Annotated in this window: 53 protein-coding genes (2 of these 53 cut by a window edge); 35 read left to right on the top strand and 18 right to left on the bottom strand. The window is 44.6% G+C overall.

What is annotated here, in order from left to right; translation table 11 throughout:
* Positions 1-161 carry the 5' portion of a YqcC family protein gene (locus V6M43_RS06100; protein ID WP_332733332.1) on the bottom strand. It extends 136 nt beyond the left edge of the window, so only the first 161 of its 297 coding nucleotides appear in the window; its start codon is at positions 159-161; its stop codon lies beyond the left edge, outside the window.
* Between the two features lie 185 nt (positions 162-346).
* Here V6M43_RS06100 and V6M43_RS06095 point away from each other — a divergent pair, with 185 nt between their 5' ends.
* The 8 genes from V6M43_RS06095 to trhA all read left to right on the top strand — a co-directional run bounded on the left by V6M43_RS06095 (position 347) and on the right by trhA (position 10,852).
* Positions 347-3,403 (top strand): sensor histidine kinase, encoded by a 3,057-nt coding sequence (locus tag V6M43_RS06095; protein ID WP_332733330.1) that lies wholly within the window; start codon positions 347-349, stop codon positions 3,401-3,403.
* 5 nt (positions 3,404-3,408) lie between these two features.
* Positions 3,409-4,152, top strand: coding sequence for a LytR/AlgR family response regulator transcription factor (locus V6M43_RS06090; protein ID WP_332733328.1), 744 nt, complete (start codon positions 3,409-3,411; stop codon positions 4,150-4,152).
* 11 nt (positions 4,153-4,163) lie between these two features.
* Positions 4,164-4,988 carry a glycoside hydrolase family 16 protein gene (locus V6M43_RS06085; RefSeq protein ID WP_332733326.1) on the top strand — a complete coding sequence of 275 codons (825 nt, stop codon included), beginning with the start codon at positions 4,164-4,166 and terminating at the stop codon, positions 4,986-4,988.
* A 14-nt stretch (positions 4,989-5,002) separates the two neighbouring features.
* Positions 5,003-6,547 (top strand): rhomboid family intramembrane serine protease, encoded by a 1,545-nt coding sequence (locus tag V6M43_RS06080; protein WP_332733324.1) that lies wholly within the window; start codon positions 5,003-5,005, stop codon positions 6,545-6,547.
* Positions 6,548-6,575: 28 nt separating this feature from the next.
* A complete protein-coding gene (locus V6M43_RS06075) occupies positions 6,576-7,772 on the top strand; it encodes a restriction endonuclease (protein WP_332733322.1) in 1,197 nt (398 codons plus the stop codon).
* An 88-nt stretch (positions 7,773-7,860) separates the two neighbouring features.
* Positions 7,861-9,630, top strand: a complete 1,770-nt coding sequence (locus tag V6M43_RS06070) for a tetratricopeptide repeat protein (RefSeq protein ID WP_332733320.1) — start codon at positions 7,861-7,863, stop codon at positions 9,628-9,630.
* Positions 9,631-9,675: 45 nt separating this feature from the next.
* On the top strand, positions 9,676-10,125 hold the full coding sequence (locus V6M43_RS06065; RefSeq protein ID WP_332733318.1) for a BP74-related protein: 450 nt from the start codon (positions 9,676-9,678) through the stop codon (positions 10,123-10,125).
* A 100-nt stretch (positions 10,126-10,225) separates the two neighbouring features.
* A complete protein-coding gene (gene trhA, locus V6M43_RS06060) occupies positions 10,226-10,852 on the top strand; it encodes a PAQR family membrane homeostasis protein TrhA (protein ID WP_332733316.1) in 627 nt (208 codons plus the stop codon).
* An 86-nt stretch (positions 10,853-10,938) separates the two neighbouring features.
* Here the strand turns inward: trhA and V6M43_RS06055 are convergent, their stop codons facing one another.
* The 3 genes from V6M43_RS06055 to parS all read right to left on the bottom strand — a co-directional run bounded on the left by V6M43_RS06055 (position 10,939) and on the right by parS (position 14,388).
* Positions 10,939-13,281, bottom strand: coding sequence for a nitric-oxide reductase large subunit (locus V6M43_RS06055; protein WP_332733314.1), 2,343 nt, complete (start codon positions 13,279-13,281; stop codon positions 10,939-10,941).
* Positions 13,282-13,350: 69 nt separating this feature from the next.
* Entirely contained in the window at positions 13,351-13,812 is a 462-nt protein-coding gene (locus V6M43_RS06050) for an RES family NAD+ phosphorylase (RefSeq protein ID WP_332733312.1), read from the bottom strand.
* Positions 13,813-13,821: 9 nt separating this feature from the next.
* Positions 13,822-14,388, bottom strand: a complete 567-nt coding sequence (parS, locus tag V6M43_RS06045; protein ID WP_332733310.1) for a type II RES/Xre toxin-antitoxin system antitoxin — start codon at positions 14,386-14,388, stop codon at positions 13,822-13,824.
* A 100-nt stretch (positions 14,389-14,488) separates the two neighbouring features.
* Here parS and bla point away from each other — a divergent pair, with 100 nt between their 5' ends.
* Together bla and V6M43_RS06035 are read left to right on the top strand one after the other, a co-directional pair.
* Positions 14,489-15,295, top strand: a complete 807-nt coding sequence (gene bla / locus V6M43_RS06040) for a subclass B1 metallo-beta-lactamase (RefSeq protein ID WP_332733308.1) — start codon at positions 14,489-14,491, stop codon at positions 15,293-15,295.
* Positions 15,292-15,492 (top strand): GDCCVxC domain-containing (seleno)protein, encoded by a 201-nt coding sequence (locus V6M43_RS06035; protein ID WP_332733306.1) that lies wholly within the window; start codon positions 15,292-15,294, stop codon positions 15,490-15,492. Before bla ends, V6M43_RS06035 begins: the two co-directional genes overlap by 4 nt.
* A gap of 193 nt (positions 15,493-15,685) precedes the next feature.
* Here V6M43_RS06035 and V6M43_RS06030 read toward each other — a convergent pair whose 3' ends face one another.
* Positions 15,686-17,419, bottom strand: a complete 1,734-nt coding sequence (locus V6M43_RS06030) for a hypothetical protein (RefSeq protein ID WP_332733304.1) — start codon at positions 17,417-17,419, stop codon at positions 15,686-15,688.
* A gap of 243 nt (positions 17,420-17,662) precedes the next feature.
* Between V6M43_RS06030 and V6M43_RS06025 the strand changes: the two genes are divergently transcribed.
* From V6M43_RS06025 to V6M43_RS05995, 7 genes are all read left to right on the top strand, one after another.
* Positions 17,663-18,256 (top strand): hypothetical protein, encoded by a 594-nt coding sequence (locus tag V6M43_RS06025; RefSeq protein ID WP_332733303.1) that lies wholly within the window; start codon positions 17,663-17,665, stop codon positions 18,254-18,256.
* 295 nt (positions 18,257-18,551) lie between these two features.
* Positions 18,552-20,897, top strand: coding sequence for an ATP-dependent helicase (locus tag V6M43_RS06020; RefSeq protein ID WP_332733301.1), 2,346 nt, complete (start codon positions 18,552-18,554; stop codon positions 20,895-20,897).
* A gap of 97 nt (positions 20,898-20,994) precedes the next feature.
* Positions 20,995-22,068: an alpha/beta hydrolase gene (locus tag V6M43_RS06015; protein WP_332733299.1), complete on the top strand. Its 1,074-nt coding sequence runs from the start codon at positions 20,995-20,997 to the stop codon at positions 22,066-22,068.
* Between the two features lie 2 nt (positions 22,069-22,070).
* Complete coding sequence (locus V6M43_RS06010; RefSeq protein WP_332733297.1) at positions 22,071-23,333, top strand: DUF418 domain-containing protein; 1,263 nt, start codon at positions 22,071-22,073, stop codon at positions 23,331-23,333.
* A gap of 3 nt (positions 23,334-23,336) precedes the next feature.
* Positions 23,337-24,641, top strand: a complete 1,305-nt coding sequence (locus V6M43_RS06005) for a phosphatase PAP2 family protein (RefSeq protein WP_332733295.1) — start codon at positions 23,337-23,339, stop codon at positions 24,639-24,641.
* 9 nt (positions 24,642-24,650) lie between these two features.
* Complete coding sequence (locus tag V6M43_RS06000; RefSeq protein ID WP_332733293.1) at positions 24,651-27,209, top strand: serine hydrolase; 2,559 nt, start codon at positions 24,651-24,653, stop codon at positions 27,207-27,209.
* Positions 27,210-27,323: 114 nt separating this feature from the next.
* Positions 27,324-28,025 carry a hypothetical protein gene (locus tag V6M43_RS05995; protein ID WP_332733291.1) on the top strand — a complete coding sequence of 234 codons (702 nt, stop codon included), beginning with the start codon at positions 27,324-27,326 and terminating at the stop codon, positions 28,023-28,025.
* Between the two features lie 66 nt (positions 28,026-28,091).
* Here the strand turns inward: V6M43_RS05995 and V6M43_RS05990 are convergent, their stop codons facing one another.
* Both V6M43_RS05990 and V6M43_RS05985 read right to left on the bottom strand, forming a co-directional pair.
* On the bottom strand, positions 28,092-28,373 hold the full coding sequence (locus tag V6M43_RS05990) for a hypothetical protein (protein ID WP_332733289.1): 282 nt from the start codon (positions 28,371-28,373) through the stop codon (positions 28,092-28,094).
* Positions 28,374-28,472: 99 nt separating this feature from the next.
* Entirely contained in the window at positions 28,473-29,282 is an 810-nt protein-coding gene (locus V6M43_RS05985; RefSeq protein WP_332733287.1) for a hypothetical protein, read from the bottom strand.
* A gap of 142 nt (positions 29,283-29,424) precedes the next feature.
* Here V6M43_RS05985 and V6M43_RS05980 point away from each other — a divergent pair, with 142 nt between their 5' ends.
* The gene (locus V6M43_RS05980; protein ID WP_332733285.1) at positions 29,425-31,581 is read left to right on the top strand and encodes a hypothetical protein; all 2,157 of its coding nucleotides are present in this window, start codon (positions 29,425-29,427) and stop codon (positions 31,579-31,581) included.
* Between the two features lie 33 nt (positions 31,582-31,614).
* Here V6M43_RS05980 and V6M43_RS05975 read toward each other — a convergent pair whose 3' ends face one another.
* On the bottom strand, positions 31,615-31,971 hold the full coding sequence (locus V6M43_RS05975; protein WP_332733283.1) for an arsenate reductase family protein: 357 nt from the start codon (positions 31,969-31,971) through the stop codon (positions 31,615-31,617).
* Between the two features lie 80 nt (positions 31,972-32,051).
* On the opposite strand from V6M43_RS05975, the gene V6M43_RS05970 reads away from it, so the two are divergent.
* Positions 32,052-32,474: a YybH family protein gene (locus V6M43_RS05970; protein WP_332733281.1), complete on the top strand. Its 423-nt coding sequence runs from the start codon at positions 32,052-32,054 to the stop codon at positions 32,472-32,474.
* A gap of 4 nt (positions 32,475-32,478) precedes the next feature.
* Here V6M43_RS05970 and V6M43_RS05965 read toward each other — a convergent pair whose 3' ends face one another.
* Together V6M43_RS05965 and V6M43_RS05960 are read right to left on the bottom strand one after the other, a co-directional pair.
* Positions 32,479-32,838 carry a hypothetical protein gene (locus V6M43_RS05965; protein WP_332733279.1) on the bottom strand — a complete coding sequence of 120 codons (360 nt, stop codon included), beginning with the start codon at positions 32,836-32,838 and terminating at the stop codon, positions 32,479-32,481.
* A 127-nt stretch (positions 32,839-32,965) separates the two neighbouring features.
* On the bottom strand, positions 32,966-35,392 hold the full coding sequence (locus V6M43_RS05960) for an outer membrane beta-barrel protein (protein ID WP_332733277.1): 2,427 nt from the start codon (positions 35,390-35,392) through the stop codon (positions 32,966-32,968).
* A gap of 293 nt (positions 35,393-35,685) precedes the next feature.
* Here V6M43_RS05960 and V6M43_RS05955 point away from each other — a divergent pair, with 293 nt between their 5' ends.
* From V6M43_RS05955 to V6M43_RS05945, 3 genes are read left to right on the top strand one after another with little or no spacing between them, the layout of a single operon-like run.
* On the top strand, positions 35,686-36,171 hold the full coding sequence (locus V6M43_RS05955; RefSeq protein ID WP_332733275.1) for an RNA polymerase sigma factor: 486 nt from the start codon (positions 35,686-35,688) through the stop codon (positions 36,169-36,171).
* Positions 36,164-36,784: a hypothetical protein gene (locus V6M43_RS05950; RefSeq protein WP_332733273.1), complete on the top strand. Its 621-nt coding sequence runs from the start codon at positions 36,164-36,166 to the stop codon at positions 36,782-36,784. Before V6M43_RS05955 ends, V6M43_RS05950 begins: the two co-directional genes overlap by 8 nt.
* A 25-nt stretch (positions 36,785-36,809) precedes the next feature.
* Positions 36,810-37,661, top strand: a complete 852-nt coding sequence (locus V6M43_RS05945; protein ID WP_332733271.1) for a dienelactone hydrolase family protein — start codon at positions 36,810-36,812, stop codon at positions 37,659-37,661.
* Here V6M43_RS05945 and V6M43_RS05940 read toward each other — a convergent pair.
* Positions 37,654-39,909: a sialate O-acetylesterase gene (locus V6M43_RS05940; protein ID WP_332733269.1), complete on the bottom strand. Its 2,256-nt coding sequence runs from the start codon at positions 39,907-39,909 to the stop codon at positions 37,654-37,656. The genes V6M43_RS05945 and V6M43_RS05940 overlap by 8 nt on opposite strands.
* 218 nt (positions 39,910-40,127) lie before the next feature.
* Between V6M43_RS05940 and V6M43_RS05935 the strand changes: the two genes are divergently transcribed.
* Positions 40,128-41,222: a glycoside hydrolase family 18 protein gene (locus V6M43_RS05935; protein WP_332733267.1), complete on the top strand. Its 1,095-nt coding sequence runs from the start codon at positions 40,128-40,130 to the stop codon at positions 41,220-41,222.
* A gap of 65 nt (positions 41,223-41,287) precedes the next feature.
* On the opposite strand, the gene V6M43_RS05930 is transcribed toward V6M43_RS05935, so the two are convergent.
* From V6M43_RS05930 to V6M43_RS05920, 3 genes are all read right to left on the bottom strand, one after another.
* A complete protein-coding gene (locus tag V6M43_RS05930; RefSeq protein ID WP_332733265.1) occupies positions 41,288-42,163 on the bottom strand; it encodes an OmpA/MotB family protein in 876 nt (291 codons plus the stop codon).
* A gap of 75 nt (positions 42,164-42,238) precedes the next feature.
* Entirely contained in the window at positions 42,239-42,820 is a 582-nt protein-coding gene (locus tag V6M43_RS05925) for a 1-acyl-sn-glycerol-3-phosphate acyltransferase (protein ID WP_332733263.1), read from the bottom strand.
* Positions 42,820-43,284 carry a DUF4920 domain-containing protein gene (locus tag V6M43_RS05920; RefSeq protein WP_332733261.1) on the bottom strand — a complete coding sequence of 155 codons (465 nt, stop codon included), beginning with the start codon at positions 43,282-43,284 and terminating at the stop codon, positions 42,820-42,822. The genes V6M43_RS05925 and V6M43_RS05920 overlap by 1 nt, the downstream gene beginning before the upstream one ends.
* A 210-nt stretch (positions 43,285-43,494) precedes the next feature.
* Here V6M43_RS05920 and recA point away from each other — a divergent pair, with 210 nt between their 5' ends.
* Positions 43,495-44,496: a recombinase RecA gene (recA, locus tag V6M43_RS05915; protein WP_332733259.1), complete on the top strand. Its 1,002-nt coding sequence runs from the start codon at positions 43,495-43,497 to the stop codon at positions 44,494-44,496.
* A 118-nt stretch (positions 44,497-44,614) separates the two neighbouring features.
* Positions 44,615-45,412, top strand: a complete 798-nt coding sequence (locus V6M43_RS05910) for a phosphatase PAP2 family protein (protein WP_332733257.1) — start codon at positions 44,615-44,617, stop codon at positions 45,410-45,412.
* Positions 45,413-45,427: 15 nt separating this feature from the next.
* Here the strand turns inward: V6M43_RS05910 and V6M43_RS05905 are convergent, their stop codons facing one another.
* From V6M43_RS05905 to V6M43_RS05890, 4 genes are read right to left on the bottom strand one after another with little or no spacing between them, the layout of a single operon-like run.
* Positions 45,428-46,702 (bottom strand): hemolysin family protein, encoded by a 1,275-nt coding sequence (locus V6M43_RS05905; protein WP_332733255.1) that lies wholly within the window; start codon positions 46,700-46,702, stop codon positions 45,428-45,430.
* A 45-nt stretch (positions 46,703-46,747) separates the two neighbouring features.
* Entirely contained in the window at positions 46,748-47,323 is a 576-nt protein-coding gene (gene gmk / locus V6M43_RS05900) for a guanylate kinase (protein WP_332733253.1), read from the bottom strand.
* 2 nt (positions 47,324-47,325) lie between these two features.
* On the bottom strand, positions 47,326-48,630 hold the full coding sequence (murA, locus tag V6M43_RS05895) for a UDP-N-acetylglucosamine 1-carboxyvinyltransferase (protein ID WP_332733251.1): 1,305 nt from the start codon (positions 48,628-48,630) through the stop codon (positions 47,326-47,328).
* Positions 48,627-49,385, bottom strand: a complete 759-nt coding sequence (locus V6M43_RS05890) for a DUF4290 domain-containing protein (protein ID WP_039126307.1) — start codon at positions 49,383-49,385, stop codon at positions 48,627-48,629. Before V6M43_RS05890 ends, murA begins: the two co-directional genes overlap by 4 nt.
* A gap of 80 nt (positions 49,386-49,465) precedes the next feature.
* On the opposite strand from V6M43_RS05890, the gene V6M43_RS05885 reads away from it, so the two are divergent.
* The 10 genes from V6M43_RS05885 to V6M43_RS05840 all read left to right on the top strand — a co-directional run.
* Positions 49,466-50,611 (top strand): glycosyltransferase, encoded by a 1,146-nt coding sequence (locus V6M43_RS05885; protein WP_332733248.1) that lies wholly within the window; start codon positions 49,466-49,468, stop codon positions 50,609-50,611.
* A gap of 35 nt (positions 50,612-50,646) precedes the next feature.
* Entirely contained in the window at positions 50,647-50,994 is a 348-nt protein-coding gene (gldC, locus tag V6M43_RS05880) for a gliding motility protein GldC (RefSeq protein ID WP_039127698.1), read from the top strand.
* A 55-nt stretch (positions 50,995-51,049) separates the two neighbouring features.
* Positions 51,050-51,499 (top strand): GatB/YqeY domain-containing protein, encoded by a 450-nt coding sequence (locus V6M43_RS05875; protein WP_332733246.1) that lies wholly within the window; start codon positions 51,050-51,052, stop codon positions 51,497-51,499.
* A gap of 8 nt (positions 51,500-51,507) precedes the next feature.
* The gene (locus V6M43_RS05870; RefSeq protein WP_332733244.1) at positions 51,508-52,059 is read left to right on the top strand and encodes a CvpA family protein; all 552 of its coding nucleotides are present in this window, start codon (positions 51,508-51,510) and stop codon (positions 52,057-52,059) included.
* Between the two features lie 89 nt (positions 52,060-52,148).
* Positions 52,149-52,928, top strand: a complete 780-nt coding sequence (locus V6M43_RS05865) for an alpha/beta fold hydrolase (protein ID WP_332733242.1) — start codon at positions 52,149-52,151, stop codon at positions 52,926-52,928.
* Positions 52,929-52,954: 26 nt separating this feature from the next.
* Complete coding sequence (locus tag V6M43_RS05860) at positions 52,955-53,614, top strand: CBS domain-containing protein (protein ID WP_039126321.1); 660 nt, start codon at positions 52,955-52,957, stop codon at positions 53,612-53,614.
* 66 nt (positions 53,615-53,680) lie between these two features.
* Positions 53,681-55,177 (top strand): POTRA domain-containing protein, encoded by a 1,497-nt coding sequence (locus V6M43_RS05855; protein WP_332733239.1) that lies wholly within the window; start codon positions 53,681-53,683, stop codon positions 55,175-55,177.
* 59 nt (positions 55,178-55,236) lie between these two features.
* The gene (locus tag V6M43_RS05850; RefSeq protein ID WP_332733237.1) at positions 55,237-56,118 is read left to right on the top strand and encodes an NAD kinase; all 882 of its coding nucleotides are present in this window, start codon (positions 55,237-55,239) and stop codon (positions 56,116-56,118) included.
* Between the two features lie 72 nt (positions 56,119-56,190).
* Entirely contained in the window at positions 56,191-57,045 is an 855-nt protein-coding gene (porG, locus tag V6M43_RS05845; protein ID WP_332733235.1) for a type IX secretion system protein PorG, read from the top strand.
* A gap of 66 nt (positions 57,046-57,111) precedes the next feature.
* Positions 57,112-57,671: the 5' portion of an isoprenyl transferase gene (locus V6M43_RS05840; protein WP_039126330.1), read on the top strand. 196 nt of this gene lie beyond the right edge of the window; 560 of the gene's 756 nt are visible here — the first part of the coding sequence; the start codon lies at positions 57,112-57,114; its stop codon lies beyond the right edge, outside the window.

The following is a 57,671-nucleotide window of genomic DNA, read 5'->3' as shown; positions in this document are numbered from 1 at the left end:
ACAAATTGCAGCCATTCAAAAAAATCCGGTTCGGCCACACAGTGTTGCTCGCCTCCATATTCTGTTACCCATGCTGGTTTTTCCTTACGCCACAAGCCAGCTTTTTTCATTTCAGCCGCCAGCTCTTCTATTTTTTCTTTTATTTCGGTGCTGCCGTTCATCGGTTGGGTTTAAAAAGGAGGTCTTCAATCAGGAGGGATTTTATAAAAAGCGCGTGGGGATGGATGTTATCCGGTTTAAAAGTATATTGGCAGTAGTAGAAAATCATTCTTATTGAGAGAACGGCTGCAATGGTTTAGGAATCGGGCATTTTTAGCCGCCAATGAACTATATTTTTACTGCGAATTTGAATAAGTACAGATCATACTTTATCAACGCTTTCTTCTTCCTCTTTAGCTGCATGCAGCTGCGGGGACAGCCTTTGTTTTTTCGCAACCTCGGCGAAGCGGAAGGGATAAACTCCGGGAATATATCACATGCCATCATTGACAAGAACGGGTTGATCTGGATAGCAACGCTCGACGGACTTTTTCTTTTCGACGGATATGGGGTGCAGCAATTTAGCAGGGAAACGAATCCGGGTTTACCCGACAATGATATCAATTACCTGTACTGCGACAGTCGCAACCGGATCTGGATGCAAACGGGCGCAGGCGTTATGATGATAGATGAGGATCGCAGGCTGCAAACCATTAATATACCCGGGAATAAAGATCCGGGTGTAATCGACCGCCGGGTTTTTGAAGTAAACAAAATAGGAATGATAGCCATCAATGCAGATGGCGCTTATATTTCTACAAATGGCTTTTCCGGATGGCAACCGTATAGCTGGTTGAACAGCATTCTCAAAAATGACAGGACGGTTTCGGTGACAGATTGGGATGACGAATCCAAACTTATTTCCGTCCGGAATAAAAGAATATTGCTGGTTAATTTCAAGCAACAAAAACTCCTGCTCAACTTTGAATTTCCAGGAGCATTAGGTATATGCAGGATCAACAATGATGAAATACTGGCCGGCACAGACAGAAGCTGGAGAGTGGTTCGCATCAGCGTTTCCCGGAAAAAGATCATTAAAGAATACCTTCCTCCAAAAGATAAAAGCGGGAAATCATTACTCTCTGCTACAACACTGATGCATAAGGCCAGTGATGGAAATATTTATATCGGAACCCGCTCAAACGGACTGCTGCGCTTTCATCCCGCCAGTGAAAGATTCGACTATTTTCAACGGGAACCCCTGAACGAAAATTCCATTCGCAGTAATTCGCCCACCTGGGTCTCTTGTGATGATAAAGGTATGCTGGTAACCACCGCCCGTGATGGCGTGAGCTATTCCAACGTTAATTACCCGGTATTGAATCAGCAGAACTATTTTAAAGATGGTAGGGGTAATATCATTCATGAACCCGTTACAGGCATCGTTACAGCCTCCGATAGTATTGTTTATCTAACCACTGCTAAAAAGCTTATCAGATGGAACAGGGTTTCCGGACAAAGCTTTGTACTCAGGGACATGGCCAATGAGGAAAACAATGATCTGTATAATTCCATGCCGGGTACAGTGGTAATAGATGATGATCAGCATTTGTGGGCTGGCTTCAATGGAGATGGCATTATTGTGTATAATAAATCGGGACAGCCAATAAGGCATCTGAAAAATGAACTGCCGTCTTCCGCAGTAAGAGAACTCAGGTTATTAGATAAAGACCGGGTAATTGTTGGTTGTGAAAATGGTCTTTTCATTATTAACAGGAAGAATTATGCCGTTGATAGTATGTTGGAAGATCATCCTGCCCTGGGTGCCCTGTTGAAGAAAAGAGTGGTGGACATGGTGAGCAGGGGAGATGAATTATGGTTAGCCATATCACCAAGGGGAGGGTTATATCACTATAATTGGTCAACGAAGAGATTAGAAACCTATACCACAGAGAACGGGCTGATAAGTAACCGCGTTTATTGCGTTGCTATTGATAAGTTGGGTAATACGTATGCTGGCACCCGGGAGGGACTGAGTATTATTGATAGCAGTGGCGGGATAAGAAATATTGACAAGAGCTCTGGATTGCTAAACATCAGGGTTGATAACCTGCTGGCAGATGATGAGGGGAATATCTGGTTTACTAATAGCAATAAGATATGCCGGTATAATCCTTACAACAGACAGTTCAGTTATTTTGATGAACACAATGGTATCAGCAATGCGGCCTTTGTAACCGGTAGCTCACACAAATCTGCCAATAGCGAAATTTTCTTTGGCACCTCATCCGGTCTCATCCATTTTGAACCTGGTAAAATAAAGCCTTACCGTGATTCTTTAAGGCTTTATATACACCGCACTGTTGATGGAAAAAATTTTATTCGTTGCTACGAAGACAGTCTCCTGCATTTCAAATACAATGAAGGGAAGATAATTTTCCAGGTGTCCGCTTCAGATATACTCGGCAACCAGCAGATATATTATCGCTACAAGTTAGAAGGGCTTGATACAGGCTGGTCGGTGCCAACACATATCCGCTCCATTTCTTACAATCTTTCTCCCGGCCAGTATAAACTTAAAGTACAGGCTAGTTATGATCTTATAAACTTTATACCTTCTGAGGATACGATTTCTCTGGAGGTGCAAAAAGCATTCTGGCAAACTACTGGATTCCTTATTGCGATATTTGGCTTTGTGGCGCTGCTGTTATGGCTGGCCTATCAAAACCGGATAAAAGCAATAACCAGAAAATCGCAGTTTCAGCAACAGGTTGCCGAACTGGAAGCCAAGGCGCTGCGGGCACAGATGAATCCACACTTCATTTTTAATGCGCTGAATGCAATACAGGAACTGGTGATAACCGAAGAAACAGACAAAGCCTATGAGTATTTATTAAAATTTTCGCGTTTGCTGCGGTTGGTGCTCAACAATTCAGAAAAGAACACCATATCACTGGGTAGTGAACTGGAGATGATACAGCTCTATCTATCGCTGGAGAGTTTGCGCTTCCGGCAAAGTTTTTCCTACACCATTGATGTTGATAAAACGATTGATATGGAAGAGACAGAGATACCCGGACTTATTGTACAGCCATATATTGAAAATGCTTTATGGCATGGGCTGCGTACAAAAGAAGGTGCCAAAACCCTGGCATTACGTTTCTTCCTTAAAGATGACGCATTATATATTGAAGTGGAGGATAATGGCATTGGCCGTGAAGCAGCTGAAAGAATAAAGAAAAACAAACTGGGCAGTGATCAGTTTGAATCAAAAGGAACTTTGCTCTCGGCGCAGCGGATCGGGGTTTTTAGCACCCGGATGGCAAAGAAGGCGACAGTAAAAACGATCGACCTGCTAAATGATAGAGGAGAAGCCATCGGAACCAGGGTGGTCATGGAATTTCCACAATTACCCGGCAATTAAAAAATATGCTGAAAATATTGATCATAGATGATGAGGTGGCATCGGCAAATATGCTGCGGATATTGATTGATAAACATATCAGGGAAGAAAAGCAGGTTGAATGCTGCAATGATCCGGTAAAAGCAATTGAACTGGTAAGCACATTCAGGCCTTCACTGTTAATGCTTGATATAGAGATGCCCGGGATGAATGGTTTTGATTTTCTGGCCCAGGCGCCTAATAATGATTTTGATGTGATTTTTACAACTGCCTTTGATAAGTATGCGATCAGGGCCATTCGATTCAGCGCACTTGATTACCTCTTAAAGCCTGTAGATGCTGGCGAGTTGCAGAATGCCATCCACCGGCATATTATAAAGGAAGAGTATGCAGGAAACAATACGAAGCTGGTAAAAAACCTTCTCCATAACCTTCACCAGAAAAAAGAAGATTTTAAACTGGCTGTATCGGTAAAGGAGGGCGTTTTCCTTTTCGACCTCCCTGGTATCATTTGTATAGAAGGTTCAAATAATTACAGTAAATTTTATTTTGAAACCGGGAAGCCATTACTGGTAGCAAAAACGATTGGTGAATACGAGGATATACTTTCGGGGCATGGCTTTATAAGGGTGCATAAATCCTGGCTTGTCAATAAAGCACATATAAAAAAGCTGGATACAGAAAACCAGCTATGGCTTTCGGGGCAAATGCAGGTACCGGTGTCGAGGAGGAGAAAAGGGAAGATTCTGGAAGTGATAAATAGTAAATAAATCAGAAAAGAATGCGGTTACTAAGTTTTGTCTTAATAAGTCTGCTGCTATCAGCCTGTTCAAGGCAGCCTTACAGGATTGATAGCGGCCATCATTATATTCAGAAGGAAGGGAGGGAATCAAGGCCATGGAAACTGGTATGGTCTGATGAGTTTGAGGGCAGTGAGCTGGATACCAGTAAGTGGAGCCGTACACCAGAGGGAAGTTCTGACTGGAACCGCCACATGTCTGCGCTTGAGCCAGACTGTTATAACCTGCACGATGGTAAGCTGGAACTGATAGGCATCCGTAATAACGATACAATAAAAGACCCCCGTCCTTTTCTTACCGGTGGCGTATGGACGAAAGATAAATTTGCCTGGCAGTATGGGCGTGTAGAGATCCGCGTAAAGCTTGAATCATCGCAGGGAGCCTGGCCAGCATTGTGGATGTTACCCCAAACCCGGAAATATGGCAATTACCCCCGTGGTGGAGAAATAGATATCATGGAGCATCTCAATTATGAAGACAGTATTTACCAGACAGTACATTCCTATTACACGCTGGAGTTGAAAGAGAAAAAGAACCCACCCAATTATGGGATGGCGAGGATCGACCGCAATGCATATAATGTGTACGCATTGGAATGTTATCCCAATAAACTTGTGTTCCAGGTAAACGGCTTTACTACCTTCACTTACCCGCGATTGCCAACAGTGGATCCAAGTCAATGGCCCTTTGATCAGCCTTTTTACCTAATAGTAGACCAGCAACTCGGGGGCGCCTGGGTAGGACAAGTTGATCTGCAACAGTTACCGGTGAAGATGTATGTGGATTGGGTGAGAGTGTATCAATAGAAAAAACTGCAATCTTGAAAGAAAAGTTACGTTACGTATTCCTGCCCTGGATTCTGATCTCTTCTTCGGCAATAGCTGTAGGTTTGTTGTTATACTGGTTGCTCATTTTATTGCCAGGTTTCGACGGACTCACGGAAATGCTCACCCATTATTGGATACCGGCAGCTTTTGGCGGACTGGTTGCATGGCTGGGTTTGCGCCGCCGATTAAAACTATTGCGGCTTGAAACCCGTCATGGCAAGGACTATTTCGCTTTCTATTATTTTATGACCGCGGCCACCATTGCAGTTCCGCTGATTATGGGTATACATCTGTTGGATACAGCCACAGGCAAACTGGTGACCCTTGATAAGAATGTCGAGATTTATCAATATCCACGCGATCGTTTTTTTGATTTGAGTGGTTATGTAATTAACAAAACTGATTACGGCTTTTATTCTGTGGCCGAGCGGAGAGGTAAATACGGTGGTCGGTTACATTATACCCTCTACCTTACTTTACCGGTGCAGGATCATCTCGATGAATTCAGCAAGGAACCTGTATTGTTTCTCGGGGTAGAATACAACAAAGAGATCTCAAACAAACTGGAAGATTCGCAAAAGAAGAAGATCTACCGTCAATTTGTAAACGAAAGCATGCGTCACTTTGAGCAGGAGCTAAATATGCGATTTGAATACCTGCAACGACTGCCCAACAGTAACAGACGAACAGACTTTCTTGAATCAGCAAAGCGAAGTGCCATTTATAAAGGTACAACGGAACCTGTTGTTTTGCTGCCGGTAAAGGAAGCTTTTGCCGATCGCAATGGAAGCAAGCTTTCATCATCCTTATGGTCTGTAGGCATTTCCTGGCTTGTCTGGTTGATTATGGTAGCTATACCACGAATGAATGAACACGCTTTAAAACGATATGGCAAACCGATGAGCCGTCGGGAGAAGCTGTTGCAGTGGAGCGACTGGGAAATCCTTCTTCCACGCAAAGGCATTGTGGCCACACCTGTTCTTGTTTGGATAAATGTATTGGTGATGTTGGTAATGGCGCTTGGAGGTGTGGATCTTATCCAACCCCGCGCTATGGATCTGTTAGCATGGGGAGGGCTCAATTCATCTAAGCTTGCTGATGGACAGTGGTGGCGATTGTTGACTGTAATGTTTGTACACGGCGGACTAGCCCACCTGTTTATGAATATGGTGAGTTTGTTAATTGCTGGTCAATTCCTGGAGCCCGCCGTCGGCACGAAGAAATTCCTGCTGATATATTTTATATGTGGTGTCCTCGCTGCGATGGTATCTGTAGCCTATGCTCCGTTGCCAGTTAAGGTAGGCGCTTCCGGCGCAATCTTTGGTCTCTTCGGCGGGCTATTAGCAACCACCTTTTTCAGCGATAAATATTACAGCAAACTAATCTGGATTATTTTGGCTTCCACTGCAGGTGTAGGACTTATCTACGGATTACTATCCGAAGGCGTTGACAATGCCGCGCATTTTGGCGGGCTGGTAGCGGGTGTGGGAGTGGGATACATGTTAATCGGAAAAATTAATGTGGTTGAAAATGCATAAAGGGATATCTTCTTATAATTTTTAGCCAATGCAAAGAGAAATCGGATTTGATCAGTTAAATCGCGCTGACTTAGTAATTGACTGTGTTTATAAAGGTGGTGTGAAAGGAAACGTAGGTGATGATCCACTAAACAAGGTATTAAGATGTGGTAACCAGGGAGGATTTAGGTACACAGGATCATACGATCAATTTTCATATCCATATATTGTTTTGTATTCGAGTTTTGACGATTTTGATTGGCCAGACAATATTGATTTTCAATCAGGTATTTTCACCTATTATGGAGATAATAAAAAACCTGGACATGAAATACTAGATACTCCTAAAAATGGTAATAGAATATTAATAAAAAGCTTCAATGATCTTCATGTCCGAAACTATCAGTTTATTAAACCCTTCTTTGTATTTGGTAAGGGCTTTTCCGGAAGAGATGTGATTTTTAGGGGGTTGGCTGTACCAGGTGGGCTTGGTCTTACTTCATTTGATGACCTTCAGGCAATTTGGAAATTTAATAATAATCAACGCTTTCAAAATTATAAGGCACTGTTTACCATTCTTAATGTGCCAGTAATCAAACGCGAATGGATAGATGATCTAAATGAGAATAGAATAATTACCCCCAATACACCTAAGGAATTCACTAAATTTTACGAACGTGGTATTTATACACCATTAATTTCTCAAAGAAGCGCACCTATAAGGAGAAAGCAAGATCAATTACCAACAACCACTGAGGAAAAGAATATGCTCGCATTCATATTTAACTACTTTGATGGCCGAGCACATGATTTTGAGCTTTTTGCAGCTGATATAGCGAAAATGTTATTACATGATGTAATGGAGATTGATGTTACTCGCCCCTGGCGTGATGGAGGAAGGGATGCAATTGGTAAAATGCGAGTAGGAACAAGAGATTCATTCATATTGATTGACTTTGCACTTGAGGCCAAATGTTATAATACAAATAATAGTGTGGGAGTAAGGGCAGTTTCTAGATTAATCTCACGTATTAAGTCAAGGGAGTTTGGGATTTTAGTGACCACTTCATATATAGACCAACAAGCTTATAAGGAGGTAACTGATGACAAGCATCCAATTCTCTTTGTATGCGGGAAGGACATCATTGATATTTTGAAGGAAAATGGCTTAAATAATATAAACATATTGCGTCCTTGGATGGACAAATTATTTGAGCAAAAGGATAATTATTTAATAAGGTCATAAATTCCGATTCGATGATACCTGTTTATATTCTTAGCATTTGTCTCCTCCCCATCAACTTTCCCTGATTATTCCTAATTTACCAGGGCGAATGAACCCTAACCCCCCGTCTATCCTTAAGCTCCTCACCAGCATCCTGCTGCTCGTATTACTGTGGGCTACCGCCTCGGCGGAGGAGTTCCCCGTGCGGAAATGGGTCGACCGGCTTTCGAAGGGATCGGGAACAGATCATGTTGCGGTGAGGGAACTGGTGCATAGCTTCAATAGCATGGATAGCGCTGAAGTGGAGAAAACACTCGATATCCTCGAAGAAGAGGGCAGCACGGCTGGCCCCGCTTTCCAGCTTCGCATACTGCACGCCCGGATCTGGTTCCTGCAGGATTATAACCAGCCCTATGGCATGGAAAAACTGGTCCCCCTCCTGGAAGACATGATGCAGAAAGCTGAAGCCACCGGCAAAGAAGAACTTATCGCCTACGCCAGCTGGATCTATGGCAGCATGATGTACTCTTACAACGAAATGGAACCCGCTATCACCTACTCCCTTAAAGCGGTGGAGCTCTACGAGCAAATGCCGGCATTCGATACCCTTCATTTTTATTACTCCTACTTGGGTGAAATGCTTTTTCACACCAATGAATACACGAAATCGATCCATTATACCCAAAAAGCGATCGCTCTTAATACTGATACCGCCCGCTCTAACCGGGTGCTGCAAACGAAGTACCTGAATACCCTCGGCCAATGCTACCAGCATCTCGGCCAGCCCGATTCTGCATTCTTCTTTTACCAGGAATCCAACCGTCTGGCACACGCTGTTGGCCACACTATCTGGAAAGGCATCAATGCCAGCGACCTCGGCTACTGGTATTTTGTTCGCAAACAATATGCACCAGCCACTGCACTACTGCGCTATTCCTATGAAACCTGTAAAGAGAAGGAGAAGGGTATCGCCGCCTTCTCGCTTCTATGGCTGGCGCGGATCAATATTCTGCAGGGCAAAACAGACAGCGCCTCTCTTTTCCTGGATAGGGCATTGCAGTTGCTCGATTCCTACGGAAAGTTCAATCCCCTCCAGGTTGCTGTCAAACTCCGGGAGGTCTATTCCGCAAAGGCCGAACTGTACAGAGTGCTGAACCAGCCCGACAGTCTGAACTTTTACCAGCAACGTTATCAATCCCTTCGTGATTCGCTGCAACGCGTGGCCATCCTCAGCAGCAGCAAAGTTGCTTTGCTGAGAATCGAGAATGAAAAGAATCAATATCTGGTGCGCGCCACGCAGGAAGAAAAAAGAAGAGAGGCGCAAAAGCGGAATTCCATCATCATCGGTATTAGTCTGCTGGCCATCATCATCATCCTGGTTCTGGCTCGCCAGAAGGCAAGACTGAAACACCAGCAGGAGATGGCCCGCCTTGAAAAAAGCAAGCTGCACGCAGAAGTAATGGCCTCCAGGGAAAAACTTGATATGTTCACCCAAACCTTAGTGGAGAAATCATCGCTGCTGGAACAACTGCAGGAGGAGGTAAGGGAAAAGAAACTGACATCCTCCCAACAGGACCTGCTGTTGGAGCTGACCAACCTTACCATCCTTACGGAAGACGATTGGAACCGGTTCCGAAGCATGTTTGAAAAAGTATATCCCGGCTTTTTCATGAAGCTGAAAAATAATAGTCCCGATATAACCGTAGCCGAACAACGAATGGCCGCCCTTACACGACTTTCACTCAGCACAAAACAGATGGCTGCCATGCTGGGAATTTCTGTTGATGCCGTTCATAAGAGCCGGCAGCGATTGCGTAACAGGTTGCGCATTGATACCGATGTTAACCTGGAGGAGTATATGCAGGCTGTTTCTTCCTGATGCAACGCTTCCATATAACTGGCTTGTCAATTAGAAAAAGTCAGTATGCCTAAGTTTCCACATATCCTGATCGTGATCTTTTTTACCATTGCAGTGACTGCCTGCTCAAAGGACAACGCCAAACAGGAAGGCTTCGTATACTATGAAGTTGGCTTTGATACCGACAACGCAAACTGGCGGGATACGGCCATCATCGTGCGGACCAATAACGCGGCGATGATCCAGAGGGCTGATGCACAATTGGCGCTGCCTGTGGCTGAAAGACAAATTGTACTGGGAGAGCTGAGATCAGGCAGCGGGGGCTATAACAAGAATGCCGCCCATGAATTCAAATGGCATTTTGATGAATCAACCTGGGACCTCGTGGATATAACCGTTGAGATCTATGACGGTAAACCCTTCACGGATGTTGATAGTGATACTGCCTACTGGCTGGGAACGGTTAAGCGATTTGGGGCATGGAGTTCATATATAAGGAAGAGAATCCCGAGGTAGAACTTTCTTCAAGCATTTCCAATAAAGCAGGAATTGAAATGCGCAGCATACTTCGCAATGCGAATTGTAAGTTTGTGCTATCCCTCAATTTCCATCTATCATGGACAGCTATAACCGGCAACAGGAAGTCATCAACAGTCTCATTCATGGGGTGGGCATCCTCTTCGGCATCTGCGGGTTTCCGGTACTGGCCGGCCTTGCAATCAATCATGGTAATACACCCGGCATCATTGGCTCGGCCATCTACACTTTTGGATTTTTATTCCTCTTTACCTCTTCCACCATCTATCATATTGCCACCGAACCGGCCATCAAAAAAATATTCAAAGTGCTGGATCATATCAGCATATTCTTCATGATCGCCGGCACTTATACACCCTTCCTGCTGGTATATATAAACAACAGCTTTGGCTATACACTTCTCTCTGTGTTGTGGGCACTCACCCTCATTGGGATCTATTTCAAAATACGGTTCACCGGCAGGTATGAAATTGTATCCACCATTATCTACCTGGCCATGGGATGGATGATGGTAGTGGGAGGACGCAGATTTTTTGACTTGCTTCCCACCAATGTGCTTATACTGGTAATTATAGGCGGCGGACTTTATTCCATCGGTGTGTTCTTTTATATCTGGGATAAATATTTACTGACCCATGCCGTCTGGCATATTTTTGTGTTGGCAGCGGCTATCGTTCATTATGTGGCTGTGTTGCTTACCATGTAAATGCTGTAATACCGGCGCTGTACAACCGAAGTAATTTATTGGTACCAGCATTGCACAAAGTTAGAGCTGGTTATACTTGTGAACAACTAATAAGTAGTAACCACCGCAATCTTTTTTTCCACCTGATTTATTTTGGTTTCCGGCATTTTCTTTTTCAATCCACCCGCACTGCTAACGATGAACCATATCAATGGTACAACACCTCCCAGCGTGAATAAGGAGCCTCCAATAATGCGAAGCCAGGTGAGGGTTTGAAAGCCAGTGCTTTCAATAAATGCATGACTGCGGGCAAACCAGAGTCCATTTTCAGTTACCGTGTTGAACTGCCAGATGCCGGCAGGAAACAGGTCTAGAAAAACCATCAGTAATAAGCCAATATTGATGCTCCAGAATGCTCTGGTGATGAGTCGCGGTTTCCACCGTTCTGTTTTGAATAATAGCTGGCAGCAAAAAAGGATAGCAGCCAGGGCCAGATTGCCATACACTCCCATCAGGGCCGCATGTCCATGATTCACGGTCAGGTATGTGCCATGCTCATAATAATTGGCGATGGGAAGATTAATGATGAATCCTAATACACCTGCTCCAAAGAAATTCCAGAAATTAACTGCCACCAAAAACAGGAAGACCTCTGAAAATCCGAAGCGCTTACTCATCTCTCCATTATGGCCATTCCCATTTTCGAGGATCTTTGGTAGTTTGCTGAATCTCCATGCTTCCAGGGTTAGCAGTACCAATGGAATTACCTGCAGGGTACTGAATACGGCTCCCAATGCCATGGTTCCTACCGGCTTGGCATTCCAGTAGAAATTATGCGAGATTCCCAGCAAGCCACTACCAAGAAATAGGAGCGTGGCTAAATATATCACACGAATAACTGCCTGCCTGCTCACAAGGCCCATCACCACCATAAAGTAACCGATCAATACAGTTGTGAATACTTCGAAAAATGCTTCTGCCCACATATGTACTACCATCCATCGCCAGAAATCAGCGATAACGAAATTGGTTTTTGGCGTTGCTATAAATCCTGAGATCAGTAAGAATATTATACTGAATGTTGCATACACCAACCAGTTGGGCAATGCCCATGGCTGCCTTGCTTTCATCACCGGCTTAATACCCCGGTATAGGGTGATCGCCCAGATGATAAATACAACGCCCAGCATCACCTGCCACAATTTTCCCAGTTCAACATATTCCCATCCCTGGTTTCCTAGCCAATACCAATTCTTACCGATCAGTCCTTTTGGTCCGAGGAATATTCCGGCAAATGATCCGCCCACCAGTATTACCGTGATCCAGAAAATAGTATTGATCAGTTTCACCTGCCGTGTTGGCTGTGCCGGCGATACCAGTGACATCATAAAGAATGATGCGCCGATCCAGCAGGCAGATATCCATAATAGCGATAACTGTATATGCCAGCTTCTTGTAACGGTAATGGGTAAGGCCTCAGAAATATTGAATCCAAAGAAGTTTACAAAGCCAACAAAATCATGCACGGTGAGTATGCCTGCCAATACCTGCACGCCAAAAAGCAGGATAGCAACATAAAAGAATTTATAGGTTGACCGCTGTACGGCATCAGGTTGGAAGTTCTGGATCTGTCCTTTGGTCATAAAGGCCTGCGCTTTGTTTGTGTATGCACTGTCATCAAGCCGCTCCAGTTTGCCATGATAATACAATACTATGCCCAACCCGAAGATCAATCCGAGGGAACCGATAATACTCCAGAGAATAGTAGCCGAGGTGGGTGTATTTCCCGCCTCAGGGTCAAATGGCCAGTTATGTGTATAGCTGTATTTTTCGCCGGGTCTTTCTACGCCGCATACCCATGCACCCCAGAAGAAAAAGGAGGTGAGTGATCTAATCTCATCAGCATTGGTGATATAACCAGCAGGCTTAAACGATCCTGCTGAAGCCGCATCGGTAAATATCCCTTTATAGTATTTTACCAGTTCTGTTGCAGCAAATACCTGTGCATCAGTTAGTACCACCTGGTTATTGTTCTCTGTATAGCTATTGTTTTTTATTTCTGCTTTTACCAGCTCAGCAACACCTTTCTTTTGCAGGTCGGCAGTGGGATCGTTTTTTATCTTCGATTGGTAATAGGCATTCATATATACCGTCAACTGATGCAGCGCCTCTGCAGTATAATCAGGACCGCGGTTTGCACCATCCCCAAACATACTTCCATAATTCATCAGGGCATATTTCTGGAATATTGCCTGCCCATCCAATACATCCTCCTTACTGAAAACAGTCTCATTTTTTGAAGAAACATAGGTTGGAATAGGTGGCGCTTCTGTATAAGTATGCACGCCTATCATCAGTACACCGGCAGCACTAACAACAAAAATTACCAGCAGGGGCAACCACCAATTCTTTGGATTGAGAAGGTAGTTGACAAAATTATATTTCGCCATAAAGCAGTAGTTTATGGGTAAATATAATAAAAGAGGATAATAATGTCTTTAATTATTTAGCTACTCTTATTACTTCATCATTCGCGTATCCACATCAAGCGGTTCTACTTTCACCACCTTTACATGCTTATGGAAATCAGGGTATAAAGGATTGAGGATATAATTGTATTCGGCCGGCAGCACGGCCGAGCGGCATTTTATTCCAATGAATTTATTCTCCTTTAAAATTTTATCGCCCTTCTCTTTCAGCGCTATGTTTTCTGGCATCCGCCAGTTTTTTGGAAGATCAGCATCGGCTATTTCCAGAAATTTTGCATCATCATCAATCCTGATGGTTATGATGAACAGCTGCGGCGGCAGTTCCGTTAAATCGGTATGTACTAATACTTCCAGGAATGCAAGCGAAGGATTCTCACTCGTGTATAGCGCATAGGTACCTTCATTGTTCCAGCGGCCTCCCGCAAGAAAAGCTCCGGTGCCGGATAAGTCGGCCGTTCGTTTTTTTAACTTCACGATCCTGTAAACAAACATATTAGCGCCTTAAGTATAAATGCCTTCTTCCATCCGGCTCAAAACATGATTCACCATTTTGATTCCGGTGGGGGTGCTTAAAAGCTCGATCGGTTTTTTCCCGTTCAGCGCCCTGTTCTCTTTCTGTAACCAGCGGTTCAGTTTGTCGGCATCTTCAAATACCGACAGGCCATTGGCAATGGTATTGGCGATTTCAATGGATAGCGATGAAACCAGGCTATCCAGTATATCGGTGCTCTGTTTACGTCCTAATGTTTTATAGGAAACATTCAGCAGTATGGCAATATCCTTCATCGGGATATCCATTATATCGGCGAGGTTGATCAGGCTCTGCTTGGTTATGCCTTTATCACTTGCCGTAAGAAAATCAAATCCCGATACGGGCTCTTTCGCCATGAAGTTTTTACCTCCGAGTATGACCCAGGTGAGCAGGTTGGCCGAGGCTCCTTTTTTGATATGCTTCTTCACAAGGGCGGAGAGGTCTTCGCTTTCCCTGGCCGGGACTGTTGTGGCCTTTGGAGCTGCTGCACTTTTTGGAGCAGTTGAACTCTTTGAAGGTGCCTGGGTCTTTGCCATGTGGACATTTTACCTAAAGTTAAGGGAAATATGTCCATTCGGGAAATGATGCGCCCCTACTGGCACCTGCTTATTATATTTGAGTAATAAAACCTGCCTTATGAAGATAACCCGACTTAAATTTTTCACCATCGCTGCTCTGCTTTTGCTATTTATCACTGTAGTGCACAAGGATGCTTTTTCAGGTCTTAGATTTCCCGGGTCGGTGCCCTGTTTCCTAGCTTATTCATTGCCGCAAGCTGATGATACTATTTATAGATCTGAGACACTTATCCTAACCCGGATCTCCCCAAACGTATATGTGCACACCACCTTCCTTAACACAGAAACCTGGGGTAAAGTGTCCTGCAACGGGATGATCGTTACCGGCGGAAAAGAGGCTCTTGTTTTTGACACCCCTTCTGATGATTCCAGTTCGGCGGAGCTGATCGGCTTCATCAGGAATAAAATGAACCTGCACATAAAGGCTGTAGTTCCCACCCATTTTCATAATGATTGTTTGGGTGGATTGAAGGCCTTTCATAAAAACCAGATACCCTCTCTTGCCAGTTACCGCACAATTGCCCTGGCCAAAGAAAAAAATTTCAACCTCCCCCAAAAGGTTTTTAAGGATTCGCTGACGCTTAAGGTGGGCACCAGGGATGTATGGGTCCGCTTTTTTGGGGAAGGCCATACCGTCGATAATGTTGTTGCTTATGTTCCCGGTGATGAAGTTCTTTTTGGCGGCTGCCTCCTGAAAAGCCTGGATGCGGGAAAGGGAAACCTCGAAGATGCTAATCAGGGGCAATGGTCTGAGACGGTGGCGAAAGTGAAAAAAGCTTTCCCCGGCGTAAAAACAGTGATCCCGGGTCATGGCTCTACTGGTGATGGGGCATTGCTTGATTTTACGATCAACCTCTTTAAATGATAGAATACCAATCGGTGATAACCTGTCCCTTCTGCGGTGCCAGCAAAGAAGAAACCATGCCTGATAATGCCTGCCAGGTATTCTACCAGTGCCACAATTGTAAGGCGATCATCAAACCCAGGGAAGGCGATTGCTGCGTATTTTGTAGTTATGGCAGCGTCCCCTGTCCGCCGGTTCAAAAGGATGGTCCCTGCTGAAGGTACAATAAATAAGGGGCCGCCTGTGAACAGGCAGCCCGGTTATTGACGATTCGAACTTTTTATAAAGAGGAAAAATAGATCTGTTGTCCCTTCCTTGCAAGTAAACCGGGGGGACAAATACAGGACAAGTAGCTGGACAATTTCCTGACATAAATGCTAAGGCATTATAAGCCAATGTTATATAGAAAATCTAGGAGAGCCTGTTCAGATATTCGCCGAGGTTTACGTCAGCCGGTTGTTGGAGTCGCTGGCGAAGTCGCTGCCTGGTTTTATGCACACTATCCACCGATATTCCCAGGATTGCTGCCATTTGCCTGCTGGTAAGTTTCAAATGGATCAGGGCTGCCATCCGTTGTTCTGCTACTGAAATATCATTCGCCCGTTCTTTCAGGGCGTTGAAAAAGGAAGGGTTCATTTTATCGAATAGTCGCTTGAAACGTAGCCAGTCATCTTCGGTCAGTATCGTCTGGCTGGTCAACTGCTTCAACATATCTTCCTGCTCATTGTGTTGCTGATGCTCCCCCAGCTTTTTCTGCACCTGTTCAAGAAGGCTGGTCTTTTCCACCAGGTTCCGGGTAAAAAGATCCAGTTGCTGCCGTGCCGCAATGGCCTCCGTTTCAAGGGCCTCTTTTTGTGCCTCCGCCAGTTGCTGCTGGTAGCGGGCGAGCTTTCGCTGCCGGTCCAGAAAGAGCACTAATGCCACCATTAACAGGCTGATCCCTATCACGATCCAGTTTCTTTTCTGCTCCATTGCCTGTTTGTTGGCCAGCAGCATTTGAACCTTATTATGGTTCTGCTCGCTGGCGATCCTCAGTTTCGCGATCTTATTTCCACTCAATACCGTTACCCGCTCCAGGCTATCGTGAAGTTGGGTGTATTGCTTCAGGTAGTGGAATACACTATCGCTCTGGTTCCTCGCCTGGTGATATTCTGCCTTCGCATAATAGGCGTCCTGCAGAAACTTCTTTTCCTGCAATGATTTCTTGGGCCACCAACTATTTAAGAGCTGTAGGGATCGATCCAGATAGTAGCGGGCACTATCCGATCGGTTTTCCTCTAGGTGGATGCGCGCCAGCCATACCGCTGCCCTTCCCCCAATGGTGGTCTCCTGCTCTTTGGTGCTGGTAAAGGCGTTATGAAGTTCTTGCTTCGCCACCTCCAATCTTCCCTTATCAAAATTTATCTGCCCGATATAAAAATTGTTGATGCCCAGCCAGATAGGATAGAACTTTTCATTGAATTTGCTCAACGATAATTGATAATAATACATCGCCGAGTCGGGCATACCCAATTGGTAATAGGCCTGCCCGATAGTATTGAGGCATTTCCCCTTTAGGAGTATTTTAGATTCCTCATCCTCCGGCATATTTCGCATGCCTTTCAGCGAGTAATCTATGCATTCACGATAATCGCGGGTATGATAAAGCATCTCGCCATATCTAATAGTGTAATTTTGAAACATGCTATAGGTATCCGGCAATTCATAGTTTTCAACTGCCTGAGAACTATAGGTAATTGCATATTCAAGATCCTGACATATAAACATCATATCGCCATAGGTCCATTGGGCCCAACGCAGGAGGGCGGAATCATTTTCGAGATAGCATTCTTCCATCATTTTATCGAGCAGGGGCTGAATTTCTATAGGCTCCAATTTCTCACTGCTATTTAAGACTATATAAGCCTTGAGTACCGCCAGTTGGGCATTATAGCGATGTGAATTTTTCGGTCCCCGCTGCTTTAGTTCCTTAATTACATTATTGGTTATAAGGCTGTCCGTCTTTAAAAGATTTTCCACGATCCCCCAGATTGTGGTGTTAAGATTCTCTGATTTATTTTGCTTGAGTTCCTTCACCCAGCCGTCGAGGGGATAATCGGAAATAACACGCGCGGGCTTTTCCTGCGAAAAAGTGCTAAGGTGCACTAACAGGCAGAAGGAAATTAGGGTTGATGACAGCAAGGGGTTTTTCAACGGTCTCATCTATGCGAAAAGTATAATATTTTCCGTAAATCCTGAAGTTCTGTTTAGCCATTCTCTTGTCCGGCACGCTTCGCCTTTTGTAAGGCCATCCCAACCGCTTACTCAAATTAACCACGCCGCTTACACAATGGCGGTGACGGTTTTTTGAAATCATGCTATTTTACCCGACCACAAACCTTAATAATTATGAAACAGCATTTTAGTTTTTCCTGCTTCCGACAGCAGCTGCCATTGATTCTGACCTTTGCCAGCTTTCTGATCCTTTTCTCCGCCTGCCAGAAAACAGGTGGCGCCATTGAAGAAGATCAAACCACATTTTCTGTCAACACGGGTAATGTATCAGGCAATGATGTGCAGAATGAATATACCGGCCTCGATAAAAAAACGGTCTGGGAACTGCAGCAGGCCCGCGCTGCCAGTTCGAAATACCGGAATATCAAGAATGCATTACAGGATGGCTATCTTGATATCAATGTTATCCTCCCCAATATGGGCTACCATTACCTGAACCCCGGTTTGCTCGACAATCATTTCGACCCCACCAAACCCGAGATCCTTGTCTACAACAAACGAGCTGATGGTTCCATGGAACTGGTAGCCGTTGAATACGCGGTGCCCATCCCGCTAACCCCTGAACTTGCTCCGGCTGGCTTCTCCGGCTCAGCCGATGTGTGGACAAGAAATACCGGCTTCGATCTCTGGCTGTTACACGCCTGGGTATGGCATTTCAATCCCGACGGCGTTTTCTCCCCGATGAATATGAATGTGGTGGTGAATTAGCTTGGGAGTTTAGGTGTCTGACACATGTTAAGAGGATGTTCGAACATGTGTCAGCCACTTTAATGCTAAAATACCTTCGGAAAAATTTATTTTACCGCTGAGATGCGATATAGAGCATTCGGGATCAGGAAAATACGCATATCATATAATGTATCCGAAAAGCTGGTTATTGATTTAAGAGTCTATCCTGCCAAACTGAATCCTTCTTTCCGTTAAAGCGTCATGCCAAAGAAACATGTTCGAACATGTTCCGAACATGTGTCAGACACCTTAAATTGCAGTCCAGAAGAACCTGATGACGCAAGACTATCTCAAAGGACTCAATGATCAACAGCGCGAAGCTGTTCTGCATAAAGACGGACCTCTCATGATTGTGGCAGGTGCCGGTAGTGGTAAAACAAAAGTTCTCACTACACGTATCGCCCACCTCATGAGCCACTACCATGTGGATGCCTTTCACATCCTCGCCCTCACCTTTACCAATAAGGCGGCCAAGGAAATGAAGGAGAGGATCGAGAAGACCCTCGGCAATTCTGATGCACGCAATCTTTATATCGGCACTTTCCACAGCGTGTTCGCGCGGATACTTCGCAGTGAAGCACATCACCTTGGCTATCCCAATTCTTTCACCATCTATGATACCGACGATGCGAAATCAGTAGTGAAGACGGTGATCAATGAAATGAATCTCGACGATAAACTTTATAAACCTAATATCGTCTACAATAGGATCAGCTCGGCAAAGAACGCACTGGTTGGTCCGGCCGAGTATGCCATGGATTATTATATCCAGCAGGAAGATACCCGCTCCAACCGACCGGCCATCGCGCAGATCTATGCAGCTTATGCCAAGCGATGTTTTAAGAATGGCGCCATGGATTTTGATGACCTGCTCATCAAGATGTATGAGCTGCTCAAGCATTTTCCCGAGAGCCTGCATAAGTACCAGCATAAGTTCAAGTATATCCTGATAGATGAGTACCAGGATACGAACCCCGCGCAGTATGAGATCATCAAACTGCTGGGAGCGGCGCACGAAAATGTTTGTGTGGTGGGCGATGATGCACAGAGTATTTATTCCTTCCGCGGCGCTACCATCCAGAATATTCTGCAGTTCCAGAAAGACTATGACGATGTGCGCATCATCAAGCTGGAGCAGAATTACAGAAGCACGAAGAGTATTATCCATGTGGCCAATGAGGTGATCAATAATAATAAGGGACAGATCCCGAAAGAACTCTGGACCGATAATGCCGAGGGTGAGAAGATCCGCCTGGTGCGCACCATGAGTGATAATGAAGAAGGTAAGTTTGTTGCCGATACCATCCAGGAGCAGAAACTCCGCAACCATTTCAGCAACCGCGATTTCGCCATCCTCTACCGCACCAATGCGCAGAGCCGTGCCTTTGAAGAGAGTCTGCGGCGCATGGGCATCGCCTACACCATGTATGGCGGCGTAAGCTTCTATGCGCGCAAGGAGATCAAAGACATGGTGGCATACCTCCGCCTCATTGTTAACACCCGCGATGAAGAGGCGCTGAAACGTATCATCAATTACCCGGTGCGCGGCATCGGTAAAACCACCATCGATAAGATCACCCTGTTGGCCAATACCAATAATATCACGATGTGGGAAGTGCTGCTGAACGCGCGAAGCGCGGGTTTCAAAGCAGGCACTCTTGAATCGATAGAAAATTTTGTGACGTTGATTCAGGGCGCGCAAAGCATGCTTCAGATCAAGAATGCATATGAAGTGGCCTTCCATGTTGGCAAGCAGACCAACCTGGTAAAAGAACTTTTCAATGATAAGACCCAGGAGGGATTGCAGCGTTATGAAAACGTGCAGGAACTTCTTAACTCCATCAAGGAGTTCACCGAAACGCCCAGCAATGAAGATGGTGAAGTGGGAGATAAGAGTTTGGGCAGTTACCTCCAGCAGATCACGCTATTAACTGATGCCGATGAAAAAGATCCCAATGCCGATACGGTGAAGCTGATGACCATCCATGCTGCCAAGGGACTGGAGTTCCCTGTTGTGTTTGCAGCCGGCCTCGAGGAGATGCTCTTCCCAAATGCCATGAGCATCAACACCCGCGAGGAGCTTGAAGAAGAGCGGCGTTTATTCTATGTGGTTATAACCCGCGCCAAGTCGAAGCTCTGGATCACCTATGCCAATACCCGATATAAATTCGGGCAGCTGGTTCAGAATGAACCGAGCCGTTTTATAGAAGAGATGCCGCAGCAATATATCGACCGGAGCTTTGCCGGTGGCGGTCCCCGCAACCAGGGCCTCGGCTTTACCCAGGGCTCGGCATTTGAACGCATGCGCGGATTTGGAGCCTCCGAGCAGGCAGAGAAAATGTATGGCGCACCACCGTCTAAAAGAAAGGATACCGTTCCTTCCTATGTGCCCCCCAAGGCTGCCCCTAAAGTTGTGGAACATAAGCCGGCGGCGGATTTCGTGCCGAGTGATACTACCAACCTGCAGGCGGGACAAAAAGTGGAGCACCAGAAATTTGGCTTTGGAACCGTCATGAAAATGGAAGGTGCATCGCATAACCCCATCGCTACCGTGCAGTTTGAACTGAACGGGGAGAAGAAGATCATGCTCAATTATGCTAAACTCAGGATAGTGGAATAAAAGGGTTTATTTCCCCGGGGCACCGGGATTTTTCCCATTATTGTTGGAGCACACAATGTTTTAGGTTATTTTGTAATACGACCAAAACATGTGCCTCATGAGAAAGCTTTCCCTACTCATCCTGCTGCCCTTATTTTACTATTATGGCTATGCGCAGAAGTCCGGCGAAAGTAAGGTGCTAACCAAAACCTTTGAAGCGGCATCCATTGCAGGCAACAAGGCTGGCGAAGATGCCAACCGTCGTTTATCGATCTACCTTCCTCCCGGTTATGAGCAGTCGAGTGAACGCTATCCCGTTATATATTTTCTTCATGGTTTTGGCGTGAATGATGAGCAGATGATGCAATGGATCGGTTTCAAAGCCCTGATGGATTCGGCCATTAAAGGCGGCATGATGAAACCAATGATACTGGTGCTGCCCAACAGCGATACTAAATTCAGGGGATACTTCTATACCAATTCAAGTTTCACTGGTAACTGGACTGATTTCATCGGCAAGGATGTAGTGCAGTACGTTGATAAAAATTTCCGCACTAAAGCGCATAGGGATAGCCGGGGTTTATGCGGGCACTCCATGGGAGGCAATGGTGCATTGAAAGTTGCAATGCTTTATGCTGATATATTCAGCAGCGTTTATGCAATGAGTCCGGGGGGCATGCACTTCGCGGGAGAATTTACTCCGGCCCACAAAGCGTTCCGGCAGCTTTCTGAACTCAGCTCTGTAGAAGATGTATTTAAAGGATTTGATAGTCCGGAGACAACAGATGATGCTTCTTTTTTTCGGGTGGTCTTAGCCAGCATGGCAAGAACATTTACACCGGATGAATCTAACAAAGCCTTCCAGGGAAAAATCCCAGTGAGCTATTCCGGCAAAACAAGAAAGATAGACCCCGTGGTGCTGAAGAAATGGGAATCGAATTTCAACATCAATATGATAGAGGATCATCTGCCGGCGCTCCAAAGCCTCAAAGCGCTAAAGATCGATTGGGGAAGGAATGAGGAGTTTTCGCATATACCCCTCACCAATTTGCAGTTTAGTAAGAAACTGGAGGCCTATGGTATCAATCATTTCGCTGAAGAATATATTGGTGATCATGTGAATATGCTCGATGGTTTTGAAGGAAGGGTATTCACTGAGCTTCTGCCATTTTTTGAGCGTTACCTGAAATGAGTATGAACCAGAACCTTTCACCCATCAATCCCGAAGCCCGGGCCAACATTCTCGATGCATTGCGCGGGTTTGCACTGCTGGGTATAATCCTTGCGAACTATCCTGTATTATCACTCTATGTTTTCCAATCGCCCGAAACATGGAACGCCATGCCCACAGCCAGCATTGATAAATGGCTGAAGTATTTTCATTTCGCTTTTATTGATGGTAAATTTTATTCGCTGTTCTCTTTATTATTCGGAATTGGGTTTTCTATCATACTAAATAAAAGAGGAGAAACAGAAAAGTTCACGCTTAAATATTTCTATCGCCGCATACTTATACTATTACTTATCGGGCTCGTTCATGCATTACTGTTATGGGATGGGGATATTCTTGTATTATATGCTGTATTGGGATTAATTCTGCCCCTTTTCCGCAATACATCCGATCGCACTTTGTTAATTCTTTTTCCTGCTTTGTTATTATCCCCCTTGCTTATTGACAGTATCAGGGTGATTACAGATGGCAGGGTGGACCCGGCTCTTTTCTTCCGGCGCCTTGCATTTATTGTATCCACAAAAAGTGGGATCACGGAAACGAATTACCGGAACTGGCTGGTGGTGAATGATAGTTATAGTGATGTGCTGGAATGGAATAAGAGTGGGTTTTTCTTCAGGTGGGAAATGTTGTTGGGTACCAACCGGCTGCCCAAAGTGTTTGCTTTATTCCTGTTGGGGATGTACCTGGGAAGAAAGCGGATCTATGCCCGGCTTCCGGAGCACCGCCCCCTGCTGAAAAAAGTCCAGCGATACAGTTTGCTGGTAGGGCTACCTGCTACTATCGGTCATGCATATTTCCAGAACGACCAGTATTTTGTTCCGGCTCCTGCTGCTTTACTTGATACCCTGTTCTATGCACTAAGTGTGGTACCGATGAGTCTTTTTTATGCAAGTAGTTTTTGCCTTCTCTTCCTTCATGACGATTGGCAGAGGAAGCTGATGGTATTTGCTCCAGTGGGAAGGATGGCGTTGACAAATTATATCGGGCAGACCATCGTGGGCACAATTATATTTTATGGCTATGGTCTTGGCATGGGCGCAACTATTGGTACAACCTATATATGGCTGATTGCTCTTGGGGTTTACCTTTTGCAGGTGATCTTTAGTAATGTTTGGTTGCGGTATTTCCTCTATGGTCCGCTGGAATGGATCTGGCGGCAGCTTACCTATGCGAAATGGCTTCCATTGATGAAGATGAAGAATGTTGACAATCTAACAATCTGATATATGCGCAGTAAATACAACACTTATGGCAGCAGCCTCATTGCGCTGCTCCTGCTGGGTTTCTCTACGCTGGCACAGGAGCCTGCCTGGAAACCCATCGTAATAAACCTGGATGAGTTTAAGGTTCCTCAGCCACCCGATAAAGCATCAGACCAGGCCGAAGTTGACAAGGTGGTTTTTTACCAGACCCGCAATCCCAAAGCAGCTGCGCGTGATATGCAGCACTGGAATGCCGGCCCTCCCTGTTACCGCTGGATGCAGGCATCCGATATGCTCTATGATAGCACCCAATATTGGGTGCGCACTAACGCCTATACAGCAGTAGCTATATATGATGCGACCCTGGCGGCAATGAAGGCAAAAGAACAATATAAACGTAAGCGGCCTTATGAAAGCTCTTCCAAAGTAAAACAGCTGATCTATCTTCCTCCCAGTCCGTCGTATCCATGCGAATATTCTGTTACCGCCGCCGCAGCTGCAGCTGTGCTTGGGCATTTCTACCCTAACAAAAGGGATAGCCTTAATCAACTGGCACAGAAAGCCGGTGAGTCGCGTATCGCTGCCGGATTAGCATATCCGTCTGATGTTGAAGCAGGATTTGCATTGGGCACCAAGGTGGCATTAATGATTTTGGAACATGCTGAAAAAGATGGTTACAGCAAACCATGGCCCGGCACTGTTCCTGCTGGTCGGGAATATTACACGGGCAAGCCTATCCGAAAAGACCTTCCCAATATGCGCACTTGGATTTTGAAAAGTCCATCACAGTTCCGTTCGGCACCACCACCACCAATCGACAAGGACATGGAAGCCATCCGCAATCACCAGGTTGATCCTTACTCTAAATCAATTGCTTTCCGTTGGGAATTCAGCTGGCCCTGGGGTGAAGAAATGGAAAAGAAAGTGTTGGAGTATAACCTGGCAGCAGATCCGCTCAAAGCTGCTTTCGCCTATGCATTGGTGGCAATGTCTGACTACGATAACCAGGTTGCCCATTGGGACGGTAAGTACACCTACTACCGCGCCAGGCCCGACCAGTATGACACAACCTACAAGCCGTTATTTCCTACACCGCCGTCACCCAGCTATCCCGCCGGCCATGGTACCATGTCATATACCCGCGCCGCAGTTATGACTTTCCTTTTTCCACAGGATCGGGAGCGTTTCTACCAGATGGCAAAGGAATGTAATGAATCACGTTTTAATGCAGGCGTACATTATAAATCCGATAACCAGGCAGGGGAAGAAATGGGAAGAAAGATTGGGGAGGAAGTAGTGAACTGGGCTAAGAGCCGAATGCCTAAATAAAAAAATACAATGTTAATCACCCTATGCCATCTCCTGCTGTCGTGGAGTCTTTCACAGAACCTGCCACCGAAAGTTTTCGACGTGCATATCCACGGAGCTAAGGATCCGGTGGAGCAACTGGCATCCCTGCAACGGGCAGGTGTATACGCTGCTGCCATCAGCAGTTCCTGGGATCTTCAGCAAAGTTATCGCGCGCATAAGGGTCCACGTTTGTTGCAGGGCCTTATGCTCCCATGCCCTTTGGGAAAAGTTCCCTACAGCAGGCAACCCTGTTTTTCGGATGGAAAGGATTGGCCAGCCCTGGCTTGGATTGAACAGCAGATCAAAGAAAAGAAGATCGATTTTATTGGTGAAGTACTTAGCCAGTATTACGGGATATCGTCCTCAGATACAAGTCTATATCCCTATTATGCACTGGCTGCGAAATACAATTTGCCAGTGGGTATTCATACCGGGTCGGCCGGACCAGATCATGGCAGTCCGAATTTTACCGAAGCAGCTGGCAATCCATCGCTGATGCGCGAAATGCTTCAGAAATTTCCCACCCTCAGGGTCTGGGTAATGCATGCAGGTGCGCCATTCCTGAAAGAGGCCATTGACCTGATGAAGGCATTCCCCAATGTATATTCTGATATCTCCGCTATTAATAATCCGGCCATCCTGCCACCAGCGCAATTTAGCGGAGTGATGAAGGCTTTGATGGAGGCTGGACTTGAAGACAGGATCATGTTCGGATCTGATAACGGAGATATTCAAACGATGATTGCTTCCGTTGATGATCTTACTTTCCTTAATGCAGAACAGAAGGAGAAGATCTTCTATAAGAACGCAGAAAGATTTTTCTCTGGTGTATCAGGGCAACCAATCTCCTCCAAAAGCAGCACCCCTGCAATCACTGACCTTAATCAGAAACTGGATTCGATATTCCGGCACTTTAACCGGAAAGGTTCGCCCGGCATTGCGGTCACCGTACTGAAAGATGGTAAGCCGCTTGCTAAAAAGGCTTATGGACTTGCCAGTCTCGAATTCAATATTCCATTTTCGCATGATAATATTGTTCGACTTCCTTACGCCGAAACACGTGAATTCATTTCTATCGCCGCCGCCATAATGGAGGCAGAAGGTCTGCTCAGCTTCACGGATAAGGTGATAAAATATTTTCCTAAACTCCCCGCCTGGAGCGAACCGGTAACAATACAGCACCTGCTCAATCACAGCAGTGGTTTCGAAGATGAATGGGCTGCACTATTACTTACACAATCGAGCATGGCAAACCGGTTTGACCAATCTCAATTTCTTGATCTCCTTTTTCACCAGCCCCAACCGGGCTTTGAGCCGGGCAAGGGTTATATGTACTGCAATTCAGATTTTGGATTACTTCGACTTATCCTTGAAAAAGCATCGGGTGAGAACCTGAGGGTATGGATGAAGAAAAAACTCTTTGATCCCAACGGTATGGGGTCCACCCTGCTGCATGATAATAAGAACCAGGTCATTCCCCTATTTGCGATGGAGTATGATAATTACGGGTTGGGGTACAATCGGTGGATCAGTGATAAAACATCACCGGGAGGCAATTATCATATCGCTACCTCCGCAGCAGATCTTGAAAAATGGTATGCGCTGCATGAGAATAGAAATTCACCGGTTGCGAAGGCAATAGTAAGGTTGAAAAAAGATGCTACGCTGATGCCCGGACTGGGCAATAGCAGGAATTATGTTTTCGGTTTAAAAGAAAGGGTGCTCGATAAATACCAGGTGATCCTGCACCAGGGAGTTAATGACCGGCCCTATCTGTCGCGTGTAACCGAAGAAGGTCTGGCCATTATCATTCTTGGTAATACCGGCGCCCCCTACCCGCAGTTTCATAAAGAGATCATAGAATATATGCTGGTGGGCGAAACTAAATCCGAACCTTTGCAGCGAAAGTTTTTGAAAGGACCGGTTAAATATTCGCTCAAAGATCTGGAGCCTTTAGCAGGTAGGTATTTTGAAGAAGACACGATTGGTTATGAGAGTTATACTAAGGATAGGAAGCAGCCCTTATACTTCGTGATTGATAATGATTCATTAAAAGGATTGTATAATGGTATGCTGATTCCCATGGAGATGATTTCACCCTGGGTCTTTAAAGATCCGGATTATGAAGCTTACCTCGAATTCACTCCACCGAAAAAGGCGGGAGACCCCGTTAAAATAAAAACACTGGTAAATCAAACCGGCAAGATCTATCATCATCTAAAGGATACCACAGTAATCTGGAAGCCATCGAAAGAGCAGCTCCGCTCCTTCACCGGAACATACTATAGTCCACACCTTGATTTTTACTGGCGGCTGGTGATGAATGAAGATGGTAAGCTTATCATCAAGCGACCAACAATTGCAGATACAGAGCTTACTCCGGAAACGCCTGACCTCTTTACATTAATGGTACAGAAAGGAATTGGCGATAGCGGCTTCGAAGTGTTTGTAAGATTTAAAAGAAATAGTAGAGGTGAAATAACAGAGCTTATAGTTTCTGATCCGCGTTTGATGGGGCATCGCTTTATGAAGGTGCCGGATCGTTGAAGTAGTTTGCATGATGTTCGAACATGTTCTTAACATGTGTCAGACACCTAAACGTGTCGTTTTTGTACTATTCTAGCCCTGTTTGGCAGGGTAGATTTACAAAAACAAATAACCATGCATAGCTTATCAACGCAACGATCACTGAAGCTGTTTGCCATCCTGCTGGTAATCGGCATTACCGCCTGTAGCAGGACAGCAGACCCCGGCAATGAAATCAACTCCTCTGTTTCCGGTCTGCAGGTAAAAACGCTTCAAAAGGAAATGGTACTTGCCGCCCACCAGCAGGGAAATATCCGGATCAGCTTTCCTTCCCAGGATCCGGGCATCCCCCTTTATGTGCGAGCCGAACCCAGTCTCAACCAGTATTTTGTAAAAGATGGATGGCTTGTTATGCCCTTCTACCGCAATCCCGACTGCATCAGACCTGATTTCAATCTGCTCAGTTATTTTGATGTTCCCGCTGCTTTTGGTTGCGAGCTTAAAGTGGAAGGTTCTTATATCATTGAATCGGGCGCACCGCTTGGCACCTTTCCCATTATAAGCCAGAGTCGCGGAACCGCTGTTCCTTTCTGGTTTGTGCAATGGAATGATTTCGCTGCCCTTGCTACCGATGGTGTAGTAACAATTGCTGACGTGGAAAGCTTGAACCCCGTAAAAGGGTTGGCCGATAATTTTGTAGAGATGCTGAAACCCAGATTTGAGAATCACCAGGTGGTGATCAATGCGTCCGGAAGTTTGGAGGATGGGAGGACCTTTATGTTTCATGTTAACCACCTTGGCAATCAAACCCAATCTATCAGACTGGAGTTTAATTGACGCGGTGGTCAAATGAAGGGAGGGGTTAAGGTTTAATGGTTAATGGCAGACAGCTTTTTAAAGTTCTCAGAGCGTATTATCGCAACAGTCTTCTTCCTTATTTAGCTGCCTCGAAATAGATTTATTAATTGTCTGCAAGCCGCTGCGCAGTTCCAGTTTCTGGTGGGCCGTAGCGGCTTCGGGCTGCAGGTTAAGCTGGTATTCGCCCATCCCGCTGCTTACCAGTCCGGGCTGCACCATGATAGTGGCGCCGCTCCGGGGCTTCAGGCTTTGTTCCCCCAGGATGTTGACAGCAGCGATAGCTGCCATCAACACCAGCGGAACAGCGATCAGGGTAATTCGTTTCATTGATCAAGGTTTAATTGTGAGTACAAATCTAATCCAACACAATGCAGCTGACAATCGATTTATACATGATATGTAGTTTTTTTAGTATGAATTGTAGCATTAATACAAATAGCTGTAACGGATCTCTGGTTTCAGTACCCCGTTAATGGAAATCCGCTGGTCGCGGTGTACCGGCCTTCCCAACGCATCATATTCATAAGTGATGGTGAGCAGGTTTTCAGTATCGTCATTGGCATCTACTGTACGCACCACCCGCGGGTTGTTTTTGAAAAGTTCCAGTTCAGGAAGCCAATGATCAAGAATGGCATCGGGTATGGGATTTCTTTTATCGTCATACTGCTCAAAATATTTGGTGAAGGAAAGGGCAAAGTCATCATGGTTGGTTTCCTTATACCAGTATTCCATTTTCTCCAGGTTGCCGGAGGGGTAATAAGATAGCTTGATAAGCACGGCTTCGGCTCCGTCTTCCTGCGGATCTGTTATGATCTCTTCCACCTCTGCCAGTTTTCCCAACGCGCTATACTCAAAAAAATGATCTGAAAGCTTACGCCCATTATTCAGGAAGTTCTCCGCCCTGTAAACCTTGCCTTCCTGGTAATAATATTTGATGTTGCCTGCATTGCTGTTAGATTGTTTAAGCTTTCCATTTTCAAAAACAAGCTGCTGGTTTATGGTGGTAATTCCGCCATCCGGACTGTTCTGCCATTGCGCCGAATAGGATCTGACCTTGCCGTCTTCAGTATAATTGAATGTCTGGAAATCATTCTGGCTGGCTACCAGGCGCTTTACCGGCTGGTGTTGCGGGTTAATAGGCCCCGGCTGAGGGTCATCATCATTACGGTTGCAGGCTGTCATTATAAATATGCCGGAAAGCAGGAGGGCCGCATGGGTAAATGATCGTACTGTCATAAATAAGGTTTATTGATTCTACCTACCTGACAGAAGATTAGATGTATACCGGATGGTTTTGTGAAGAGCGGCGCCATAGCGTTACTGGTGGCACGATAATTTACTTGTTAATACCACGTAAATTACCGTCAGAAATCAGCGCATGAGTATCTATACCCGATTCGTTATTATTCTTATTTCATTTGGCCTTTCTTTTTCAGTAAAGGCTCAGAATACACTGCCCGAGGCCAATGCGCTCCTGGATGCGGAGCAGATGCAGTTCCAGTCATTCCTGAACGGTCTTAATGGAGATACCGCAATCAACCTGTTGATGGATGCTTTTGTTTCCAGCACTGCCGATAGTTTACAGATCGCCATTAATGATGACAGATCCATTGTTGCCGAGAAAAAGTTGAAGGGAATTACGAGTATCCGGTATTTCCTGCAGATCATCCGCGCGGGTATCGCCCAGAAACAATTTGAATTGTATGATATACCTGATGCACTTGAAAAGTTTCCAAAGATCGCAGATGCGCTGGTACATGGCAAAGCTTTCAGGCCTTTCTTATTAGGTTTCGGGGCAAGGCGAACCCAGATCATGGCCGACACCTTCCGTCAGTTCCCTGAGGGCAAACGCTTCCAGCACCTTGCTGATGTTCGGAGGATATCGATGAACATGGAGATGATCCTTCCTATGGTGGAGGCTCGTCCCGACTTCCCCTATATCGATACCGTACTCGTTTATGTGGCGGAGCGATCACCGATGCATATCGTTGATTATATAACGCTGAAGAATAACCGTATCACTGATTCTATTTATAAACTCAAGCATCCCCTCTTAGAGCAGCTCATAACATTGAAGGGTAACCGAAATGCCAGTGAGATCGCTCCTCTGGTAGGTGAAATTGCTGCGGGTCGGCTCACGGCAGACAGTATTCAAAATCTCCGGAGCAATAATGTTACAGGCTATTACCAGTTGCTGGTGAATACCCTCCAGCAGAATAGAACCAGCATTGGTAAAGGCGCTGCTGCCGGTATGCAACCCGCGTTGCGCAATGCATTGCATGATAAGGCCATGGCTTTTTATATTAAGCCCATCAATGAATTGCATGAGAAAAAGGATGATATCAGATTCAAAGCGATTCAACCTCTCCGGGCTATCGATCTCTATTATCTTGTTACCAGCGGCGAAGATGAACTCTATACATCCAGCTTTCTGGGTATATATAAGAAACTGATGGAACAACTGCCGGCGGGCAGGTCCGATAGCCTGATGGAATGGGTACAGTATGATCAGTTCAGGAAGTTCATACGGATAAGCTCTCATTATAATGTACTCAATGATTTTCTGAATAATATGCCGGAAGATTCGCGGGAGCATTTGTTGAGTCGGTTTATCGGAGGTATTGATAGCAGTCCTGAAAGTGGAATTGAAGATGCGATGGATGTGGCTGATGCTTTTTCCAGTCTCTCTAAAGATTCGACCTATAGTCCGCTGGTGGCATCTCTCCTGAAACAGAATATTACCCGATGTACCAAGGAGAATAATAGATACTGCGTGCGGCTTTATACCATACTTCAGCAGGTGTTTACCATGGCCAGTGACCCTGCTTCATCAAAGGATATCTTCAGCAAACTTGGAAACTATGAACTGCTTAAGATGGATGCACTCCGTGATAAACAAAATATAATTAACCAGCTGGTGATATTTTATGGCGACGATGACGGTAAGGCTTCTTTCAATAGTTTCATGCAGATATTTAAGGATACTGCTGCGTGGAAGGTTGCAAAATCAGAACAGTGGGTAGAGATAAGTTCCCGCCAGGAGGGCCAGCAGGTAAAACTTTTTGCCAACCTCCCGCTCGATAATGACAAGGGGCTCGATGAACAGGCGCAGTTGGCTTTGATGAATCACCTCAAGGCAGAAAAGATCAATCCGGGGGTGATCATTCACCGCGGACATAGTTATCATCTCCCCACCACGCTTAACTATCTGCAGCCGTCAATGAAGCTCGCCTTCCTTGGGTCTTGCGGCGGCTTCAGGAATATCCTGACCGTGGCGGGTAAAAGTCCCGATGCACAAATCCTCGCCACCCGGCAGATTGGCTCCAAATTGATCAATGATCCGATGATCCAGGAAATGAATCTCCATTTCCTGGAATCCCGCGATATTAACTGGCCCGTATTATGGACGCAACTGGGTGAGCAGTTCAGCAAGACCGACTTCACGAAAAATCTTTTCGAAGAGTATGTGCCGCCTTACCGCAACCTCAGCCTCTTCGTGATCCGGCTGTATAATATTGATGCCTCGTCTCTTTAATCAATACCCGTCTGACATCCGTCAGGACGGATGTCAGACGGGTAGGGAGGTTTTTAGATCCGCTACCACCGCTTTGGTATTGCCGATGAAGATCTTCTTGCCGATGATTGCCACCGGGCGCTTGAGGAAAGTATATTCCTGAAGGATCAGCTTTCGGTAGTCTTTTTCAGTCAGTTCTTTTTCATGAAGTGACATCGACCTGAATTTCAGCGCCCGCCGGCTGAATAATGCTTCATAACTCCCCGCCAGCATTTTCATTTCATCGAGCTGTGCTGCCGTGATGGGCTCGGTTTTGATATCCTGAAGTTGTATTTTATTTCCAGTGGCATCCACTTCCTTTAGGATCTTCTGACAGGTATCGCAATTGGCGAGGTGATAGATCTTTTTCATAATTCAATGGGATGGTAACATTTGCCGATTCTGTTTGGTTTAATTGACGCGCAAATGTACCTTGAAAACAAAATCTCTCCATGCGCATTCTCCTTCTTGCCTGCAGTTTATTACTGACCTCAAGCATTTTTGCTCAAACAACTGATGAAGCAACTATTCGCGACCTGCTGCAGAAACAGCAGGAGGACTGGAACCGCGGAAACATTGAAGCCTTCATGCAGGGATACTGGCAGTCAGACTCGCTGATGTTCATCGGTAGCAGTGGCGTTACTTATGGCTTTAAGAATACATGGGAGCGATACAAAAAGAATTATGATAGTCGCGATAAAATGGGGGAACTGAAGTTTGATCTTCTACATGTTAACCGTCTTGCAAATGATGTATATATGGTAGTAGGCAAATGGCATCTCAAACGCACCGTAGGAGATGTCGGCGGCATTTACACACTTATACTCCGCAAGATCAGCGGTAAGTGGGTCATCACTTCAGATCATACAAGCTAATGGGTCAATCACCTGTTTTTTTTGCCAGTTGTTCCTGCTTATGGGTATTGATAGATTGTGCAAGAGAACTCTTCAGTTGCATCTTGATTTTCCTGTTGTTCAACCTTGCAACTTTACCTGAAATGTTTTCTTCACCTATCAACTGGTTGTCATTGTTATAATAGTAGATGATCGATTTATCAGGCTGATGGAGACTTGATTTAATAACCCAATAACCCTCCTCTGGAACGTAAGCTGGAATGGCCCGTGCGAGTTTTTGTTTTTTGAATTGCTTTTTCTCTTTGTTGTTAGAGGGTTCGCCGGAAGAGGCGGAGACGACGGCAAAGGCCGGCAGTAAAACTGCCAGCAGGAGTAACTTTTTCATGGCTTAAGGTTTAGCGTAAAAAGATACCTTTAAGTTACGAAAATTACCCCGACCCCGGTGTTAAAACGCTGAAGAGCTCCATTGTCCGATATACAACATTCTATCCCGTTTAACTGCAATTATTTTACTAACTACCAGCTCCAACCCGACGTTGTTCATCATTACTGCTGCCGCCATTACTTTTCGGCTTATCTGAAAAATTCTTACCAAAGCGCCAGGTGAAACTGATGTTAGCTACCCTCGAATCACGGTTCTGACGAAAGCGCTCACGAACATTCTGGTATTTAATATCACCTACGATTGTCTGGGAAAAGAAGATATCGCGCACATTGAGTTTCAAACTGCCCTTACCCTTCAGGACCTGTTTGGCGATGCCGGCACTCACCTGACCGAAATCATATATTTTAAACTGTGCATCTTCAAATGCAGTATTATAATTTCCCGATAACTCAGCCGACCATCCCTTATTGAATTTGAACTGGTTGTTCACATTGGCATTGCCACTTGTATTTTCACTATTGAAATCGTTATTGATCCCTATTCCTCTAACCTTACGGTAGCTGCCTGTTGCACTTATAGTGGCCGACCACCACTTGGTGGGATTTAACTGTGCTGTTACCGTTAGATTCGTGTTCTGCATTTTTGCGAGGTTGCCTTCCGTAAGAATGGTAACTTCTCCTTCGGTGCGGAATATCTGTGAAAAGTATTGTGTGGTATTTGCATGATTGATACTGGTGGTAAGCCAGTTCTTGTAAGTATGACTCAGTTCATATGACCAGGTGAATTGCGGTTGTATATAAGGGTTACCTACCTGGTAGGTGAATTTGTTGATGAAGAACAGGAATGGATTCAGTTGCTGGTATGCAGGCCTGTCTATCCTTCTTCCGGTATTTATAGTAAATACATTATTTGAATCGGCCTTATAACTCAGGTAAGCAGTAGGGAACAAGCTTGTATAAGACCTGGTAAAGGAAGAATCAGATTTCTCCGGATTACCGAGTTGCTTTCCTTTATACTGTGTATTCTCCAGTCGCAGCCCCCCCTGAAGACTCCATTTGCCAATTGTTTTGCTGGCATTGGCATAAGCAGCAGCAATATTCTCTTCGTATTTGAAATGATTTGTTTTCTGGTAATCAGGCTGCCAGTTATTATCAATAAGGTTAGCGTAATCAGCAATATTATCTGTTTTTACATAGCTCGCCTTTAACCCGCTTTCCAGCTTCAATCCCTTTTCAAAAGTTTGCGTGTAATCTGTTTTAGCTGCATAGATGCGAATGCTTGCCGGCAGATCGCCGCGAAGTTTTTCGTCGGCACTCATAATATCATCTGCATCATATGTTTTCGTATTGAAAAGCTGATTGTTCTGCATGTTATAATGTACATAATCCAGATCAGCACTCAACTCAGCCGTCTTGCTGATCTCATGTCGCATATTCAGGTTGAGGGTTCCATTGATCCATTTATTGGAGTTATCACTGGTTGTAACCACCAATGAATCTGTTTGTCCAACTGCATTTTTAAGGTAGCCACTGCTGATACCTTCGAATTTTCTGGGTGATATAAAACCGGTACCGGTAATACCCAGCGTGGTTTTTTTATTGAGGGAATAATCCATCCCAAGTTTCAATGTATTGTTTTGTCCAGTCATGATCAGCAATGTGGGCTGGTCAAAAAATGCAACAGGATCTTTCCCGGCGCCATCGAGGTAAGTTCTTTTGATGAGCAGGTTATTGAAACCCTTGTTTGCATTCTGGCTATAGTTCATGAATACGTTGAACTTATCATTGCGGTAGTTCAGGTTAAGGCTATTGTTCGTTTTCCAGTATTTACCCTGTCCATACCCGAGGTTGATACTTCCATTCCAACCGCGCTGGCGATTCTTTTTTGTTTTGATATTTATAATGCCTGAATTGCCTGCGGCATCGTATTTGGCGGGTGGATTTGTCATGATCTCGATCTGGTCGAGCTGGTTAGCGCTCATGCTATTGAGGAGGTTAGCGAGATCGGCGCCATTGAGATAGCTGGGTTTGCCATCAATCATTACCATTACGCCCGCGCGTCCCTTAATACTGATATTGCCATCGCGATCAACCGTTACTCCCGGTGATTTTTCAAGTACTTCCATTGCTGTTGCACCTGCATTACTGATGCCCGCATCCACATTCACGATGGTGCGGTCGGGCTTAATTTCGATCATCGGTTTTTTTGCAACAACCGTTACAGCGCCAAGTTCTTTATTATCAGCTTCCATGGTGACGGTGCTGAATTTTTTCTCTGCCTGGTTTGCACTCAACTCAAAAGCTTCACTCATAAAGTTTTTGAAACCTACAGCGCTTACGGATAAACGGTAGGTGCCGAAATTCAATTGGTCGATCTCGAATGCGCCATTGCTTCCGGCGATAGCCAGTTTTGCAACAGAAGAGTCGGCCACATGAAGCAGGGAGATGGTAGCGCCTTCCATAGCCATTCCACTCACTTTAGCATTTTGCTGTGCCTGCGCGAAAGCGCTTACCATCAGTAAAAAACCCAGAAATCCCTGTCTAATAATTTTCATACAATAAGGTTGTTTTTCAGAATAAGGTTTGATCGGATAAGGTTTGATCAGATAAGGTTTAAAGCGAATAAGGTTTTAATTCACCGTAAAGATTGAATCATAAATGCAGGTGGAATAGGTAAATAGGGATGATGGGTCAAATAATCCTGCCAAGTGACGAACGGTGAAAATTATGTATGATAGGTTTCGTAGTTGGAGGCTTATCTGGCGGCTGTATTTTATTTTTTTTGAGGGATGTAATAAAAGGGGATGGGCTGCGACTTATATTTATTCATCCCAACCAAAACCATTAATTGAGCGAGAAGGAATTTCTAGAGCAGGTCAGAACTAACCAGGGCATCATCTACAAGGTGGTGTCTATTTACGCGGCCGACCCTGAAGAGAAAAAAGATCTCTACCAGGAGATCCTTCTTCAATGCTGGAAAGGCTGGCCATCATTCCGGGGTGATTCGAAGTTCAGTACCTGGCTCTATCGCATCAGTCTCAACACAGTTCTCACCAGTATGCGCAAGAAGAATATGATGATCTATCCGGATACACTTCCGGATGAAGAGAGCCTGCGAGCCACTCCACTGGAGCGGGAAGATTCTCAGGCCCTTCACCAGGCCATCAGGCAACTCACTGATGTTGACCGCGCGCTGGTACTGCTTCACCTGGAGGGATATGCCAATAATGAAATAGCAGAGATGATGGGCATATCTGCAAACAATCTTGCCGTTAAGCTGATGCGTATCCGTCAGCGGCTGGCTAAACTTTTAAATGCAGTGGATCATGAATGAAAATAAAAACTGGCAGAACTGGCAGCCGGTTGATAAAGACCTCGAAGGCTTGCTGCGGCCTGGCTTTGCAAATAGGTTACAGGCAAATCACCCGCTGATGAAGCTGAAGAGAAACCTTCTGATCAATATCATCTGGAGCGTTGTGATCACTTTAATATATGTGGTGCTCATTATTTTTTTCCCGGTATGGCCTGTGTGGCTGGCTCTTGCCATTACCAGCATCTTCAATATTGCTACTGTGTGGCCCGCCATTGGCTTTTATAGAGAAATCCAGCCCGAAGTATCATCATCACAGGGACTGTTGCAACAGATGAAAGTGCAGCACCATGCAATTTCTGCCTGGGGAAAGCTCCAGCTTAGGCTTGCTCTCTTTGTATATCCGGTGGCTACCGCAGGTGGTTATTTCCTTGGAGGTATTCTTGGTTCGGGAAGAACAGTTGATGAACTGTTGACCCAGAAGCTTTTTGTTTGGGTTCTGCCTATTGCCATAATTGTTCTTGTACCGCTTAGTTATCTCCTTGCGAAATGGATGTTCCGCAAAAGTTTTGGCCGTCACCTCAACGCTCTACAGAATAATATCCAAAGCCTGGAGGCTTTGGATGAAGAGAACTGAGTATCTTACTATACAATTTTTTACCATGGACCAACGCATTATCAACCTCTACGACGAGTATACCCACCGCCCCCTGGGACGCGAGGAGTTTCTCAGGAAACTGGCTAAGCTTACGGGTAGTGTCGCCGCTGCCCTAACGGTTCTTCCTTTGCTGGAAGGAAACTATGCCGTAGCGCAAACAACTGAAAATGGAGACCTCTTAACCGAACGCGTTGAATACCCTACACCCCATGGTAATATGAAAGCTTACCTGGCGAGGCCAAAAGCCGAAAAGGCCTATGGTGCCGTGATTGTTATACATGAAAACCGCGGACTTAATGCCCATATTGAAGATGTTGCCCGCCGGGCTGCCAAGGCAGGATTTCTTGCGCTCGCTCCTGATGCATTATCACCGCTTGGAGGTACGCCAACCAATGAAGATGATGCCCGTGCCTTATTTGGAAAACTGGTTAATGAAGAAAATATTGTCCGGTTTGCCGCTGCTATACCTTACCTGAAAGGAAGGAAAGATTGCAGTGGTGCCGTTGGCTGCGTTGGATTCTGCTGGGGTGGAGCCATGGCCAACAACCTGGCCATCACTGTACCTGACCTCAAAGCGGCGGTTGCCTTTTATGGCCGTCAACCCGAATTGGCAAAAGTGCCATCTATAAAAGCAGCGGTACAACTTCATTATGCAAGCCTCGATGAAAGAGTGAACGCCGGCATGGCCGATTATGAAGCAGCTCTTAAAGCCGCCGGTATACGTTATGAGCAATATGTTTATGAAGGCGTTAACCACGCCTTCCATAATGATACTTCAGCCGCTCGTTATAATAAGGAAGCAGCTGAACTGGCCTGGAAAAGGACCATTGATTTTTTCAACATACAGCTTATCTGAAACCGACAACCACTTTTTTGCTGCTGATCTTTTCACCTTCCTGCACCTGCAATAAATAGATGCCGGGGGTATATCCCGATACATTCATCCTGCGTGTATTAGAGCCTGAATTTGCATTAATAGCCAATCTCTGCAGCTCCCTTCCAGCCATGTCAACGAGCCGGAGGATAACATTGCCTGCATCCATTGCATTGAATTTTACCAGCATGTCACTGATGGCGGGACTAGGAAAAATATCTATTGCAGCCGCACCTGAAGATGATATGTTGGAGGCGCTTACTTCCATTGGACTGCTCACAGCGTTAAGAGCATTAACGATGGTAGGCTTTGAGTTTTTTTCATATTGTGTAGCAGACGTTTCCGCATAAAGAGAATAACAATTCTGAAGGTTAAATACGCCATTTGCGGATGATACTAAAATATTGTAACGCGCATTTAATGGACCTCCATTGTAGATCAACACTTCATTAGTAAGTCCTGACTTGGTGGACCGTGCAATCAGTTTTCGGTTCATATCATAAAGGAATACATTATAATCAGCTGGCAGGTTATAAAGACTGATTTTTACATTCCTCGCGGTAGAAGTTGTCTGTATCTGAAACCAGTCGCCATCTGTGGGTGATGAAATATTTCCCTTAATAACTGTATTCAACGATATTGCTTTTGCCGTTGTAAACAGGTCATTGGATTCATGGATATCTCCACATGTTGCAACCGGCAACTGATTGATGGGGAATTCACCGAAATGCACTAATCCCAATCCGCCAGCATTGGTAATAATAGGGGCAGGAAGATTATTATGACTCAGATAATTTACAGCAGTTGGATTGGTAGTGGTACCACTGTTGCGTACGAAATTAATAAGCAACTGACTTCCGTTTAAGGTTACTCCTGTAACTGTATAGCTGCCGCCACTCAAACTGAACTCACTGGTGAGATCTCCATTTATTGTATAGGTTGTATTAGGATCTTCCAATGTTATGCTTACCTGGCTTGCAATTCCGGGTGAGGAGAATGCACTGAATATTGCACTCACAGGTTTTGGAGGTTCTACCGAAGAAGGAAGTTGAGTGGCATTGTAGAGTTGCTTGCGTACTATCAATGACATCCAATCACCGATCTTCTGGTATCCTTCCAGTAATTTATAATGGCAATAATTTGCGCTGGTATTTTCTAATAAATGCGTTGTGTTGTTTGTGGAGATGATAGATACATCTGTCAGCTCTTTAGCAACCTGTCTTTGAGCCTCCTGGATCTGAAGACAGCCCTCCCTGGTAAACATTCCACATCCGAATCTTATCTGTGCAACATATATGCGGGAGATATTTGGAAAATCTGATTTCCAATCATTATAAAGCTCGAGAAACAGATTCTTGTATTCGGTTGTGGACATCTGCGCAGGACTTAAGCTTCCAGCTGCATCATTTTCACCCTGGTACCAGAAAACGCCACGGATATGATTCTTTAAGCCGGCTTCTGTAATACGTTGTAGTAAACGGCCATAGTTGCTGTTGATATCAGTAGGGTTGCCGTCGTTGCGCTGGAACCATGTTATTGATCGGCCGGGATTAGCACCATTCATTATGCAAACAGGAATTCCTTGCGTGCCTGCAATATTGGAAGCCATTCGCATACCCCACTGCCCGGCGTTGAAATCATTTTCAAACCAGGCATTTCCCTCACCAATAAACCATCTCTTTGAATAATTACCTGTAGAACTCGCACCACCATATACACGAACAAATTGACGGTTAGGTGCATTTGAAAAACTATTGGCATCATTGCTTGCATCATAACTGCCCCGGATGTTGGCAACAGCATTTGATTGTCCCTGTATAATATAGGCATCTCCAGCAACAACATTATTGGCGGTACGTACAAGTGTTTCAACTGCATTATTGAAAGCAAAAAGATCGAACCTGTAATTGGCCAGCTCTGCCGGGATATCTACCGAAAATGAGAAATTAGCGATACCACCAACATATAGGAGTGGAACTGTTGTTGTGCCCTGAAAACTTCCATTGCGATAACGCTTCAAACGTAGTTCAGTATAACCACTGCTTTGCTCATAACTTCCCTGAATATTTACTACTGCAAGGTTAGTAGAGAAATTGCGGGGATATAACTGGTAATCTGACGGAAAGCTTGACAATTGTCCAAAGCTTACAAGCATTGTCAATAACAACAAAAAACTCAATGCGGGGCGTAAATATTTGTTCATCTTTTTTGCGGATAGGTTAGTAGGCATAAGAGGTTTTTAGCAGGTACATAAAAGATATTATCCAACGGTTGGATATATTGCTATTAACCAGTAAAGTCGTGGAGGTTTTTCGAAGAATGGGAAGGAATCCGATGTAAATGTACAGTAATAAAAAATAATCCCTCTCATATGTTCACTTGATTTTTTCCCAGATCATGAGGGTATTTTTCCCGTATCTTAATCGCTCAATAAACTGTCTGATCATCATGAAATATGCAGTCGTTTTTTTGCTCCTATGTTCAGCTTTCTTTTCCCGTCTTAATGCACAAGCGCCAATAAAACCTTCGGTTATTGCCTATTACACAGGAAATGAAGAGGAGATCAAAAAATTTCCTCTGGCTTCACTTACCCATATCATTTACAGTTTCTTCAAATTGGATGGAGATACTCTTGCATTCATTCGTCCGCATCAAAGGGAAACGCTCAGATCACTGGTTGCTTTGAAAAAATCATACCCCGGTTTGAAAGTTATGGTGGCGCTTGGTGGTTGGGGAGGCTGCAAGCCTTGTTCTCCCCAGTTTGCGAAAAAAGAAGTGCGTGAGAAGTTTGCAGGCAGTGTTGTAAAATTGCTTCGTGAATATGGTGCGGATGGATTAGATCTCGATTGGGAGTACCCTGGGATAGAGGGTTTTCCAGGACATCCCTGGATGAAGGAAGATGTTCCGAATTTCACTGAATTAGTTCGGGATTTACGATCAGCCATGGGCAACCGATATGAACTAAGTTTTGCAGCGGGTGGATTCACCAGCTTTCTTGAGCAGGCTGCTGAATGGGATAAGGTGATGCCTTTAGTTGACAGGGTTAATCTTATGACCTACGATCTTGTTAGTGGCTTTAGTAAACAAACAGGTCACCATACCCCTTTACACGCTACCAGCCAGCAGAAAGAAGCAACAGACCATTGTGTGGATTATTTGCTCAGTATTGGGGTGCCTGCATCTAAATTAGTGATTGGTGCGGCATTTTATGCCCGTGTGTGGAAAGATGTACCCGATATCAATAACGGACTTTATCAACCCGGGGAATTCAAAACGATGTTTGGATATAAGAAGTTTGATTCAACTTTTACATCAGCAGAGGGCTTCAAACTTTATTGGGATGAAACTGCGCGGGCACCTTATTACTATAGCGTGAGCAGGAAGGAATTTGCAACATTTGACAGTAAAGAATCCATAGCCGCGAAAACCAGGTATATGCTCAATAAAAAATTGGGAGGAATTATGTTCTGGGAACTCAGCGGTGATAAGTATAATGGAGGCTTGCTTACTGAAATTACAAATACTATCAATAGCCATAAATAAGTTGAGGTCTTAAGCATGCGGTACTAATACTGCATACTTAAGACCTCAAACCTAAAATAGAAAACTTATTGTTGTTTGCGTTCCAGTAACTGGAAGAACTGATCCAATTGTGGCAGGATCACGATACGTGTACGACGGTTGGCGGCTTTACCTTCTGCGGTTTCATTTGATGCAACCGGATGAAATTCACCACGACCAGCGGCAGACATTTTAGCCGGGTCAAGACCATACTGCTTCTGCAGAAGACGAACCACGCTTGTTGCGCGCATCACACTGAGATCCCAGTTGTCTTTCATCGGTCCGATATTACGCTTAAGTTCAGCGTTGTCGGTATGACCTTCAACCATGAATTCAATATTAGGCTGGTTCTTCAATACAGTGGCAACTTTGCCAAGTACTTCTTTTGCACGGGTTGTTATGGCATAGCTTCCGGTTGTAAAAAGAAGCTTATCAGAAATATCGACATACACAACTCCTTTATCCACCTTAATATTAATGTCTTCATCATCAAGGTTTCCAATTGCACCTTTCAGGTTCATGACAAGGGCCATGTTAAGAGAGTCCTTCTTTGCCATTTGTGACTGAAGATCCTGGATGTAGGCGTCTTTCATTCCCAGATTTTCCATTGACTTCTTGATGCTTTCTGCCTGTGAAGAACTGATAACAGACATGTCCTGGAGTTGTTTCAGAGCAGTAGTGTTATTCTCTTTCAGGTAATCGATCTGCTTGTTAAGTCCGGCGATCTCAGTTTCCAGTCCAGCCCTTTTACGCGCTTCTTCCGCTTTAGCATCTTCGCAACCTTTCAGGTCAGTTTGCAATTGGGTATACCTTCCGTTAAGATCTGCATAACGTGCCTGTTCGGCCTTGAATTTCTTGGAACTTACACAAGACACCATGGATAGTGTTGTGAAAGCTGCAACTACTAAGTAAGAAACTTTCATTTGGTTATTGTTTTAAATGATTACAGAACAAAATTAACGCATAGTTCGCAAGTTCTATGCCTGATAGTCACCTATTTATGAGTCAGATTTAATATCAGCAGACAATCCACCCATCCCCAGCTCGGGATTCTTGCCTTTAATAGGTGCGAAGAAGCTTATTATTGATGGAAGATCATCTTCAGGCCGATCTCCGGGCATAAAGGGTGGTGAGAGTATCAGTTCTTTTTTAGAAAAATCCATGCCAGCCATTACTATTGGAACACCCGCAAGTTTGGCGATATGCCAGAACCCGGTTCGGAGGCGGTCCACTTTCTTTCTGGTACCTTCAGGTGATAATGCCAGTACAAAATCTTTCCTTTCCCGGAATAGCTCCACTACTTGTTCTACCATATTGTTTTTGCTGAAACGATCTACGGGAACACCGCCTGTCATCCTGAAAAACCAACCGAATGGGCCTTCAAATAATTCTTTCTTTCCAAGATAATGGGCATGTGGGATAGGAACTATAGCTCTTGTTGCCATTCCGGCAACTACATCCCATCCACTGGTATGTGGTCCCACAATAATAATTGCCCGGGTTAAATGCTGTGGCCAGTTGCCGCGAACTTTCCATCCCCCCAGCTTCCAGTAAGCGTTCCAGAATAGATTGCCTGGCATCAGAGTACCAGTACGCCCTTGGCTATAAATTGGGTCTCTTTTTTAGAGGCCTTTATTTTCTCGATCTCCTCCTTGGATTTCCCGGCATCCTTAGCATAATGCTTCTGCTGCTTTACAGAAACTTCTTTCACCACTGCCTCTCCATCCAATACCACTTCCTTGCCTACAATATCAGTTGGCATAAAAAAGCCATAATCCTTAAACTTCACCATTAGCTGCTCGCCATTTTCACGCTCTATCTTCATCCAGCAGCCTTTTTCCTGGCATACTTCAGCAACTTTACCCGTAATTTTTCCTGTATAACTGTCACCGTTCATTTTGGTAGAAAGTTCATTCACCGGAATGGCGCCTTCTGCTGTAGTTCCAATACCATAGGTGACACCCTTGGCTGCCGGGGCAGGCGATTGGGCCATAGCGCCCGTTGATAATGCTACAGCAAGCAATGCGGTGGCTAAAGTTCTCATGTGTCTAATTTTTTCAAAGATACAATTCAATACCTATGGGTCATACCCCTGAATTGGGCCTAATGTGAAAAAAAACATAAATCGGCAAGGGTGTTTTAACGATAAAATATTTAGTGAAAAAATGCTAAATAAATTAGTGATGCAATTATTTTCTCTCTATCTTTGAATGCCAATAAATTTGGCCCATAACTACTAAAAACCATGAGCAATATGTCAAATGCAGAAAAACTGAAGGCGCTTAAACTGACGATGGATAAAATCGATAAGGATTTTGGAAAGGGATCAGTGATGATGATGAATGAGAGAAGTACCGAACCCCATGAAGTGGTATCCACCGGGTCACTTGGCCTTGATGTAGCTTTAGGCATAGGTGGTTTCCCCCGTGGACGTATAGTTGAAGTATACGGGCCGGAATCATCTGGTAAAACAACTATCGCGATCCATGCTATTGCCGAAGCCCAGAAAAAAGGCGGCATGTGCGCCATTATAGATGCAGAACATGCATTTGACAGTGCATATGCACAGAAGCTGGGTGTGGATGTAGATAATCTCCTGATCTCACAGCCCGATTATGGTGAACAGGCTCTTGAAATTGCAGACAGGCTGATCCTTTCCGGAGCACTCGATGTTGTAGTAATTGACTCTGTTGCTGCCCTTGTTCCAAAAGGTGAGCTGGAGGGAGAGATGGGGGATAGTAAAATGGGTCTGCAGGCTCGTCTCATGAGCCAGGCACTCCGTAAGCTTACCGCCACCATCAATAAGACCAATACCATTTGTATTTTTATAAACCAGCTTAGGGAAAAGATTGGCGTTATGTTCGGCAACCCTGAAACAACTACAGGTGGTAATGCCCTTAAGTTTTATGCCTCCGTTCGCCTTGATATCCGCCGTATGAGTCAGATTAAGGATGGTGATGAAGCTGTAGGTAACCGTGTTAAGGTGAAGGTGGTTAAGAATAAAGTTGCTCCTCCTTTCCGTGCAGCTGAATTTGATATCATCTTTGGTGAAGGCATTTCTAAAGTTGGGGAAATAATAGATATGGGTGTTGATCTGGGCATTGTCCAAAAGAGTGGATCATGGTTCAGCTACAATACTGATAAATTGGGTCAGGGCCGTGAAGCGGTAAAACAACTCCTCCGTGATAATCCTGAATTGCAGGCCGAAATAGAAAAGAAGATCCGTGAAAAAATTGCCGAAATGCAAGCCGGCTAATAAATCCCGGGCTTCATATATCTTTATAAAAATTGCCGGCCGGTATTCTTTACTGGCCGGCAATTGGCTTCTGAATAAGCGTTGATTATTTCATTATCTTTCTTAAATGTTTGGCAAGTTGCGCCCTTTTGTCGGGCTGATTTTTTTATGGTTGTTTTCTGCCCCCCTTCAAGCCCAGACCGATACCATCGCGTTTGCGGATACGGTTATGCCTGCCACGTCTCTCTACCGATTGAATAAAACATACCTGCTTTCCTATTTTACTGATCTACCAAAAGTTGCAGTTTCGCCTGTTCATTTTACAGCTAAAAACTGGCGTAACACTGCATTAGTGGCGGCCGGTGCTGGCGCTTTGTTGTTAGCCGATAAAAAAGTTTTTGAGTTGATGAATGCCAACCGATCAAAGATCTCAAATGATGTTGCAGGTGTGGTTGAACCTTTTGGTAATAAATATCCCCCTCTCATTATTGGCTCGATGTATCTCGCAGGTGTACTCACCAAGAATCGTAAAATGGAACATGCCTCCCTCATGACCGCAAAATCACTTGTATTTTCAACTATATTCTATACTGCCACAAAGCAGGTTGTAAGGCGACGCCGGCCACGGTTCACTGAGGATCCCTTTGATGCAAATTCACCTTTCGAAGGAGGGCGTGAGTATACGTCTTTCCCATCTGGTCATAGCAATACTGTATTTACTGTTGCTACTGCATTGGCTCTGGAATTCAGGGATACTAAATGGGTGCCGCCATTAGTCTATACAATAGCAACATTAACAGCGGTATCACGACTATATGAAAATAAACACTGGTCAAGTGATGTATACGTTGGCGCCGCCATTGGTCATTTCGTTACGAAGGCTCTGTATAAAGTGGAAGAAAAAAAAGCAAGGCCAAAGCTGTACAAGCTTGATTAGCGTACGGTCTGTTTGCTATTTGAGCACTTTCAATTTCACCATTTCTATCCTAGTATCGCTCACCACGAGAATTTCAAATTCATAATCATCTACGATGATACGCTCCTTCACTTTAGGAATGGTTTCATGATGGGTGATGATATATCCTGATAGAGTCTCTGAATCATCCTGGTCAAATACAAGGTCGTATTTCTCATGCAGGTAATCAAGCTCCAGTCTTCCGCTAAAAATGAATTCTTTGTCTGATAATTTTTTCTCTTCAAACTCTTCTGTATCATGCTCATCATGGATCTCACCAAAAATTTCCTCAAGCAGGTCTTCCATTGTTATGATTCCGGAAGTGCCTCCAAATTCATCTACAACCCAGGCCATACTTTTTCTTTCGCGGGTAAATTTATTGATCAGGTCAGTAGCATTCATGCTTTCAGGAACTGCGGGTATGGGCAGGAGAATTGATTGCACATCCGCCGGACTCTTAAACATATCTAACTGGTGCAGGTAACCGACAATGTGATCTATATTCCCTTCATAAACTGCCAGTTTGCTTAATTTTGTTTCGATAAATTTCTGGCGCACTTTATCTATGGATGTATTCACTTCAACGCCTTCAATCTCTTTTCTAGGAATAAGACATTGCCGTACTTTAACTGTTGGCAAAGAAAGAGCGTTTTCAAAAAGGTCAGTATTCCTTTCCTGTTCCCCTTCCTTCTCGATATTATTCTGCTGGTAAAATCCTTCCAGGTCGGCACGAACAAAGGCTTCTTTTCGCTCATTGAGCCTTATATTGAAAAGGTATTTCAGGATCCATTCGGCTATGATCACAAACATTTCGGAAATGGGTTGCAGCACCTGGTAGAAAAGATTCATGAAGGTGGCAACTGCACTGCTTAATATCCATTCATTACGGGCTCTCCAAATTGCGCGAGGTAAAAATTCTCCAAGTATAAGGAATATGGCTGTTGCGGTAAGTGTTTCAAAAAACAGGTGGATGATATTGGCATATGCCACAGGAATTTTTTGCTCAAGGATCAGCCAAAGTGGCTGTAGAAATTCACCGATCATTAACCCATAGATCACCAGGAAAAGATTGAATCCTATCAGCACCACTCCAATTAAACTTGATGGTCTTTCCATCCACTGCCCGATCAGAATGCCTCCGGTTCGTCCCTGCTTTTTTCGAAGCTCAACCGAAAGCCTGTTAATGCTTCCAAAAGCAGCTTCAATACCGGCAAAAAATCCCACCAGTAAGAGGAAGAAAATAATGAGTCCAAGAGAATTCAGGTTGATCATACTTGTTACGAATATAAGAATAGTTTCTTTCCACCCCTGCCGGTCTTACGGCCTTGCCAGAAATTGGAGGATAAGTTTTTCAGCCTCAGCACATGCTTTCTCGAGATTATCGTTTACTATGATATGGTCGAAATGATGTTTGAAAGAAATTTCATAGCCAGCTTTATTTATTCTTGCCTGCAGGCTTTCATCCGTTTCAGTGCCTCTGCCAAACAAACGCTTTCGCAATTCGTCTACAGAGGGTGGTTCAATAAATAAAGAGAGTGTCTGATCTGGATATTGCTGCTGAACATGAATGGCGCCCTTCACATCTATATCCAGCATTGGGGTCTGGCCATTGTTCCAGATGCGATCAAGTTCATTTTTGAGCGTACCATAGTATTTGCCTTCATAAACCATTTCCCATTCAACAAAATCATTCTGTTGTATATGGTGACGGAATTCCTCTACGTTCATGAAATAATAATCTTTACCATTTTCTTCCTTTCCCCTTGGCGATCGGGTTGCAGCAGAAATGGAAAATGCCAGTTGCGGATATTTTTGCAGGAGGTAACGTGTAATCGAGGTTTTTCCTGCCCCGGAAGGAGCAGTGATGATAATGATCTTTTGGGATTGAAGCATCCTTAAACGCGTTTTATTTCGGCACCAAGTGCGGTAAGCCTTTGATCAATATATTGATATCCCCGATCGATCTGTTCAATATTCTGGATTATACTTTTGCCTTCGGCACTGAGGGCTGCAATTAATAGTGCCACCCCAGCCCTGATGTCTGGACTGCTCATAGTGATTCCTCGCAGTTGTTGTTCACGTGCCAGGCCAATTACCGCGGCCCGATGCGGATCACAGAGTATTATCTGTGCCCCCATATCAATTAGTTTATCAACAAAGAAAAGGCGGCTTTCAAACATTTTCTGATGGATAAGTACCGATCCTTTCGCCTGTGTTGCCACTACTAAAACTATACTTATTAGGTCAGGAGTAAATCCCGGCCAGGGGTGGTCGTAAACTGTAAGCACAGACCCATCAAGGAAGGTCTGGATTTCATAAAGGTGTTGTGCGGGTATTAGAATATCATCTCCCTCAAAGGACAGTGCAATTCCAAGTTGCCTGAATTTTTCAGGGATAACGCCCAGATGTTCTATTCCGGCCCCTTTAATGCGGATATTACTTTGGGTCATTGCAGCCAGGCCTATAAAAGAGCCTACCTCAATCATATCCGGCAACATTCGGTGTTCAGTTCCGCCTAATTCATCAACACCTTGAATTACAAGCAGGTTACTGCCTATGCCGGAAATTTTTGCTCCCATTCTATTGAGCATCCTGCAAAGCTGTTGAAGATAAGGCTCGCAGGCAGCATTATAAATAGTTGTCTCACCCTTAGCCATAACCGCCGCCATAACTATATTGGCAGTGCCGGTTACAGAAGGTTCATCCAGCATCATATAACAGCCCTGTAAATTGGAAGCATCAAGATGAAAAAAACCATCTTCGGGATGATAGGTGAATCGGGCACCTAATTTCTCAAAACCAACAATATGTGTATCCAGCCTCCGGCGGCCGATCTTATCGCCACCTGGTTTTGGAATAAATGCTTTTTTGAAACGCGCCAACATTGGTCCCGCGAACATAACGGAGCCGCGTAAGCGCCCGCTTTTGCTGCGGAAAGCCTCACTGTGCAGGTAGTCGATATTTACATTGTTGGCCCTGAAAGTAGCAGTATGCCTTTCTGGTCGGTCAACCTTAACACCCATATCCTGCAGTAACTCTATTAACAGGTTAACATCAAGAATGTCGGGGATATTGCTGATAGTAACCGCTTCGGGAGTAAGCAATACAGCACTTATGATTTGCAGTGCTTCGTTCTTTGCTCCCTGCGGAATGATGGTGCCACTTAGCTTTTTACCCCCAGTTACTTCGAAACTATTCATTTGAATCTCTTCTTGAACTTATTACCACCGGGTCTTCCGCCATTGCCGCGGTTATCACCACCACCACCACGATTATCCCGTCCACCACCGCCATCGCGGTTATCACCGCCACGTTGGTCTCCACGGGGTTGTCCACCACCACGGGGCTGGAATTTCTGCTGGGGTCGTTTACCACCTCCGCCGCCACCCCGGAAGTCGCGTTGTACTTCATTTGGACGGAAAGCTTTTACATGCGGTGTATTGGTGAATTCAAGTTGTCCGCCGGTAATTGAACTTAGTTCGCTCTGGATCGCATCATCATGAACAATTTCCTTATGCCAGTTGCTGTAGGCAAGTTTCATATAATATGCAATTGCATTGGCAAACCCCTGTCTTTTCTCCGGACTCTCTTCTTTAAGGGCTTTATGGATCACCACTTCAATATTCTTACCTATATGAGAATAGCGTGGGTAACCTTTTGGGTATTTCAAAGGCTTTGGCTTGGCCTTGAGGGTTTCTCTGGTTGGAATGGGATAGGGAGATTCCACTTCCAGTTTGAAATCAGCGATAAGAAAAAGATGATCCCAGAGTTTATGCCTGAAATCTTCCACATTCTTTAAATGAGGGTTCAGGAAACCCATCAGTTCTATACAAGCCATCGCATTCTTTTGGCGCTTTTCAGGATCCTCGATGGTTTGGAGATACTCCACCATCTTCTGGATATGCCTGCCGTACTCGCGCATCACGAGGAAATTTCTCGTAGTATTATATTCCATTCAAACTATTTGCTTATTGCAAATGTAAGCGTTGCCATTCAGGAAAAAGCACCAATTTGCAGTGGCCCAAAAATAATAAAGTGCAGAGCATTGTCTACCATATTGACCCCTTGCTGGAGGAGCCGGCTTCAATCCAGGCTTCCACCTGGCTGGAGGCCATCCCTGAATTGACGGCAGTTTTGCCCGGTTACAGGCATATTGCACTAACGCAGCAGGCGGGATTGGCCCTGGAGCCGGAGAACCCGCTGGAGCTGGTAAGTCTGGTGCCTGCGAAGCCCTCCCTTCTGGGGGCTGCTCAATCGAGGCAGCAACTTCTCAGAGCCTGGCTGTCAAAACATCGACCAGGCCTTTTCATCAGTTTTGATCCGGAATCGATACCACCACCCGGCACAGGCAATACAATATTGATCAGTTCTGCTACAACACTGCTTTCAGGGGGTTCAAAAGGATCAGTTTTTTCCGGTTTTTTTAAGAAAGTGGATTCTGTTCCCGGCTTCCAGGCCGCAAATGTGATTGTAGTACCATCAAATGCAGATAAGGATGCTATCTCAGAACGGTTTCCCTCCCTGTCCAGCAAAATTGAAGTGATCTATCCTGCCTTACAGGAGCCTATTGAGCCGCTTGGCTGGTCGCAGCAGGAACAGGTTAAACTTCGTTATTCTGGTGGACGGGATTATTTTTTATTTGCAGGCGAGCTGTCTGAAGATCATGAGCCTATTGGACTTTTACGAGCATACTCTTTACTAAAGAAATGGCTGATGACGGGTATGCCCCTTGTACTGGCGGGTTCTGCCACAAAATATACTCCAACACTTGAGAAACTTCTTCTAACCTATAAATACCGCACAGATGTTTCTGTTTATCCTGATCTCGAGAGTTCGGAATTACAGGAACTTGTGTCGGCTGCATATGCATTATTATGGCCCCTGGAGCCGAATGGGAGGGTGTTAGCAAAGGGAAATGGTTATCCCGTAGAATGGGCCTTTAACGCTGGAGTGCCCGTTTTGGGGTCCGATATCCCGGCAATGAATGAACTTGGCGCCGGGGCTGCTTTGCTCTCACCCCCGGGCGACCTTCAACAACAAGCTCATTCATTAATGATGATCTATAAGGATGAACAACTTCGCAACAGCCTCATAGCCAAGGGAAGGGAACGCATCCTTAAGCTAAACCGACATAATACATTAATGGCCTACGCCAGCGTGGTACGGAATTTTTGTGGCTGAATATGGCTAATTTCGCCAATTTAACAACACCCTTTATGCAAGAATCAACCATTAAAATAGATGTGACACTTGACGCTGATAAAGTTCCTTCCAGTATCAGCTGGAATGCCAGTGGAAGCACAGTAGAAGAGGCGCAGAAAGCAAAAGCCATGATGCTTGCTTTCTGGGATGGAGCCGAAAAGACCGCGATGCGGATCGATCTCTGGACCAAAGAAATGATGGTTGATGAGATGGCTGATTTCTTTTACCAGACCCTCATCACTATGGCCGATACCTATCAGCGTGCAACCCAAAATGAAGAAATGGTAAAAGAACTGAAAGACTTTGCCAAGGATTTCTATCAGAAATTCCGCGACCAGCAAATGAAGGAAAATGCAGTCTAGGCAGGTAAGAGGTAAGATTTAAGAGGTAAGATTTAAGAATTAAGAATTAACCCATATGTCGTTAGAAGAAAAAATTATGGCAGAAATGAAAGATGCCATGAAATCAAAGAATGAAGCGGCCTTGCGCGGATTAAGAGCCATAAAGGCGGAGATCATCAAAGCTAAAACTGAACCCGGTGCTGGTGGACAGGTTACTGCCGAAGGAGAAGCCAAACTGCTTCAGAAAATGGTAAAACAGCGAAGAGATTCTCTTGAAATCTTTCAGCAACAGAATCGTACCGACCTTGCCCAGAAAGAAGAAGAGGAGATCGCTATTATTGAGAGATTTCTTCCTAAGCAACTGGACGAAGCAGAACTCAAGACCGCACTGGAGGCAATCATTTCGGAAACCGGAGCCAGCTCCATTGCAGACCTTGGCAAAGTGATGGGCGTGGCATCAAAAAAACTGGCAGGACTCGCAGATGGTAAAGCCATCAATAATATGGTTCGAAGCCTTCTGGCCTAACTAAGCATATGATAATTGATATCATTACGCTTATTATCCTTTTACTGGCCGTATTTAAAGGGATTTCGAGAGGACTGCTTGTGGCGGTGTTTTCACTGGCTGCATTTATGGTGGGATTGGCTGCAGCGCTCAAGCTCTCTGCTGTAACAGCAGCATGGTTGGGCGATTCCATAAATGTGTCGGCAAAATGGTTGCCGGTATTGGCATTTTTTGCAGTGTTTGTTATTGTAGTACTATTGGTGAATGCAATAGGCAGACTTCTGGAGAAATCAGTGGAATGGGCTTTTCTGGGTTGGTTGAATAAGGCAGGGGGAATCATTTTTTTTGTGATTATTTACATGCTTATCTGGAGTATCGTCTTATTCTATCTCGACAAAACAGAAATCCTCAGCGATGAGGGTATGGAGAAATCGAATACTTATCCCATCATTGCCCCATGGGGCTCATCAGCGATGGATTGGATTGGCGAGGCGATCCCGTTTTTTAAAGATGTTTTTTATGATCTCACTATATTCTTTGAGAAACTGTCCACAGAAATTAAACCTCAGCAAACAATATAGGATGGTAGGTTTGCGCATAAGCAGCAATTTGTTTTTGCCGCAAATGGCCTATTTTAGCAATTCATTGGAAGTCTTATTTTTAGATACAGATGGAATACGAGATCAAACAGCTGGATAAGTTCAGGTATATTGAGGAAGGAAATGGTGAACCCCTTGTGTTATTACACGGGCTTTTCGGTGCACTGAGCAATTTCAAGGACCTGATAGAATACTTCCGCAATCATTATAAGGTTGTGGTGCCTATTCTTCCATTGTTTGAACTTGACATATTACATACATCTGTAGGGGGACTCGAAAAATTTGTTCACAAATACCTCGAAGCCCGCGATCTTAAGAATGTTCATTTACTTGGGAACTCCCTCGGTGGTCATGTTGCCCTGGTTCATGTGCTTAAACATCCCGAGAGAATAAAAAGCCTGATCCTCACCGGTAGTTCCGGCCTTTTCGAAAATGGAATGGGAGATACCTATCCAAAAAGAGGGGACTACGAATATATCCGAAAAAAAACTGAACTCACTTTTTACGATCCCGCAATGGCCACAAAGGAACTGGTGGATGAAGTTTATGATATCGTCAATAGCCGGATGAAGGTTATTAAAATAATTGCCCTGGCTAAAAGCGCTATCCGAAACAATCTTGGTGAAGAATTGAATCAAATTAAACAGCCAACACTATTGGTATGGGGGAATAATGATACCATTACTCCTCCTTTTGTTGGGCGTGAGTTCAACAGGTTGATCCCGAACAGTGAATTGCACTTCATTGACAAGTGTGGTCATGCGCCAATGATGGAAGTTCCGGCCGAATTCAATGAAATTCTTCATAAATTTCTTAAGAAACTTAGCCAGCCCGCAGCGGTTGCCAGCTAATTGTCGTCTATACATAAATTCCAGGAGTGATAAATAAGGACCTGATATCATCGTCCCTGCCGGTGCTTTCCCCTAAAGACCCCGTGTATCGTGCCATCCAGCTGATGGACGACTGCAATGTTGTACACCTTCCTGTTGTGGAACAGGAGAAATACATGGGTCTGGTTTCAGAAACAGACCTTCTTAATTCGGATGACAATCTTTTGCTAGAAACTCTTTCAGGTAATATTTCCAAGCTAAAGGTGAATCCAGGGGGCCATTTTACTGAGGCCGTGCAAATGGCCAACGAATATGGGCTTGGCATTGTGCCGGTTGTTGAACCTGACCTTCAGTGGGTAGGTGGAATCATTGCAACCGACCTGCTAAAATTCACCGGCCATATGATTGGAGCAGACGAGCCCGGGGGCATAATTGTACTTGAAATGGAAAAGAGAAATTTCGCCTTTTCCGAAATTTACAAGCTGGTCGAAACCAATGATGCACAGATCACACAGCTTAATACCTACTTTGATAACAATCTTGGTGTTCTATATGTTACGTTGAAAATCAATAAGTTCGAGCTTTCAGACATCGTTTCAACGTTCCAGCGTTATGAATACCAGGTTCGCTATTATTTTGGCGAAGAGCAGTATGAGAACGAACTGCGTAATAATTATGACCATCTCATGAATTATCTCAACCTTTAAAATATTCCCGGGTATTGTGGTATTCTAATTGCTAATCCTGTATTTTCATAACCCCGTGTATAGTGTATGAGTATGGTGTGGAAATATAGAACCCTATTGGTTGCAGTCATTTGTTGTACGAGTTGTTTCGTTCGATCGCAGTCGATCATTCCATCTGTTGCTGAATCAGGAATAGCTGGAAATGAAGAAGGTGTTCCTATTAATATTGAAAATCTTCCCGATTCTCTTAAAGGCCGCAAACCCTTTGTAGTAAGCCTTATTTCTATCAGCGGCAATAAAAAAACCAAGGATTATGTGATAAAGCGAGAACTGCCTTTTCAGGAAGGTGATTCAGTTGTGCTAAATGAATTGGTAGAAAAATTCCGGCTTGGAAAACAGCAATTGATTAATACCCGGCTTTTTAATGAAGTGGTTATATCCCTTAAAAGATTCCGGGGATATATGGTTGAAGTGCAGGTTGATGTAAAAGAAAGGTGGTATATTTTCCCCATTCCTTATTTTAAGCCGGTTGATAGGAACTTACAAACCTGGGCGCAAAAAGGTTATAGTCTAGACCGAATCAATTATGGTGCAAAGTTTACTTATTATAACACTACAGGGCGAAATGACAAACTAAAGCTCTGGTTAATAACCGGTTACGCTAAGCAATTGCAACTCTCTTACGACCAGCCCTATGCAGATAAATCGCTTAAAAAAGGTTATGCGGTAAATTTCATCTACTCCGGATTAAAGGAAATCAATGTTAATACGATCAATAACCAGCAGTTTTTCCTCAAATCTGATTCACTTCCCAAATCAGGAACCTTTCTTGAAACCATGTACGGAGGTTCTGTTCAGTTTAATTATCGGCCTGGTTTACAGACCCGTCATAGCCTTAGGGCCGGATATTGGGTGAATGAGGTGGATAATGCAGTGCTGGAAATTAATCCTAAGTACCTGAGCCTTAGCGGAAAGAAAAAAATAGCAGTTCCCGAACTTACCTACTCGATCTCCCATGTAAATGTTGATTATGCCCCCTATCCCCTGAAAGGCGTAATAGCTGATGCTGCAATTACACGGCGTGGTTTCGGCAACGATCCCGGAATGTGGAACCTTGATCTTAAAGGAACCAGGGCCTGGGATCTGAAAAAGAAATTTTCCTATTCACTGCAATTTGCCGGAATGCTGACACTTCCATTTAAGCAACCATACCGTAATCACCGCTTATTTGGATATGGTGATTTCTATTTGCGTGGACTTGAAAAATATGTTATCGATGGCGTTGCAGGCGCTATGGCCAGGAATACACTTCGTCGTGAAATATTCAATTTTAATGTGCGCCTTCCAGTTAAGAAAGGAAGTCATGACCATATCCCTTTTCGCTTGTATGCAAAAACCTATACTGATATGGGCTTCTCTATCAATAAAACATTTGATAATAACTCCTATGCCAACAGAATGCTGTATACAGCAGGAGCAGGACTCGATATTGTTACCTTATACGATATTGTAGTACGCCTTGAATACAGCGCTAATCACTTTGGGCAGCGAGGTTTCTTTTTTCATTTCAAAAACGATTTTTGATCCCACCGCCGAGGAGCTTAGTTATAAAGCATTATCTTTCAGCGGTTAAATTCCTCAATATGCGCGTGGCGATCTACAGCCGGCTTTTAGATCAGAGTGATCACCGTGAGATACAGGACTTGTTCACAGAACTGGAGAATTATCATATCCAACCAGTTATATACCAACCATTTTTTGAGCAGATCATTGGCTCCGTAAAATTTCATGATCATAATTTCACAACATTTACGGCATCTGGCGATCTGGATGAGACCATAGATTTTATAATAAGTCTGGGAGGGGATGGAACGCTTCTGGATACTGTAACCCTGGTACGCGATAAGAATATTCCCATTTTAGGTATCAATTTCGGACGATTGGGATTTCTGGCTTCCATCGGTAAGGAAGACCTGAAAGCCGCCATCGCTTCCATGGCCGACAGAAGTTTCGTTATCGACAAGCGATCACTGATTCACCTCGATGCTGACCGCCAATTATTTGGGGAAACTCCTTATGCCCTGAATGAATTTGCTATCCATAAACAGGACATCTCTCCGATGATCAAGATCCACACTTATCTAAACGGCGAATTCCTGAATACCTATTGGGCTGATGGATTGATTGTAAGCACGCCAACCGGATCGACGGGATATTCACTTAGCTGTGGCGGACCTATAGTTTTTCCTGAATCAGGAAGCTTTGTAATAACACCTGTAGCACCGCATAACCTGAATGTGAGGCCAATTATTGTACCCGACGACAATATCATTTCATTTGAAGTAGAGGGAAGGTCAGAACATTTTATTTGCGCGCTCGACAGCAGGAGGGAGATAGTTACACGTAATATCCAGCTGGCTGTAAAAAGGGAGAAATTTGATGTAAGTATTGTCAGGTTAAATGAGAATAATTTCCTGGGAACCCTCCGCAACAAGTTGTCCTGGGGGTTAGATACTCGTAATTAGCATTTCATTTATACCAAAAATGGCAGGGTTTTCGTTCGATTCCAGACCTTATTTATTTCTATATTGCATTTTATGAAGAAATTATTGCTCGCAGTAATGGTGGTTATGGGTCTCCAGACAGGCGTTAACGCCCAGATGGAAGCAATTACGCATTCCGGTGAAATAGGGGTGGCTTTAGGTGCTGCACACTATTTTGGTGATCTGAATACCAGGGCCAGGGTTAATCGCCCCAAACTGGCTGTAGGAGCATTTTTCCGCAAACAATTTGGAAACTATATTGCTGTAAGGGTGGGTGCACAGTTTGCACAGGTGGGTTATGCCGATAAATATTACGATGACAATGATTTCCAGCGCCAACGCAACCTCAGCTTTAATTCCAGTATTTGGGAGCTGGCACTGCAGGGTGATTTCAATTTCTTCCGTTTTATGCCCGGTACTGATGAATACCGGTTTACTCCCTATGTAACATTAGGTGCCAGCATTTTCAGTTATGATCCCTATGCCTACCTTAATGGGGAGAAGCATTTTTTGCGACCCCTTGGTACAGAAGGGCAGGGATCAGAATTTTATCCCGAGCGGAAGCCCTATAGTTCAATGGCATACGCAATACCCTTTGGTGTAGGCGTTAAATATGCACTAAATGAGAAAATGAACCTGGGATTTGAGGTTCTACATCGCTTCACCAATACTGATTACCTGGATGATGTTAGTACCACTTACGTTGGTATTGATAAATTTCCTCCTTTACCGGGCGGTCAACCCTCAATAGCCGGTCAGCTACAGGATCGCAGTTATGAAATAGGTGAACCAATCGGAATTGAAGGCCGGCAGCGGGGATATGCTAAACAAAAAGACCAGTTTGTTACCGCACAATTTACACTCAGCTTCAATCTTACATCTTATAAATGTCCAACCGCTAAGCTTTAGGTCTACCGAAACCCTTTAGCCCTTGTTGCCCTTTTTTCGTACATTCGCCCCCTGAAATTTGATAATATGAGTTCGCTCGAAGCGAAAATTGACAGGCAAAAACTTCCCAGCCACATAGCCATCATAATGGATGGGAATGGCAGATGGGCGCAGGAAAGGGGTCAGGACAGGCTCTTTGGTCATTTTCATGGCGTGGAAAGCGTGCGTAATGTAGTGGAGGGTGCAGCTGAACTCGGCATTGGATTCCTTACGCTCTACGCTTTCAGCACCGAAAATTGGGATCGGCCAGCATATGAAGTGAATGGTTTGATGGAACTGCTTGTAGATACTATTCGGAAAGAAGTGGATACGCTTAATAAGAATAAGATCCGGCTTCATGTGATAGGAGATATAACAATGTTACCTGAAAATGCTCGTATCGAATTGCAGGAAGCCCTTGATATTACGCGGAATAATGATGGAATGAATCTCGTGATGGCATTGAGTTACAGCAGTCGGTGGGAGATTCTGGAAGCAGTAAAAAAGATAGCATCTGCAGCCAGAAATGGAGCATTGCTTCCCGAAGCGATCAGCCAGGAAACCATCGGCCAATATCTTTGCACCAGCGGATTCCCCGATCCGGAACT

The sequence above is a fragment of the Flavihumibacter sp. genome, from assembly GCF_036676075.1.
GTDB lineage: Bacteria > Bacteroidota > Bacteroidia > Chitinophagales > Chitinophagaceae > Flavihumibacter.
The sequence above is the reverse complement of the archived record's forward strand: the minus strand, read 5'-3'. Positions and strand labels throughout refer to the sequence as shown.

Coding starts and splice junctions, on each gene's coding strand:
- trhA (WP_332733316.1), top strand. CDS start 10,226: ATGGACAGCTATAACCGGCAACAGGAAGTCATCAACAGTCTCATTCAT.
- V6M43_RS05985 (WP_332733287.1), bottom strand. CDS start 29,282: ATGACAGTACGATCATTTACCCATGCGGCCCTCCTGCTTTCCGGCATA.
- V6M43_RS06050 (WP_332733312.1), bottom strand. CDS start 13,812: ATGTTTGTTTACAGGATCGTGAAGTTAAAAAAACGAACGGCCGACTTA.
- V6M43_RS06005 (WP_332733295.1), top strand. CDS start 23,337: ATGCGCAGTAAATACAACACTTATGGCAGCAGCCTCATTGCGCTGCTC.
- V6M43_RS05935 (WP_332733267.1), top strand. CDS start 40,128: ATGAAATATGCAGTCGTTTTTTTGCTCCTATGTTCAGCTTTCTTTTCC.
- V6M43_RS05850 (WP_332733237.1), top strand. CDS start 55,237: ATGCGCGTGGCGATCTACAGCCGGCTTTTAGATCAGAGTGATCACCGT.
- V6M43_RS06035 (WP_332733306.1), top strand. CDS start 15,292: ATGATAGAATACCAATCGGTGATAACCTGTCCCTTCTGCGGTGCCAGC.
- V6M43_RS05930 (WP_332733265.1), bottom strand. CDS start 42,163: ATGAAAGTTTCTTACTTAGTAGTTGCAGCTTTCACAACACTATCCATG.
- porG (WP_332733235.1), top strand. CDS start 56,191: ATGAAGAAATTATTGCTCGCAGTAATGGTGGTTATGGGTCTCCAGACA.
- V6M43_RS06020 (WP_332733301.1), top strand. CDS start 18,552: ATGACGCAAGACTATCTCAAAGGACTCAATGATCAACAGCGCGAAGCT.
- murA (WP_332733251.1), bottom strand. CDS start 48,630: ATGAATAGTTTCGAAGTAACTGGGGGTAAAAAGCTAAGTGGCACCATC.
- V6M43_RS05855 (WP_332733239.1), top strand. CDS start 53,681: ATGAGTATGGTGTGGAAATATAGAACCCTATTGGTTGCAGTCATTTGT.
- V6M43_RS05960 (WP_332733277.1), bottom strand. CDS start 35,392: ATGAAAATTATTAGACAGGGATTTCTGGGTTTTTTACTGATGGTAAGC.
- V6M43_RS06085 (WP_332733326.1), top strand. CDS start 4,164: ATGCGGTTACTAAGTTTTGTCTTAATAAGTCTGCTGCTATCAGCCTGT.
- recA (WP_332733259.1), top strand. CDS start 43,495: ATGTCAAATGCAGAAAAACTGAAGGCGCTTAAACTGACGATGGATAAA.
- V6M43_RS05945 (WP_332733271.1), top strand. CDS start 36,810: ATGGACCAACGCATTATCAACCTCTACGACGAGTATACCCACCGCCCC.
- V6M43_RS05950 (WP_332733273.1), top strand. CDS start 36,164: ATGAATGAAAATAAAAACTGGCAGAACTGGCAGCCGGTTGATAAAGAC.
- V6M43_RS05980 (WP_332733285.1), top strand. CDS start 29,425: ATGAGTATCTATACCCGATTCGTTATTATTCTTATTTCATTTGGCCTT.
- V6M43_RS06015 (WP_332733299.1), top strand. CDS start 20,995: ATGAGAAAGCTTTCCCTACTCATCCTGCTGCCCTTATTTTACTATTAT.
- parS (WP_332733310.1), bottom strand. CDS start 14,388: ATGGCAAAGACCCAGGCACCTTCAAAGAGTTCAACTGCTCCAAAAAGT.
- gldC (WP_039127698.1), top strand. CDS start 50,647: ATGCAAGAATCAACCATTAAAATAGATGTGACACTTGACGCTGATAAA.
- V6M43_RS05905 (WP_332733255.1), bottom strand. CDS start 46,702: ATGATCAACCTGAATTCTCTTGGACTCATTATTTTCTTCCTCTTACTG.
- V6M43_RS06000 (WP_332733293.1), top strand. CDS start 24,651: ATGTTAATCACCCTATGCCATCTCCTGCTGTCGTGGAGTCTTTCACAG.
- V6M43_RS06090 (WP_332733328.1), top strand. CDS start 3,409: ATGCTGAAAATATTGATCATAGATGATGAGGTGGCATCGGCAAATATG.
- V6M43_RS05965 (WP_332733279.1), bottom strand. CDS start 32,838: ATGAAAAAGTTACTCCTGCTGGCAGTTTTACTGCCGGCCTTTGCCGTC.
- V6M43_RS06065 (WP_332733318.1), top strand. CDS start 9,676: ATGCCTAAGTTTCCACATATCCTGATCGTGATCTTTTTTACCATTGCA.
- V6M43_RS05990 (WP_332733289.1), bottom strand. CDS start 28,373: ATGAAACGAATTACCCTGATCGCTGTTCCGCTGGTGTTGATGGCAGCT.
- V6M43_RS05925 (WP_332733263.1), bottom strand. CDS start 42,820: ATGCCAGGCAATCTATTCTGGAACGCTTACTGGAAGCTGGGGGGATGG.
- V6M43_RS05870 (WP_332733244.1), top strand. CDS start 51,508: ATGATAATTGATATCATTACGCTTATTATCCTTTTACTGGCCGTATTT.
- V6M43_RS05875 (WP_332733246.1), top strand. CDS start 51,050: ATGTCGTTAGAAGAAAAAATTATGGCAGAAATGAAAGATGCCATGAAA.
- V6M43_RS05975 (WP_332733283.1), bottom strand. CDS start 31,971: ATGAAAAAGATCTATCACCTCGCCAATTGCGATACCTGTCAGAAGATC.
- V6M43_RS05970 (WP_332733281.1), top strand. CDS start 32,052: ATGCGCATTCTCCTTCTTGCCTGCAGTTTATTACTGACCTCAAGCATT.
- V6M43_RS05940 (WP_332733269.1), bottom strand. CDS start 39,909: ATGCCTACTAACCTATCCGCAAAAAAGATGAACAAATATTTACGCCCC.
- gmk (WP_332733253.1), bottom strand. CDS start 47,323: ATGCTTCAATCCCAAAAGATCATTATCATCACTGCTCCTTCCGGGGCA.
- V6M43_RS06075 (WP_332733322.1), top strand. CDS start 6,576: ATGCAAAGAGAAATCGGATTTGATCAGTTAAATCGCGCTGACTTAGTA.
- V6M43_RS05920 (WP_332733261.1), bottom strand. CDS start 43,284: ATGAGAACTTTAGCCACCGCATTGCTTGCTGTAGCATTATCAACGGGC.
- bla (WP_332733308.1), top strand. CDS start 14,489: ATGAAGATAACCCGACTTAAATTTTTCACCATCGCTGCTCTGCTTTTG.
- V6M43_RS06070 (WP_332733320.1), top strand. CDS start 7,861: ATGAACCCTAACCCCCCGTCTATCCTTAAGCTCCTCACCAGCATCCTG.
- V6M43_RS06055 (WP_332733314.1), bottom strand. CDS start 13,281: ATGGCGAAATATAATTTTGTCAACTACCTTCTCAATCCAAAGAATTGG.
- V6M43_RS05865 (WP_332733242.1), top strand. CDS start 52,149: ATGGAATACGAGATCAAACAGCTGGATAAGTTCAGGTATATTGAGGAA.
- V6M43_RS05890 (WP_039126307.1), bottom strand. CDS start 49,385: ATGGAATATAATACTACGAGAAATTTCCTCGTGATGCGCGAGTACGGC.
- V6M43_RS05995 (WP_332733291.1), top strand. CDS start 27,324: ATGCATAGCTTATCAACGCAACGATCACTGAAGCTGTTTGCCATCCTG.
- V6M43_RS06025 (WP_332733303.1), top strand. CDS start 17,663: ATGAAACAGCATTTTAGTTTTTCCTGCTTCCGACAGCAGCTGCCATTG.
- V6M43_RS06010 (WP_332733297.1), top strand. CDS start 22,071: ATGAACCAGAACCTTTCACCCATCAATCCCGAAGCCCGGGCCAACATT.